Consider the following 53,922-nt stretch of genomic DNA (forward strand, 5'->3'; position numbering starts at 1 on the left):
GGGGCAAGCCCAGCGCCCAGCTAAAGGACGGATCGCTGGTGGTGACCTACGCGCCCGGCGAAGGCCTGGCGGGACGGCCGTCCTCGAAGCGGATCTTCAAGGTCATGAACCGCTGAACAGCGGCTGCCGCAAGCGTAACCATAAAGTCTAAAGAGGCATTAATCGGCTTCGGATAGCGATGTTCGCTCTTCCCGGCCTCGTTGTTGTTGTCGCCTGCGCTCTACCGCGGGTCCTGCGACGCCAACGTGGCTGTTCGTGTGTGCTCAGGGTTGTATTGTAATACCATGGACAGTCCCGACCTCTCCGAGGCGCCGGAACGCGGTCGCCTGAAGATGGCCGACATCGCGCGGATGGCGGGGGTGTCGATCTCGACCGTGTCGCGGGCCCTGGCCGGCAATCCCCTGATCCCCAAGACCCTGCGCGACCAGATCGTCCAGATCGCTCAGACCCACGGCTACGTCGTCAACCAGTCGGCGCGGTCCCTGCGCCTGCGCAAGACCGAGACCATCGGCGTGATCATCCCCCTGGCCGACGAGGCCGGGCAGTTGATCGCCGACCCGTTCCTGCTGGAGATGGTCGGTCGTCTGGCCGACGAGATCACCCTGCGTAACTATTCGGTGCTGCTGAACAAGGTGGTGGTCAAGGAGGCCGGCTGGCTGGAGCGGATCATCCAGTCGCATCGCGCCGACGGCCTGCTGCTGATCGGCCGCAGCGCCCAGCAGGCGGCGCTCAACAGCGTCGCCGACACCTATCGGCCGATGGTGGTCTGGGGCGCCCCGCTGCCCGGCCAGCGCTATTGCGGCGTGGGCGGCGACAATGCCGAGGGCGGCCGTCTGGCCGTCGAGCACCTGACCGCCGGCGGTCGTCGGCGCATCGCCTTCCTGGGCGAGGCAGACACGCCCGAAGCGGCGCGACGGTTCGAGGGTTATCAGAAGGGGCTGGTTGAGGCCGGCCTGACACCGGATCCGGCGCTGGTTGTTCCCACCGCGCAGGGCGCCGAGGCGGCGTACGCGGCGATGACCGCTTTCCTGGCGCGGGGCGTGGCCATCGACGCCATCTTCGCGCGGTCGGACGTGATCGCCCTGGCGGCGATGCGGGCCCTGGCCGAGGCGGGCCGCAGCGTGCCTGGCGACGTGGCGGTGGTCGGCTTCGACGACAGCGTCCCGGGACGGCTGGCGACGCCGCCGCTGACCAGCGTGCGCAAGGACCTGGAGGTCGGGGCGCGGACGATGGTCGACCTGCTGTTCCGGCGCATGGCGGGCGAGGACGCGACCGGCGTCCTGGCGCCGGTGCGTCTGGTCGTCCGCGAAAGCAGCGTCTAGGCCGCTTCCACGCCGATCGTCTTCAGTTCCTTCAGGAAGCGGGTCAGGCTGATGTGCGAGCGGCGCAGGCCGTGCACGACCTCGGGCTTGGACAGGGCCGACTGCGGCACAATGAAGCCTTCGCGGCCGACGCGCTGGGCCATGCCGCGCTCCAGCATCTCGACGAAGCGGCGACGCACGGTCTCGTAGGGCAGGCCCAGGGAGTCGGCGACCTGACGCACGGTCAGGGGGCGGCGCTCGTGGTCGGGCGGAATGTCATCGACGTCGGCATAGAGGCCGCCGCGGATGTGCGAGCAGTTGCCAGCCCAGAGGGTAGTGAAGACCAAGGCATAGAGCAGATCGGATCCGTGAACTTCGTTGGCGATCTCGACCCAGCGCAGGATGTAATCCGTCGCGTAACGGCTCGCTGAGCGAGCATTGGCGTACTCTTCAGACATTCGTACTCGGTTCCCCTGGCCGGCATTTCACCGCGACGTGAAAAGGATTGCACGGTGCAGATACCGACGCCATGCGACCAAGTTGCCCACTATGGGTACCCTTATTGAGCCACTGCGACGAACTGACGCGGGCTGACAGCGCAGTAATCCAGCCAAGGGTTGTGGATTGTAAAATTCTGGCGCCATTTCAGCGACTTGAGGGTCTCCAGTCCGGCGCTGCGAGCTCGAATCCTTCGAATCGGAATCCGGGTGCGACGGTGCAGCCGACCAGGGTCCAGGCGCCCAGGCTGACCGCCGTCTGCCACCACAGAGTCGGCACCACGACCTGCGGCCGACAGCCGGCGCGAAGGTCGGGACCCAGCACGTGAGCGGTGACCCCCTGACCGTCCGGCGGCGACAGGCTGATCGAGATCGGCGCGCCGGCGTACCAGTGCCAGGTCTCGACGGCGTCGACCCGATGCCAGGCCGACATCTGCTCGGCCTCGAGCAGATAGTAGATGCAAGTCGACAGCGCGCGGCCGTCTGGGCCCGGGGCGTCCTCGAACGTGCGACGGTACCAGCCGCCCTCGGGATGCGGCGCCATGTCCAGCATCCGGATGATTTCCTTGGCGCCCAGGTCGCCGGAAATAGCCTTGTCGTGCACGGTCACCCCTTGAAGCTGTCCTTGGCGGCCCGGATCTCGGCGAAGGCCTGCGCGGGCGAAGCGGCGTCCGGGCGCAGCAGCGGCGCGCGCAGGAACGGGTTGGTGGCCTTCTCGGCGGCGATGGTGGTCGGCACCGTGGCCTCGCCGCGCTCGCGGGCGGCGAAGATCTGCTCGGCGCGCGCTTTCAGAGCCGGGTCGTCGTCGACCGACAGGGCGAAGCGGGCGTTGCTGGCGGTGTACTCGTGGGCGCAGTAGATCGTGGTGGCGTCGGGCAGGGCGGTCAGGCGCGCCAGCGAGCCCCACATCTGCTCGGCCGTGCCCTCGAACAGTCGGCCACAGCCTAACGCGAACAGGGTGTCGCCGACGAAGGCGAGGGCGTCGGCGGCGTCGTGATAGGCGACATGGCCCAGGGTGTGGCCGCCGCTGTCGATCACCTCGAACCGGGTCTCGCCCAGCATCACGACGTCGCCATCGCGGACCACGCGGTCCAGCGGCGCGATGCGGGTCACCTCGGACGGTCCGGCGATGGTCGCGCCGGTGGCGGTCTTCAGGGCTTCGTTGCCGCCCGCGTGGTCGGGGTGCCAGTGGGTGTTGAGGATCAGGTCGAGCTTCCAGCCCAGCTTGTCCAGCTCGGCCAGGATCGCCTGGGCGTCCGGCGTATCGATCGTGGCGACCTGGCCGCTGGCCTCGTCGCGGATCAGGAAGCCGTAGTTGTCGGAGAGGCAGGGGAACTGGTGAACAGTAAGGGTCATCGGCGCTTGCTCTATCGCGCCGGCCCTGGCGCGCCTACAAAGATGGCCCTGTGCCTTGGGAGACTCAATGCGCCGCGACGTGCTGGACCTGCGCGCTTTCTACGCCGCCCCCCTAGGGCGCGCGGCGCGGACGATGCTGACGCGCAAGGTGGACGAGGCCTGGGGCGACACGCGCGATCTCGACGTGCTGGGCGTCGGCTACGCCACCCCGTTCCTCGACAAGGCCCGCACCAACGCTCGCCGGGTGGTCGCCGCCATGCCGGCCCAGCAGGGCGTCGAGGTCTGGCCGCACGGTCACCGCAACCAGGCCTGCCTGGTCGAGGAGACCAGCCTGCCTCTGCCCAACGCCATGTTCGACCGCGTGCTGGCCGTCCATGCCCTGGAGGAGGCCGACGACCCGGCCGCCCTGCTGGCCGAGATCGGTCGGGTGATGGCCCCCACGGGGCGACTGATCGTGGCGGTCTCGTCGCGCGACGGCGTCTGGACCGGGGCCGAGGGGACGCCCTTCGGCCACGGTCGTCCCTACAGCCGCAGCCAGCTGGAAAGCCTGATCCGCGAGGCCGAACTGGAGCCGGCCGGCTGGACCCGCGCGCTCTATGTGCCGCCAGTGAACGCCATGGCTGGCTGGGCCGAGGGCTTCGAGCAGGTCGGCGCCCGTCTTTGGCCGCGCTTCGCCGGGGTGATCCTGATGGAGGCCATCAAGCAGACCTTCGCGGTTAAGCCGCGCGGACATCGGGCCCGGGCGCGGGTCTTCGCGCCGGGTGTCCTGCTGCCCAGCCCGGCGGGACCGGCGCCCGTACGCCACACCGAGCGACATTCGGCGCCCGTTCATCAGGCGCCGAGCGGTCGCGAGGACTGATCGGGCTTGGAGCGAAGCGCGCGGACGCCTAGCTTGTATCCGTAACAACCGTTTCGAGGCGGGAGCCGCGCCATGAAGATGATCGTCGCCGTGATTAAGCCCAGCCGCCTGGACGCGGTGCTAGAGGCGGTCACCGAGGCCGGCGCGTCGGGCCTGACCGTCACCGAGGTGCGCGGCTATGGCCGACAGAAGGGCAAGACCGAGGTCTATCGCGGCGCCGAGTACGAGGTGAAGCTGCTGCCGAAGGTCAAGCTGGAGATCGCGGTGCCGACCGACGTGCTTGAGCCCGTCGTCGAGGCCCTGCAGCGCACGGCCAACACCGGCAAGATCGGCGACGGCAAGGTGTTCGTCATGGACCTGGAGCAAGCCCTGCGCATCCGCACCGGCGAGCGCGACGCCGCCGCCATCGCCGGTTGATCCTGCCCCTTAAGGCGCCGCTTTTCACGCGACGGGATATCCAAGCGGAGCCATAAACGGTTCCGCGCGTTCTCGAATGTCACGGGCGTGAGTGTGCGGGCGTTTGGGGCGACATGGATCCACGGTCTTCCGTCTTCCAACCAGGCTACAACTGTTGGCGGGTCGAACCCTCCGACCGTACGGCCCTGTTCATCGACAACGACGAGACGTTCGACGCGCTCAAGCCGCTGATCCTGTCGGCCAAGAAGTCGATCTGGATCCTGGCGTGGGTGTTCGACCCCCTGACGCGCCTGGATCCCGACCGGGTGCGCAAGAGCCGTGATCCGACCCACGCCGACCGCATCGGCCTGATCCTGCGGCGTCAGGCGGCGCTGAATCCGGCCCTGGACGTGCGCGTGTTGACCTGGGACATGCCGTTCCCGATCGCCGCCGCCCAGCTGTTCGGTCCCCATCGCGGCGCGGCTTTCTTCGCCGGCTCGCGGGTCAAGTACCGCCTGGACGCGACCCTGCCAGCCAGCGCCTGCCATCACCAGAAGGCGGTCATCATCGACGGCGTTTCGGCGCTGATCAGCGGCGGCGACATCGGCGTTGATCGCTGGGACGACCAGCGTCACCTGGACAACAACCCGCTGCGCCGATTGCCCACGGGGCGCCACTATCCGCCCCGGCACGAGGTGGCGATGCTGGTCGACGGCCGGGCGGGCGAGGCGATGGCCGACCTGTTCATCGACCGCTGGCGCGCGTCCGGCGGCGAACCGATCGAGCGTCCCGAGCGGCCCGAGGAGACGCCCTGGCCCGAGGACCTGATCCCCGACCTGCGCCGCACGCCGATCGCGGTGGCGCGTACCTCGGCAGCCTGGCAGGGGCGGCCCGAGGTCATCGAGTGCCTGCTGCTGCACCTGGCGGCGATCAAGCGGGCGCGGCGGCTGATCTATCTGGAAAACCAGTACCTGACCTCACCGATCATCGTCGAAGCCCTGGCCGAACGCCTGGTCGAGCCGGATGGGCCCGAGGTCGTGACCATCGGTCCGGCGCGCAGCCCCAGCTATTTCGACCAGATGACCATGGACAGCGCCCGCACGTCGGCGATCAACCGCCTGCGCGCCGTCGACGTCCACAAGCGCTTCTCGGCCTTCAGCGCCCACACGCCAAAGGGCGCGCCGATCATCGTCCACTCCAAGGTCACGATCATCGACGACCAAGTGCTGCGGATCGGCTCGGCCAATCTCAACAACCGCTCGATCGGCCTGGACAGCGAGTGCGACCTGGCGCTGGAGGGCCACTCGGATCGTGAGCGCGAGACGATCCGCGCCTTCCTGGGCCGCCTGGTCGGTCACTTCATCGGCCGCTCGGCCGGCGACGTGCTGACGGCCATGGAGGAGGAAGGTGGCCTGGCCGCGGCGATCAACAGATTGGACGTCCGAGGCGGTCCGCCGCGTCGTCTGCAGCCGGTGCCGACCCGCAAGCTGAGCGGCGTGGAGAAGTTCATCGCCGACTGGAGCCTGGGCGACGCCATCGCCCCCGACGACGCCTGGCGTCCGTGGGGCCGCCGCGCGCGCCTGAAGCGGGATATCGCCCGGCTTACCGAGCCGCCGCCCTTGCCTCCGGAGCGGCTGCAGGAGTGATCTCCAGGTCGACCACCAGCGGCAGGTGGTCAGACGCCACCCGGGCCCGCGCGTCATAGGGCGAGCGCACGCCGCGCGTCTCCAGGCCCTTGGTCAGGAAGACGTGGTCGATGCGCATGAACGGGAAGTTGGACGGGAAGGTCGCCGTGGCCGGGCGTGGCCAGGTCGGCGTCGGCGCCTGGGCGTCGCGCAGGGCGGTCCGCAGCATCCGATAGGTCGCCGAATAGGGCGTGGCGTTGAAGTCGCCCAGCACGATGCCGGGGGCGATCCACTCGTCGGCGCCCATCCAGTCGGGGCCCAGCAGGGCGGCGGCTTGGCGCTTCTGCTCCTGCGGCACCAAGCCCAGGTGCGTGTTGATGATCTGGACCTTCTGGCCCTCGAACTCGACCTCGACCCACAGGGCGCCGCGTGGCTCCAGGCCCGGCACCCGTCGATAGAGGGGCAGGCCCTTGGCCTTGATCCGGCGCTCGGGCAGGGCGGTCAGGATGGCGTCGCCGTAGAGCTCCTCTTCCACCGTCATGGCCGGATGGAAGTGGAAGGTCATCTTCAGCAGTTCGGCCAGGCGGTGGGCCTGGTCGACGCTGCGGGTGCGGAGCCGGCCGACGTCCAGTTCCTGCAGGGCCACCACGTCCGGCTGTTCAGCCGCAATGACTTCGGCCACACGCTCGACGTCGAGCTTGCGGTCGGTGCCCACGCAGCGGTGGACGTTGTAGGTCATAAGACGAAGCGTCTTCATCCGTCGAAGAGATCGCCCGAAGCCGTCGGAAGTTCCCCCTCGGGAAGTTTTTGGATCGGCGTCACGCCGTTGCGGCTGAGCATGAACAGGCAGGTTTCCGTCCGCCAGTTCTCCAGCGCGCCGGTGGGGTTCATCGACCGTGCCGGGCCGTTGCCCGCGAAGGCGGCGCAGGCGTCGACGCGCAGGTTCAGGTCCGCCGTCAGGGCCATGAAGTCGGCCAGGGTGCACAGGTGGATGTTGGGCGTCGCCCACCAGGGCAGCGGCAGGGCCTTGGTCTCGGGCATCCGGCCGCGGCTCAAGAGCGACCAGCGCACCCGCCAGTGCCCGAAATTGGGGAACGAGACGATGGCCCGGTCGGCGATGCGCAGCAGCTCGTCCAGCACGTGGCGCGGATTGCGCGTCGCCTGCAGGGTTTGGGACAGCACCGCGTAGTCAAACGAGCGGTCGGGAAAGTGGTCCAGGTCCTGGTCGGCGTCGCCCTGCACGACCGACAGGCCGCGGGCCATGCAGGCGGCCACGCCGCTGGCGCTGATCTCGAGTCCCCGCGCGTCGACCTGCTTTTCGTGCGCCAGCAGGTCCAGCAGCACGCCCTCGCCGCAGCCGACGTCCAGCACCCGCGCGCCGGGTCGCACCAGGCGCAGGATCTCGCGGAAGTCCTCGCGGATGGTGATGTCGCTCACGTCAGTCCCCGATCGCGTTCGGCCGAGGCCAGGAAGCCTTCCAGCGCCGCGTCCATCACCGGCTCGTCCAGCAGGAAGGCGTCGTGGCCCTTGTCGCTCTCGATCTCGGCGAAGGCGGCGCGGGCTCCGGCCGCCGTCAGGGCGCGCACCAGATGGCGGCTCTCGGCGGTGGGGTAGAGCCAGTCGCTGGAGAAGCTGAGCACGCAGAACCGAACGTCGCGCGCGGCGGTGAAGGCCTTGGCCAGCACCCCGCCATGGGCGGCGGCGATGTCGAAATAGTCGGTGGCCCGGGTGATGTAGAGATAGCTGTTGGCGTCGAAGCGATCGACGAAGCTGGCCCCCTGGTGGCGCAGGTAGCTCTCGACCTGGAAGTCGGCGTCGAAGCCCCAGGACAGGCCGTCGCGCTTCAGCTCGCGGCCGAACTTCCGCTGCAGGGCCGGTTCCGACAGATAGGTGATGTGCGCGGCCATGCGCGCCACGGCCAGGCCCTTGCCCGGGTGGACGCCGTGCTCGGCATAGGCGCCGCCGCGCCAGTCGGGATCGGCCATGATCGCCTGGCGGCCCACCTCGTGGAAGGCGATGTTCTGGGCCGAGTGCCTGGAAGCCGAAGCCAGCACCACGACGCTGAACACCCGCTCGGGATAGTCGACCGCCCACTGCTGGGCCTGCATGCCGCCCATCGAGCCGCCGATCACCGCGAAGAGGGTGTCGATGCCCAGGGCCCTCACCAGCATCGCCTGGGCGCGGACCATGTCGGGCACGGTGATGACCGGGAAGGTCAGGCCGTAGGGCTTGCCGGTGGCCGGATTGATCGAGCCGGGACCGGTCGAGCCCATGCAGCCGCCGATGACGTTCGAGCAGATGATGAAGTGGCGCTCGGGATCCAGCGGCTTGCCCGGGCCGATCAGGCGCAGCCACCAGCCGGGCTTGCCCGTGGTCGGATGTGGTGAGGCTACGTACTGGTCACCGGTCAGGGCGTGGCAGATCAGGATGGCGTTGGACTTGTCCGCATTCAGGGTCCCGTAGGTCTGGTAGCCGACCTCCAGCCCCTCGATCATGCCGCCGGAATCGAGCCGCAAGGGTTCGTTCGCGGGAAACCGCCAGGTTCCCCCGCCGGACAGGACGGGTGTGAACAGATCGAGCGCAGCCATGTCGCCTTGGAGCGCTTGGCGAAGAAGGTGTCAACCCGGCTTCCTGATAGGCCGACGGACGGCTATGGAGGGCGCATGGACCGACTGATCCTGATGCGCCACGGCAAGGCCGAGCGGCACGCCCACAGCGGCGGTGATTTCGAGCGTGCGCTGGCCGACAGCGGCCGCGCCGACGCCGCCGTCATGGGGCGCGTGCTGGCCGGTCTCGGCTACGCCCCCGACCTGATGCTGGTCTCCTCGGCCCGCCGTACGCGGCAGACCGCCGAGATGGTTTCGGAGAGCTTCCCGCAGGCCCGGATCGAGCACCTGCGCGACCTCTATCACGCCGACCCGGAAGAGATCGTCCAGGCGGTCGAGGATCACGACCCCGACGGCACGGTGATGATCGTCGGCCACAATCCCGGCATGCACGAACTGGCGCTGCGCCTGGCGGTGCAGGCGGGCGCGACGCCGATCCAGATCAACAAGCTGCGCGGCCGCTTCCCGACCTCGACCGTCGTGACCTTCGTCTGGCGCGACGAGAGCGCCCCGGTGCTGGAGCACATCCTGTTCGTGAGCGAGAACGGCGGAGCCGGCGGCGAATGACCCTGATCTACAAGATCCTGTCCCGCGCCGAGTGGGATGCCGCCAAGGTCGCAGGCCAGTTCGAGGGCTCGGCCGTCGACCATCAGGACGGCTACATCCACCTGTCGGGCCACGACCAGGCCCAGGAAACCGCCGCCAAATACTTCAAGGACCAGGCCAATCTGGTCCTGCTGGGCGTCGAGGCCGAGAGCCTGGGCGCGGACCTGAAGTGGGAAGCCTCGCGCGGCGGGGCGCTGTTCCCGCACCTCTACCGGCCGCTGCTGGTGAGCGAAGTGCTGACCGAAAACGATCTGACCCTGGACGCCGACGGCGTGCCCCAACTGAGCGACCATCTCGCATGAGCCTTCACGACGTCGCCGCTCGGGCTCTCCACGCCTTCGACCCGGAAGACGCGCACGGCTGGGCCATTCGCGGCCTGAAGTGGGGTCTGGGTCCGCGCGATGGCGGTCCGGATGATCCGATCCTGGCCGTGAAGCTGGCGGGCCTCGATCTTCCCAACTGCGTGGGCCTAGCCGCAGGCTTCGACAAGAACGCCGAGGTGCCGGACGCCATGCTGGCCGCCGGCTTCGGCTTCGTGGAGGCGGGCACCGTCACGCCCCTGGCCCAGGCCGGCAATCCGCGCCCGCGCCTGTTCCGCCTGACCGAGGACCAGGCGGTGATCAACCGCATGGGCTTCAACAACGGTGGCCTTGAGCCGTTCGCCCAGCGCCTGTCGGCCCGCAAGGACAAGGGCGGCTTGGTCGGCGCGAACATCGGCGCCAACAAGGACGCCGGCGACCGCATCCAGGACTACGTCACCGGCCTGTCGCGCCTGTGGGGCCTGTCGGACTATTTCACGGCCAACATCTCCTCGCCCAATACGCCGGGCCTGCGCGCCCTGCAGACCAAGGCAGCGCTGGAGGATCTGCTGGGCCGGATCTCCGAGACCCGCGAGGCGCTGAAGATCGCTTCGGGTCGCGACTATCCGATCTTCCTGAAGGTTGCTCCCGACCTGGAGGACGGCGAGGTCGAGGCCATCGTCGAGACCGTGGTCGGTTCGGGCCTGGACGCCATCATCGTCAGCAACACCACCATCGCCCGTCCCGACAGCCTGAGGTCGGCGCAGAAGGGCGAGGGCGGCGGCCTGTCGGGCGCGCCTTTGCTGGACGCCTCGACGGCGGTGCTGGCCCGTTTCCACGCCGCCGCAGCCGGTCGCGTGGCCCTGATCGGGGCGGGCGGTATCGCCGACGGCGCCGGGGCCTATGCCAAGATCCGCGCCGGCGCTCGCGCCGTGCAGCTCTATTCGGCCCTGGTCTATGGCGGCCCCGGTCTGGTCACCCGCATCAAGCGCGACCTGGCCGCCCGCCTGCGGGCCGACGGCTTCGCGGCGGTCGAGGACGCGGTCGGCCAGAAATGACACGCGACAAGGCCCTGATGCTGCTGCGCCGCTTCGGGCCGCTCGCGGTCATCGTGGTCCTGTTTGCGGTAGTTCTGGCCAGCGGCCTGACCGAGCACCTGTCCTTGCATGAACTGCGGGCCCGTGGCGCCGAGCTGCAGGCCTTCGCCGCCGAGAAGCCGCTGCAGTGCGCGGCGATCTATCTGGCGCTCTATGTGGGCCTGGTCGCGGTGTCGTTGCCCGGCGCCCTGATCATGTCGCTCAGCGCCGGCTTCCTGTTCGGCCCGATCGCCGGCGGCTTCGCGGCCGTGACCGGCGCCACCGGCGGCTCGGCCGTCACCTATCTGGTCTTCCGCACCGCCTTCGGTGACTCTCTGCGCCGTAAGCCCAGCGCGTTCCTGACCCGCGCCGAGGCGGGTTTCAAGCAGGACGCTTTCGCCTATCTGCTGACCTTGCGGCTGATCCCGGCCTTTCCGCTGCTGATCGTCAACATCGCCGCCGGAGTGATGAACCTCCGCATCCGGACCTTCCTGCCCGCCTCTTTCCTGGGCATGGCGCCCAGCTCGTTCGTCTATGCCGGCATCGGCGCGGGCCTGGGCCATATTTTCGCAAAGGGCGGCGACGTCAGCGTCGAGACCCTCTTGTCGCCGCGGATCTATCTTCCGATCATCGGCATGGGCGTTCTGGCCTTTCTGCCGCCGTTGTGGCGCCATTGGCGCAAAGGGCGCAGCACCGCGCCTTTGCCGATGCCTTTGGAAGAGAAGTAGCCGCCCCGGATGGTCGAAACGGTTTCGCCGTCGGAGACTGACACCGCCCCGCCCCGGAAGCGCTTTCCGTGGCCCGGCGGCCTGTCGGCGCGCCTGCTGCTGTTCACCGCCATCGTGGTGGCGTTCGGCGGCCTGCTGATCGTTCCGCCGACCCTGGCGGCCTACGAGGAGCAGTGGCTGCTGGACCGCGTGCGGGCCGGCGAACTGGCCTCGACCATCGCCGAATCCGATCCCGAGCTGCGGGTCAGCGACGCGGTCGCCAACCAGATGTTTGACCAGGCCGGGGCCGTCACCGTCGCCGTCCAGGCCGACGGCGCCCGCCGCCTGGTCCTGCCGCCCAAGGAGCCGTTCAAGGTCCCGTATCTGGTCGACCTGCGCCGCCAGAACCCCGGCTCGTGGCTGGCCGCCCCGTTCTTCACCCTGACCAGCCCCAAGGGCAGCATGGTCCGCGTGATGGCCGAGCCGCGCTACCGCAAGGCCGAGTTCGTCGAGGTCGTGCTGCCCGATGCGCCGCTGAAGGCCCAGCTTGTCAGCTATTTCTGGCGCCTTGCCGGGATCACCTTCTTCGTCGCCGCCCTGGCGGGGCTCTTCGTCTACGCCTTCCTGAACATCTTCCTGGTCCGGCCGATGCAGCGCATCACCCGCGCCATGGAAGCCTTCCGCGGCGACCCCGATGACCCGGCCGCCCGCATCGTGGTCTCCAAGCGTCGCGACGAGATCGGCCGCGCCGAGGCCGAGCTGGACCGGATGCAGGCCGACCTGCTGGCCGCCCTATCGTCCAAGGCCCGCCTGGCGGCCCTGGGTGAGGCGGTGGCCAAGATCAATCACGACCTGCGCAACATGCTGACCAGCGCCCAGATGGCCTCCGACCGCCTGGCCGCCCTGGGCGATCCCAAGGTGGCCCAGGCGCTGCCTCGTCTTGAAAGGGCGTTGGACCGCGCCATCACCCTGGCCTCGGACGTCATGGCCTATGGCAAGTCCAAGGAGCCCGCGCCGGTGGTCCGTATCACCCCGCTGCGCCCGGCGCTGGACATGGCCGCCGAGGACGCCGGCCTGACGCCGCAGGGCGTGGCGCTGGAGACCGCCATCGACCCGCGCGCCCAGGTCCAGGCCGACCCGGACCAGCTGCACCGCATTCTCACGAACCTGTTCCGTAACGCCCGGGAGGCCATCGAAGGTGCGCCGGATCGCGGCGGCAAGGGCAAGGTGTTCGTCGAGCTGCGCCGCGCCGAGGGCCACAGCATCCTGCGCCTGTCGGACGACGGCCCCGGCGTGCCCGAGCGGGCGCGGGCCAATCTCTTCCAGCCGTTCGTCGGCTCGGCCCGGCGCGGTGGCACGGGCCTGGGCCTGGCCATCGCCCGCGAGCTGGCCCAGGGTCACGGCGGCGACCTGACCCTGGTGGAAACCGGACCGGGCGGCTCGGTGTTCGATTTGAACCTGGCCGGCGTTCCCGAGGCGCTGCCGGACGCGGATGATCAGGCGGACGCATCCGTCCCCTGAGGGAGGGCTAGATGACCACGACTTGGACCATCGCCGTGAAGATCGGCGCTTCGCCGGACGGCCTGCCGATCCACGAGATCACCGTCGAGGCCCCCGACGCCTCCACCGCCCTGCGCCGCGTCGCCGCGATGGTCGCGGTCGAGGAGGCCGCCGCAGCGGACCTGCTGCAGGACGGCCAGGAAGAGGTCTTCTCCCGCGCCGAGGTGGAGGCAGGCCTGGGTGAACACCAGGCCCGCACCTAGAAGCCCCCTAGAGGCCCTTTGCGACGCCTTCGCGGCGTGGGTCGGCCCCGCCTTCCAGCACGCCATTGGGACGCACGATCACGCCGTGCAGGCCCGAGGTCTCCAGCTGGCCGACCTTCACTTTCACGCCGCGCGCATTCAGCGCGTCCAGCATGGCCGGACCGAAGCGGTCGGCGTCCCCCGAGAAGTTCTCGCCGCGCGCCACCAGGTTGGGCAGCGACACCGCCTCCTGCATGTTCAGGCCCCAGTAGAACAAGCCGACCATGGCTTTCAGATTGTAGGACAGGATCGCATTGCCGCCCGGCGAGCCGACGGCGGCTAGGAACTTGCCCTTCTTGTCCAAGACGATCAGCGGGGCCATCGACGAGCGCGGCCGCTTGCCCGCCGCGATGGCGTTGGCGGCCGGGGCGCCGTCCTTCTCGGTCGGGGTGAACGAGAAGTCGGTCAGCTGGTTGTTGAGGAAGAAGCCGCCCACCATCCGGCCATTGCCGAAGATGCTCTCGACCGTGGTGGTCATCGACACGACGTTGCCCTGCGGATCGGCCACGACCAGGTGGGTGGTGCCGCCCGGCTCCTGGGTCAGGTCGACCCCGACCTTGGGCGCGCCCTTGGGGTGGCCGAACGGCGGCGGCGCGCCGGCGGTGTCGGTGATCAGCTTGGCGCGCTGGGCGACGTACTTCGGGTCCAGCAGGCCGGCGACCGGCACGGTGACGAAGTCGGGATCGCCGACATAGCGGTCGCGGTCGGCGTACATGACGCGCTCGGCCTGGGCCAGCTGGGTCCAGGCGACCGGATCGGTCGGGCCGCGCTTGCCGATGTCGGTGTGCTCCAGCATCTGCAGCGCCTGGATCACCGCCAGGCCCGACGACTGCGGGTTGGGCACGCAGACCTGGTAGACCTTCCACGGCCGGCACAGGGCGGCCGCCTCGCGCGGCTTGTAGGTCTTCAGGTCGGCCAGGCTGATGCTGCCCGGCAGCTCGCCTTCGTGCACGCGGTCGACGATGGCCTGGGCGATCGGGCCTTCGTACATCGCCGACGGGCCCTCGGCCGCGATCCGGCGCAGGGTCTCGGCATAGGCCGGGTTCTTCAGCGTGTCGCCCGCCTGGTAGCGGGTCCCGTCCGGCTTGGTGAAGTACTTGACCGCATCGGGCGCGCCGGCCTGCGGCGAGCGGCCGTTGATCATGCCGGCCAGGCGCGGACTGACCTTGAAGCCGTTGGCGGCCAGGGTCTCGGCGTCCTTGAAGAGGGTATTCCAGGGCGACTTGCCGTGCGCCTTCTGGGCGTGGGCCAGCATGGCCACCGCACCGGGCACGCCGGTCGAACGGCCCGACAGCAGGGCGGTCACGAACGGCAGCGGCTTGCCGTCCGCGCCCATGAACATGTCCGGCCCCGCGCCGCTGGGGGCCTTCTCGCGGCCGTCATAGGCCGTCACCTTGCCGGTCTTGGCGTCGTAGAAGACCATGAACGCGCCGCCGCCCAGGCCCGAGCTCTGCGGCTCGACCAGACTCAGAACCGCCTGGATAGCCACGGCCGCGTCCACCGCCGACCCGCCGTCGCGCAGCACCCGCAGGCCCGCCTCGACCGCCAGCGGATTGGCCGCCGCCACCATGCCCTTGGCGACCGTCGAGGTCGGAGCCGGCTTGGCCGGGACCGCGGCCAGCGGGATCGACTCCGCGCAGGCGGCGACCGGCGCCAGCAGGGCCAGGGTCAGCAGGGATGGGACGAGCAGATGACGCATCGGGGAAGTGTCCTCATGAACAGGCGAGGGCGAGACGACCTGCCCGCCGTCCCGAAAGAGACGATCCATGGACACCAATCATGCGGTGCTGTCACGCCCAGATCCTCTGAAGACGGCCTAACCTGCCCGTCCTGGCTGGGCTTGAGGCACGCCGCTACGCGCGGCCGAACGTTGTTGCGTGAAGTTTTCCACACTTTCCGAAAAACGGGGCTTGCGTCCCCGAAAGGCCCGGGCTATTTCCCCCGCCTCGCCGCAAGGCAGTGCGCGCCCGTAGCTCAGCTGGATAGAGCATCAGACTACGAATCTGAGGGTCGGACGTTCGAATCGTTCCGGGCGCGCCATTTCTCCAAGCATCGTTGAAAACGTTGCAGTTCCGCCGTCTGGGGAACCGCCTCCGGGCGATTGCTACACAAACCAGCTACACAATCACGCGGTCGATCCAGCCCTAACAGCCGGACAACGTTCAAGAAATCGCGCGCGCGACTGTTACACAAAGCCACCCCACATTTTTCGAGTGCACATCGTCAGAAGGGGTAGTCGCTTCTATTATCGACGACGTGTGCCCAGATCGCTGACCGGCATTTTCGGTAAGAAGGAAATTTGGCGGTCGTTGGAGACGGACAGCCCCACGGTCGCCCTACGACGGTCCCACCAGATTGCCGCCGCCATCGAGCGCGACTTCGAGTTGGCCAGTGAGCAAGCAGGTCGCATGGGGGGTGGGGCTGGACGTTGGCGTGGACGGTCTTAACCGGCCGTGAGCAGGGACGCGGAAAAGCGTCCGCGACGTTCTTATAGAGAGAAGAGGTGGACGCCTTTTCCGGCAAGGGATTGGCGCCGGGCAGATTGGACTTGCGGGTCTGATCGCTTGCCGCGATCTGGCGGCGAGCTGCCAGATCGCGGCAAGCGATCAGATCACGCCGTAGGGCCACCGCGTAGCGGCGGCCCGCCGTCGGCAACGACGGTGACAATGTGACGAGCCGACCAACTGGTCGGCGTCGTAGCGAGACGAGACGGCAGCGCCTGTCGGCTCGCCTTTTCTCGCCCCGCTGCTTCCCTCCCGGCTCTTACATCCCCTTGCCCTCATGGCCGCAGGCCCAGCAAGCACGTCGCGGACGGGTTGTTCAGCGTCGCCCTGTCGGCGCTATTGGCGCCAATGGCGCCTGCCCCGGGCGTGACTCAATCACTCGGTTTTGAAACGGGGCTTTCGAGAGCGCCAGATCGAGGCCAGACAACGAGTTCTGGACGGCTTTTACAGACCCGGTTTTGTTACGCACTCATCTCCTACAGGCAGGGGGCGCGGGGGAGCATGGTCAAGCAGACGAAGATGACGCCAGAACGGGCTGCCCGCATTAAGGCGAACAAGCATCTGGAAGGGCTACCGCCGATCAAAACGTCTCTGGCGATCCTCGCTGAGAAAGGAAGCAGCCCGGTCAATCGACAGGCCGTCAATGTCCTGAAGGCCTCTCGCCCGAGCAAGAAGCCGAAGAAGCGGGGATAGCGAACCGAGGCCTTGCCTGTAGGCCGGGCCATAGACATCTGACCCGTCCCGACAACGACCACGGAGACCTCTCCTGAAGCGCGCCGCCCTGTACGTCCGCGTCTCGACCGATCAGCAGACCGTCGAGAACCAGATCATGGCCCTGACCGAGGTCGCCCAAAGGTCTGGATGGACCGTCGTCAAGACCTTCTCCGACGAGGGCATCAGCGGCAGCAAGGGCCGGGACAAGCGGCCGGGCTTCGATGCGCTCCTTAGGGCCGTAGCACGCCGGGAAGTGGACATCGTGAGCGAGGGCGCGCCAATGGCTAGCGGCGGCTGATTTGCCGCTCGTGGGCGGACACCTCCCCCGGTCGCATGATCCTCGCGCAGCGGAAAATCGCATAAAGATATCTTTATATGACTCTTGACGAATGTCTCGCGATGGTGTCGAACGACAATGTCGAGGTTCCCCATCCCAGGCATGGCGATGGGGCTAAGACGGGAAGCCGGTGGTGTCCTTCGGGACAGAGTCCGGCGCTGCCCCCGCAACTGTAAGCGGCGAGTGGCGGGTCCATTTTGTGTCACTGAGCTTTGCACGAGGCTCGGGAAGGCCGGATCCGTCGCGATGACCCGCAAGCCAGGAGACCTGCCTTCGGCGCGATAACGTTCCTCGGACGGGGGTTCCTCCGGCGGATCGCGCTTGAAGCGTGGCTCGTGGCTTAAAACGCCGTCCGGACCTGCCTGCCCTTGCGCGCTCTTCCTATGGCCCCGCCGCCCGGCAAAAGCAGGTGTGTGGCCATGACGACGACGAGCGGATTTACATTCACCCTGAAGAGCACCGTCTTCGACGCGGACTATTGTCCCGCCGACAACACGCGCATCACGACCAACTTCGCCAATCTGGCCCGGGGGGACAGCCGCGAAGAGAACCTGCGCAACACCCTGCGGATGATCGACAACCGCTTCAACGCCCTGGCCCATTGGGACAACCCCGAAGGGGACCGCTACGCCGTCGAGCTGACTATCGTCTCGGTGGAGATGAATGTCGGCGCCGACGGCAAGATCGATGCGTTTCCGCTGATCGAGATCCTTCAGACGACCATCGTCGACAAGAAGACCGGCGAGCGTATCGACGGGATCGTCGGCAACAACTTCTCGTCCTATGTCCGCGACTACGACTTCAGCGTGGTGCTGCTGGACCACCTCAAGGCCCATCCGGGCGCGGGCGCGCCGGAGGGGTTCGGAGACCTGCACGGCAACCTCTTCAAGTCGTTCCTGGAATCCAGCGCCTACAAGGATCGCTTCAAGAAGCCGCCGGTCATCTGTCTGAGCGTATCCAGCAACAAGATCTACCACCGGACCGGCAACGAACACCCCATCCTGGGCCTCGAGTACGAGAACAACGAGTTCTCTCCGACCGACGAGTACTTCGCCAAGATGGGCATGAAGGTTCGCTACTTCATGCCGCGCGACAGCGTCGCGCCGTTCGCCTTCTACCACATCGGCGACTTGCTGGCCGACTACACCAACATCGAGCTGATCAGCACCATCAGCACGATGGAGACCTTCCAGAAGATCTACCGTCCCGAGATCTACAACGCCAATTCCGTGGCCGCGGAACGCTTCAAGCCCAGCCTGAAGAACCAGGACTATTCGCTGACGCGCATCGTCTACGACCGCGAAGAGCGCAGCCGGCTGGCTGTCGAGCAGGGCAAGTTCGCCGAAGAGCGGTTCATCAAGCCGTACCAGGCGGTGCTGGCGCAGTGGTCCGCCCACTTCGCCGCCTGATCCGTCCAAAGTCACAAGGTTCCCCATCATGAAGACGCTGTTGCCCACCTCGACCGCCGGCAGCCTGCCCAAGCCTTCCTGGCTAGCGACGCCCGAGACGCTCTGGTCGCCCTGGAAGCTGGAGGGCGAGGCGCTGGTCGCCGGCAAGCAGGACGCCCTGCGCCTCGCCGTTGACGATCAGGAAAAGGCGGGCATCGATATCGTCGGCGACGGTGAGCAGACGAGGCAGCACTTCGTCACCACCTTCGTCGAACACTTGGACGGGGTCGATTTCGAGAAGCGCGAGACCGTGCGCATCCGCAATCGCTACGACGCGAGCGTGCCGACGGTGGTCGGCGCGGTCTCTCGCCCGAAGTCGGTCTTCGTCGAGGACGCCAAGTTCCTGCGGGCCCAGACCGATCAGCCGATCAAGTGGACCCTGCCGGGTCCCATGACGATGATCGATACGCTGTACGACGCCCACTACAAGAGCCGCGAGAAGCTGGCCTGGGAGTTCGCCAAGATCCTCAATGAGGAAGCCAAGGAGCTGGAAGCGGCCGGCGTCGACATCGTCCAGTTCGACGAGCCGGCGTTCAACGTCTTCTTCGACGAAGCCAACGACTGGGGCATCGCCACGCTGGAGGGAGCGGCCGAGGGGCTGAAGTGCGAGACGGCCGTCCACATCTGCTACGGCTACGGCATCAAGGCCAATACCGACTGGAAGAAGACCCTCGGCGCCGAGTGGCGGCAGTACGAGCAGACCTTCCCCAACCTTCAGAAGTCCACCATCGATATCATCTCGCTGGAGTGCCAGCACTCGCACGTGCCGATGGAGCTGATCGAGCTCGTTCGTGGGAAGAAGGTCATGGTCGGGGCCATCGACGTGGCCACTGACACCGTCGAGACCCCTGAAGAGGTCGCCGACACCCTGCGCAAGGCGCTGCAGTATGTGGACGCCGACAAGCTCTATCCCTGCACCAACTGCGGGATGACGCCCCTGTCGCGTCAGGTGGCGAGAGGCAAGCTGAGTGCCTTGGGCGCCGGCGCGGCGATCGTCCGCAAGGAACTCGAGGCCTGACGGGCCGGAGCCGGTCACGGCGCTATGCGCGGGATCCTTTGTTCCGGACTTCAGATCAGCTCGATGACGCCTCGCGGGTCGGACACCAACTTCTCGACCGGCGCCCAGAGCTTCGAGCAGTCGGCCCAGAAGACCGACGACGCCTTCGTGGTCAACGGTCGCGCGTCGCTGGCCAACTGGCGGGTCGCCGACGGTCAGGACATCACCCTGTCGCTGTGGTCGCGCAACCTGCTGAACGCCGACTACATCTACCGTCGCTCGACGGAAGGTCGTTCGGGTTCAAACGCGATCGGCGACTACGCCCACTTCAACGAGCCGCGCACCTTCGGCCAGGAAGTCAGTCTGAAGTACTAGTCAAGCGCTGCCGGACAAACGAAAGCCGCCGTCGCTGTCAGCGTCGGCGGCTTTTCCCGTTCTGGAAGCGGATCAGGCGCCGCGGCAGTCGGCGCAGAGGCCGTGGGCCTCGATGGTGACGCCGGTCAGGGCGTAGCCGGCCGCGGCCCCGGCGGCGATGATCTCGGCGCTGGCGGCGGGCTCGATCTCACGGGTCGCGCCGCAGCAGTCGCAGATCAGGAAGGCGGCGGCGTGACCGTCGGCCTCCTTGCGGCAGGCGACATAGGCGTTGAGGCTCTCGATCCGATGGGCGAAGCCCTGCTTCTCCAGGAAGTCGAGCGCGCGATAGACGGTCGGCGGCTTGGCGGGGGGGCCTTCGCCGCCGAAGGTCGAGATCAGGTCATAGGCCTTCACCGGCTGGCCGGCTTCCAGCAGCTGTTCCAGCACGCGGCGGCGCGGGGCGGTCAGGCGCTGGTCGGCGGCGACGCAGCGGGCCTCGGCCGCGGCCAGCTCGGCCGCCAGGGCCGCCCCGGCGACGCCGTGATGGTGATGGTCGTGTCCGCAGGAAGTTTCGCCGTGAGCCATGGCCAAGAGGTAGAGGGCCGGACCGTCTCGCGCAAGCTAGAGGAGAGGGCGGGCCAGCACCGCCGCGTCGTCCTGGCAGCGGGCGGCGTCCGGGGCGGGGCCTTTCGCGCGGGCGGCTTCCAATTCAAGCCGGGCCGCGGCCAGGTCGGCCTGGAAGGCCGGCGAGGCCTTCAGGGTCGTGAACAGGTTGCGGGCGTTCTGGGCCCCAGCCTCGACCGAACTCATGTTGTGGACGCCGCAGACCACCCGGCTTTCGCCAAAGGCCTTGGCGCGGGCCAGGATGGCGTCGGCGCGGTCAGGCGCGATCTCGGCCAACAGAAGGCCGACGCTCCAGCCCCAGGTCGAGTGGCCCGACGGATAGTCGGGGGCGATTGACAAACCCAGGCTGCGGTTGATGCAGATCGGGCCGCCTTCGGCCAGGTAGGGGCGGGGGCGACGATACTTCAGCTTGGGGCCACTAACGGCGGGGCGCACGTCGCGGCTCATCCGCAGCAGCAGCCCGGCTAGTTTCGGATTGGCCTGCAGGGTCGGGGTCACGCCCAGCGCGCAGGCATAGCCCTCCAGGACGTTCTCCTCGACATTGTCGGCCTGGGCCAGCGACCAGCGCGGGGTGTCCTTCAGGGCGCGGGTGGCGTGGAAGATCTGGCGATCGCGCTCCGCCAGCGGCGTACCCTTGGCGGGCGGGGGCGGCAGCATGGCCTTGGCGTCATAGGCGCCCTTGGCCAGGTAGCGGCCGCGTTCGGCCTGGATGCCGTGCGGTGCGGTGGCGCAACTGGACAGCGTCAGGGCGGCCAGACCGATCCAGATCGTACGCATGAAAAAGGTCCCCGAACTCGCGTCCGGGGACCCTGCATTTTCAGCTCAGAAGGATCAAGCCTACTTGCCGAACAGCTTGTTCCAGCGCGGCTTCTCGCGGCCCTTCCAGGCTTCGCGGTGATAGGCGTCTGAGGCGATCAGCGGCACCACGGTGGTGGCTTCGGCGAAGACCATCTGTTCGTAGGTGGTCGAGACCTTGCCCCACGAAGCGGCTTCCTTCAGCGTCGACGACGAGCAGGCGCCGTCGCGCACGTCGGCCACCGTGATCTGGACGGCGTACTTGTGCATGTCGGCCTCGACGCCGAGGATCTCGGCGCAGACGACGGTGTCCTGGGCGAAGTTCTTGGGCACGCCGCCGCCGACCATGAACAGGCCCGTGGTGCCGGCCGCGATCTTGATGTCGGTCAGTTCACGGAAGTCCGCGACCGCGTCGATCATCAGATAGGGCTGCTTGGCGGCGATCTTTTCCTTCTGGTGCTTGACCAGGCCGAAGCCGGCCGAGCTGTCGACGAAGGCCGGGCAGAAGATCGGCACGCCTTCTTCATAGGCGGTCTGGATCAGCGAGCCGGGCTTCTTGGCGTTGCCTTCCGACAGCCACTTGCCCATTTCCCAGATGAACTCGCGCGAGCTGTAGGCGCGCGGTTCCAGGCGGTTGCAGATCTCCAGGATCGTGTGATCGCAGTTCTGGAGCTCTTCCTCGTCGATATAGGTGTCGTAGATGCGGTCGATGTAGTTGTCGCGCAGCACGTTGTCATCAACCGGGCCGGCGGCCTGGTAGTGCTTGAAGCCCAGGGCTTCGAAGAAATCCATGTCGACAATGCTGGCGCCGGTGGCGACCACGGCGTCGATCATGCCGGTCTTCACCATGTCGCGGTACACGTGCATGCAGCCGCCGGCCGAGGTCGAACCGGCCAGGATCAGCCAGGGCGAGCAGCCCTTGTCGGCCAGGGCCATGTTGAAGATGTCGGCGGCGCGGGCGGTGTCGCGCGAGCTGAACGACATCTTGCGCATCGAGTCGATGATCGGGCGGGCGTCGAACGACGTGATGTCGATGTGCTCGACCACGTTCTGCAGCAGTTCGGCCTTTTGGTTGTTCGGAACGGGAGCGTTCATGACAGAGAGTCCTCTGAAGGTGAGCGCCCGTCGTGACCCGAAAGCACGCCGGGACGGAGCGACCGGCGAAGGGATTTGGTTCGTTGCGGCGGCTATATAGCCGGTTTGCGAATTTTTTTAAGCGCTTCCAAGAGGGCCGGGATCACAAGCCAGATCGCCAGAAGAAGCGCCAGAATCGAGATCGTGTCGGCTGCCTTCTCCAACGTCGAGCGGACGATGCGGATCCGATAGGTGTGGACCCCTGGTTCGGCCGTGAACGACAGCAGGCGCTCGGGTCCGTAGGGCTCGGCGGTGACTTTCGGATCGGGGCCGTCCTGCACGCGGCCGACCTCCCAGGTCGGGAAGTAGAACTTGCGCAGCACGATCCGGGTCGACTGGGCGGCGTCGACCTGGACCGCCACGCTGCCGTCCGGGAAGGTGTCGGCGGGACCGATCTTGGCCGGGCCCAACGGGGTCGCCAGCGGCATGGCCAGGAGACCGGTGAAGCCGATGGAGTCGGCCGTGAAGCGTGGCGTGGCCGGGTCGAAGCCGGCCGGCAGGTGCTCGTCGGGCGCGCGGCGGATGGCGATGCGGGTGACGACATTAGCGTCGATCTCGCCCGACTGGGCCTCGTGCATGACGATGCCGGGGACCTGCAGGCGATAGCCGCGCTCGATCGGGATCAGGGCCAGCGGGACCAGCACCAGCAGGCGCAGCCAGCGGCCGCTGGCCAGGGCCAGGAACACGGCGGCGATGGCCGCGAACTCCATGCCGACCAGCAGACGGAACGGGAACTGCACCTTGCCCAGCGGACCGACCCAGACCCATGGCAGGGCGTACAGCAGCACGGCCAGCAGCACCGTGGCGCCCAGGGCCAGGGCGTCCTTCATGCGCGGCGACAGGCCCTTGCCGGCCACGGCCAGCATGGCCGCCAGGGCCAGGGCGCCGGTCCCCCACCCCATGAGGGCCATCGACAGGGCGAAGTCTGGGCTGGGCCACAGCGACCACTGGAACAGGGTCCAGCGGTGGGGCTCGTAGACCCCGACCGACATCCACTCCAGCGAGGCGTATTTCTGCATGAAGGCCGCCGGCCCGAGGTAGCTGGCGGCCAGGGCGATGCCCAGGGCGCCGCCGGCGACGCAGCGCAGGAAGGCGGCCTTGCGCTCGCCGACCGGGGCCTGGAACACCAGGTTCAGGCCATAGATCGGCAACAGGGTGATGGAGACCAGCAGCAGCGTGGTCAGGTGCGACAGGATCAGCAGGGCGTAGGCGACGGCGAGGCCGGCGATCCAGGCGCGGGCGCTGGCGGTCGAGCGGGGCGTGGCCGCCGCGCCCTGCAGGCACATGGCCAGCAGCGGCAGCACGATATAGGCGACGGTCTCGCCCATCGAGCCGCGCACGAAATAGTCGACCTGGTGATAGGGCGCGAGGATGTAGGCGACCGCCGCGGCCAGGGCCAGGATCTCACCCGTCTGCCGGCGCAGCCAGGCGAACATGGTCAGGCCCGAGGCCAGGGTCATGTAGAACCCGCCCCACGCGGCGATGTGCGCGTAGGCCAGCTTCGACTCCGAGAAGAAGGCCACGACGGCGGTGATGTAGAAGGCCAGCGGCGGGTAGTAGTAGAACGACGGCGCGCCCATGCCGCCGAACGCGCCGTGCAGCCAGCGCGGCGGGAAGATCCCGCGCTTGAGGGAGTCGTCGAACTCCAGGATCCAGGCCGAGTTGAAGAAGTAGCTGTGGTTCCAGCCCGTGCCCTGCAGCAGCGGCTTGCGCAGCAGGATGAAGCTGAGCAGCACCAGCACGGCCAGGGCGAACGTCCAGCCCAGTTTCTTCTTGGTCAGGAATTCCACGTGCCCCTCCGGTTGAGAGCGCCTTAGGCGAAACTGTCGGCGGTGGAAAGAAAAAGGACCGAAACGCCGGGGCGCTTCGGTCCTTTTGAACTTGCCGGACAGAGGGTCTGTCTAGCGGCGGCGCTTGCGCTTGCCGGCCGCGCCCTTGGGACGCGAGAAGCGCACGATCTTGCGCTCTTCGTTCTCCTGGCGGACCGCCGGGATCGAGCGCTTGGCCAGACCGTACATCGAGGCCATCGGAGCGTCCTGCACTTCCACGGTGTCGGTCTCGCCGAAGCCGTTGAAGCGGGTCGACATCGCCACGCCATAGGCGCCCAGCATGCCGATCTCGATGTAATCGCCCTCGTCCACGCTTTCCGGCAGGTAGAACGGGCCGGGCATGTGGTCGACGCTGTCGCAGGTCGGGCCGTAGAAGCGGAAGGGCTTGAGGCCTTCTTCCACGACTTCGCCCGTCTTGCGGTAGGCCTTGACCGGGAACGGCCACTTCATGTGCGCGGCGTCGAACAGCGAGCCGTACGAGCCGTCGTTCAGATAGAGCGCGTCGCCCTTCTTCAGCTCGACCTTGACCAGCAGCGACGAGGCCTCGGCCACCAGGGCGCGGCCCGGCTCGCACCAGAGTTCGGTGGTCTCGTGGACCATCATCTCGGCGAAGCCGCGGTCGATGGCCGCCAGGTACTCGGAGAGATCCGGCGGGACCATGCCCGGATAGATCGACGGGAAGCCGCCGCCGACGTCGACGACATCGGCCAGCACGCCGGCGCGCACCAGGGCGCGGCTGGCCTGGGCCATCGCGGCTTGGTACGCCGTCGGGCGCATGCACTGGCTGCCGACGTGGAAGCTGACGCCCATCAGGTCCTGGGTGGCGCGACGGGCGGCCAGCAGCAGGGCGGGGGCGTTGTGCATCTCGACGCCGAACTTGCCCGACAGGCTGTACGCCGCGCCCTCGGCCTGCACGCCCATGCGGACGATCAGGTTCAGGTCCTTGGCGTTGCCCGTGGCGTCCAGGATCTTGGCCAGCTCTTCGTGGGTGTCGAACGAGAAGGTCTTCACGCCATGGTCGAAATACGCGGCCGAGATCGCCTTGCGGCTCTTGACCGGGTGCATGAAGGCCATGCGCGAGCCCGGGGCCTCCTGGGCCACCAACTCGATCTCGTTCAGCGACGCGACGTCGAACGACTGCACGCCGGCCTGGGCCAGCTCACGGATCACCCACGGCGAAGGATTGGCCTTCACCGCGTAGAAGACATCGCCTTTAAATTCGGACTGGAACCAGCGCGCAGCTACGGAAACCGCGTCAGGCCGCACGAGTGCGACGGGACGTTCCGGTGACCGCTCACGGACCAGGTCCAGGGGAAGTTGGTACGTGCGCAATTCACGTAACCCCCTGTTGGAAGTTAAACCCAGGCCGGCGTTAGCAGCGTTTTAGAGGACTTCGGGTCCGCCGGAGCGAGCGAAATAGGGTCATTGGACAGGGATGTAAAGACCCTTTTGCGGCTCCGTTTCGGGGTGAATTGCTTCGCCGAACGTCACAATTCCATTGCGAACCGCCCCCAAACCGGAGATCGCATTTCCCAAGCATCGAAACCACGTTAAGGATTCGCCCCGACCATGACGTCGGACCCAGTTCTCTCGATCCGCGCCGCGTCCAAGACCTTCGGGTCGCGACGGGCGCTGGACCAAGTCTCCCTCGACGTGGCGCGAGGCGAGATGATCGCGCTTATCGGCCCCTCGGGCTCCGGGAAATCCACGCTTCTGCGCTCGATCGACGGTCTGCAGACCATCGATGAAGGCGAGGGCGTCATCACCGCGTTTGGCGGTCCCGTCCAGGCCAAGGGCAAGGTGTCAGACCAGGTGCGCAAGGCGCGCATCCGCATCGGCTTCATCGCCCAGCAGTTCAATCTGGTCGGCCGGCTGTCGCTGTTCAGCAACGTGGCCCTGGGGTCGCTGGGCCGCATTCCGTTCCTGTATGGGCTGTTCGGCCGCTGGCCGAGAGAGACCCGCGAGGCGGCCATGGCGGCCCTGCATCGCGTCGGCGTCTCCGACTACGCCGCCCAGCGCGCCAACACCCTGTCGGGCGGCCAGCAGCAGCGCGGCGCCATCGCCCGCGCCCTAGTCCAGAAGGCCAAGATCATCCTGGCCGACGAGCCCGTCGCCTCGCTGGATCCGGTCTCGGCTCGCAAGGTCATGGAGATCCTGCGTGATCTCAATCAAACCGACGGTCTGACCGTCGTCGTAACCCTGCACCAGGTGGACTACGCCCTGCGCTACTGCGACCGGGTCGTGGCCCTGAAGGCCGGCCAGAAGGTCTATGACGGACCGGCCGCCGACCTGAAGCGCGAGAAACTCATCGACATCTACGGCCCGGAATTCGAGGACGTGTTCTGGGAAGGAGCCCCGCAATGATCAGCCGCCGTTCGGCCCTCGCTATCGCCGCCGGTTTCTCGGCCCTGGCCCTGGCCTCATGCGGCCAGAAGGCCGCGACCACGTCCGCCAAGGACACGGTGACCTTCTCCATCCTGTCGACCGAGTCGGCCCAGAACATGGAGAGCTACTGGAAGCCGATCCTGGCCGACATGGAGAAGCAGACCGGCCTCAAGGTGAAGCCGTTCTTCTCGTCGAACTATTCGTCGCTGATCGTGGCCATGGGCGCCAAGCAGACCGACCTGGGCTGGTTCTCGAACCAGTCGGGCCTGGAAGCCGTGCGCCGCTCGGGCGGCGAGGTGTTCGCCCGCACCTTCGACCCGTCGGGCACCGACGGCTACAAGTCGGTGATCATCGTCCCGGCCGACAGCAGGCTGACCCTGGAAGGCCTGCTCAAGTGCGACAAGACGCTGAACTTCGGCATCGGCGACAAGAAGTCGACCTCGGGCACCCTGGCGCCGATGACCTATGTGTTCATCCCGGCCGGCAAGAAGCCCGAGACCTGCTTCAAGACCGTGCTCAGCGCCAGCCATGACGCCAACCTGGCGGCCGTGGCCAACCACAAGCTGGACGCCTCGACCAACAACTCGACCGCCCTGCGCCTGAACGCCGAGCGCAGCGACAACAAGACCTCGAAGGTCAAGGTGATCTGGGAGTCGCCGACCCTGCCGGAGGATCCGATCGTCTGGCGCAAGGACCTCGATCCGGTCGTGAAGGAGAAGCTGCGCCAGTTCTTCCTGACCTACGGCCAGGGCGACACGCCGCAGGCGGCCCAGCAACGCGAACATCTGGCGCGCCTGTCGATGGGCGGCTTCAAGCCGGCTGACAACAGCCACCTACTGGTGGTGCGCGAGATGGAGGCGCTGGAGCAGCTGGGCCTGGCCAAGGAGACGGGAGACCAGGTCAAGATCGCCGCCGCCCAGAAGACCCTGGATGGCATCAAGGCCGAGCGCGTCGCCGCCGAGGGCAAGGCCGGTCTGCCGGCTCCGGCCGCCGACTGAGACCGTCGATGAGCGAGACCATTCCGGCCGCGCCGAAACGCTCGTCCACGGCGCTGATCTTCGACGCCCTGATCTGGGGCGGCGTGGCGGCCCTGCTGATCGTCAGCTTCAAGCCGGCCGAGATCGACAAGTTCCCGCAGCTGTTCACCGAGGCGGGGCGGATGCGGGAGTTCGCGGAAGGCTTCTTCTCGCCGTTCTCCGATCCCAAGGCGTTCATGGCCGCCGACTGGTCGCTCTACATCGGCAAGATGTGGCAGACGATCCAGATGGCGCTGTGGGGCACGTTCCTGGCGATCATCGTGGCCATTCCGCTGGGCCTGCTGGGCGCGCGCAACATCACGCCCGTTTGGGTGCAGCAGCCGGTCCGCCGGGTGCTGGACCTGATCCGCTCGATCCCCGACCTGGTCGTGGCCCTGATCTTCATCACCGCCGTGGGCCTGGGACCCTTCGCCGGCGTGATGGCGCTGATGTTCAACACCGGCGGCGTGCTGGCCAAGCTCTTCGCCGAAGCCGTCGAGTCGATCGACAAGGGCCCGGTCGAGGGTGTTCGCGCCACCGGCGCTGTGAAGCTGCAGGAGATCGTGTGGGGCGTGATCCCGCAGGTGGCCCCGCTGTGGACCAGCTACGCGCTCTACCGCTTCGAATCATCCAGTCGCGCGGCCACGGTGCTGGGCCTGATCGGGGCCGGCGGCGTCGGCCAGGTGCTGCTCGATTCGGTGAATGCGTTCCAATACGACCAGACCGGTTGCATCGTGTTGGTGATCGTCGTGGCGGTCTCGCTGATCGACCTGCTTTCGCAAGTGATCCGGACGCGTCTGCTCTAGTCGAGTTTCGCCGACATTCGCGTCAAAGAACATCAAACGCCGTGGCTCTATAGGCCGCGGCGTTTTTCTTTGTATAGTACCGGGGCCGGGCCTTCCCATACCCGCGCCGCGGTCGCCGTCCGGCGACGCGTCCCTGACCCTGAAGGGCCATGATACTCGTCGCGCTCGCCGTCGTTCTCCTCCTCGTTCTTCTGAACGGGGTTTTCGCCATGTCCGAACTGGCCGTTGTCTCGGCCCGCAAAGCTCGCCTGCAAGGCCTCGCCGAGAAGGGCGACAAGGGGGCCAAGCTGGCCCTCGACATGGCTGAGCACCCGACCCGGTTCCTCTCGGCCGTCCAGGTCGGCATCACCCTGATCGGCATCTTCGCCGGCGCCTACGGCCAGGCCACCATCGCCGGCGCCCTCGACACCTGGCTCGAGGGCTTTCCGCTCGTCGCCAAATATTCCGAGGTCATCGCCACCGGCATCGTCGTCATCGGCCTGACCTACGTCTCGGTGATCCTGGGTGAGCTGGTGCCCAAGCGCCTGGCCCTGATGTTCCCCGACGCCATCGCCCGCCGCATGGCCCCGTTCCTGTCGGTCGTGGCCACGGTGCTGCGTCCGTTCGTGACCCTGCTGACGGTGTCGACCGCCGCGGTGCTGAAGCTGATGGGCGTGCGCGACGAGCGCAACAACAGCGTCACCACCGAAGAGGTGGAAGCCGTCCTGGCCGAAGGCGCCGAGTCCGGTCTGATCGAGCCCGAAGAGCGCTCGATGATCCAGGAAGTGCTGCGCCTGGGCGACCGCCCGGTCCGCGTGGCCATGACCCCGCGCCGCGACCTCTTCTGGGTGTCGCTGGCCGACAGCCCCGAGACCGTGCTGGCCGAGATCCGCGCCAGCGCCCACTCGCGCATCCTGGTGGCCACCGAGGGCGACCTGGACGGCGACATCGGCGTCGTCTCCAAGAAGGACCTGCTGGACGCCTGCCTGGGCGCCGAGCCGCTGGACCTGAAGGCCCACGTGCAGCAGCCCGTGGCCATTCCCGAAACCATGTCGCTGCTGAAGGCCCTGGCGGTCTTCAAGTCGACCAGCCTGCACATGGCCCTGGTCGTCGACGAGTTCGGCTCGCTGCAGGGCGCGATCACGCCCCTGGACCTCTTGGAAATGATCGCCGGCGACTTCCCCGAGGATCACGCCGACGACGAGAAGCGCATCCTGCGCCGCGACGACGGCAGCTGGCTGATCGACGCGCGCCTGGACATCCAGGAACTGAATGATCACCTGGGCGAGAACTTCGAGGCCGAGGGCGGCTACCACACCGTGGCCGGCCTGGTCCTGGACCGCCTGGGCCGCCTGCCCATCGAGGGCGAGCATGTCGAGATCGGCGCCTTCGACCTGGAGATCGTCGACATGGACGGCTCGCGGATCGACAAGATCATCCTCAAGCACGGCAAGCGGAAGACCGACGACGCCGAGGACTAGTCGGTGATGCTCGGCCCGCTGAAGCTGCTGGCGCCGGCGCTGATCCCGTCGTGGAACTTCTTCGACGTGATCGCGCCCTCGCCGCGGGTCGAGTACGCCCTTCTACCGACGCGCGGTCACGTCGCCGACGACTGGCGGGAATTTCGGCCTAAGGCGGCGCGCGTGACCGTGGCGGCCATGCTGGCGCGCCTGGTCTGGAACCCGCGCTGGAACCAGACCCTGTTCGTCATGAGCCTGGCCGAGCGCCTGGTCGAGGACCGCAATCCTCAGCACAGCGAAGACGAGCTCTTCAAGCGCATCGCCGCCGACCTGCCCGCCGATCCCGAGCATCCCTGGCTGGGTTTCCGCCTGGTCTTTGTTCGTCGTGAGGGCGAGGCGATGGTCGAGGAGGTGATGTTCCAGCCCGCGCCGCGGTTGCTGGCCGACATCGTGATCCGATGACCCTGGAGCTCGCCGCCCGCTACACCGAGGTGCTGCTGGCCCTGGCGCTGATCCAGCAGAGCCTGGAGCACCTGCGCGGCTTCCGCGATGAGAAGGTGCTGTTCGGCGTCCGCATCGTCCTCTGCGGCCTCGTTGTCGCCGGCCTGGCCGCGCCCTGGCCGCTGGTCGCGCTGGCGGGCCTGTCTTTGCTGATCCTCCAACGCTTCCAAGGGCCCTATAACGGCGGCAGCGACCGTATGGGCTTGCTGGCCCTGTGGGGCCTGACTCTGTCGCATCTCCTTCCGACGCCGGCGTTGAAGGAGCTGGCCTTCGGCTATCTGGGCGCGCAGCTGGTGCTGTCCTACTTCATCTCGGGCTGGGTGAAGATCATCAATCCCGACTGGCGAGCCGGACGGGCGCTGCGCGACGTCTTCCAGTTCTCGGCCTATCCGGTCGCCGAATCCTTGCGCGCCTTCGCCGACCGTCCGCGTCTGCTGCGGGCCATGTCGTGGGCGGTGATGGGCTTCGAGCTGGCCTTTCCGCTGACTCTGCTGTGGCCGCCGGCCCTCTATGCAGGTCTCGCCATCGCCGCGACCTTCCACCTGGCCAATGCCTGCCTGTTCGGCCTCAATCGTTTCTTCTGGACGTGGCTGGCGACCTATCCGGCGATCCTGTGGCTGCAGGCGCGGGTGTTCTAGGGGCGGACGTCCTGGGATAGGCCCCACAGCAGCGTCTGGCGCGCGTGGGCGATCCGGGGCTGGCGCAGGGCGCTGGGGGCCCAGACCAGGAAGTAAGGCCGACGGATCGCGCCGTTGGGCGAGGGGATCTCCGCCAGTTCCCCGCGCGCGACGAACGGGCTCGAGAGATAGCGCGGCAGCACCGACCAGCCCACGCCGGCCCGCAACAGGCTGCACAGCCCGCGTAGATCCTGGCCGATGACGGCGGGCGACCGCGTGCTGGACGTCAGCGCATTGTGCTCCAGCCAGTCGTTCAGCAGCGGGCGTTCCAGGCTGTAGGTCAGCATCGGCTCGGCGGCCAGGCCGCTGCTCAGGTCGGCCGCCGCGGCGATCCGCGCCGCCACGGCCGGAGCGGCGACGGCCGACATGGTCTCGTCGCGGATCTTCTCGCTGCGCAGTCGCTGGTCCTCGACCGGATAGGCGAAGATCCCCAGGTCGCAGGCGCCGTTGACCAGCATCTCCTCGACCTGGACGCGGTCGCCGGCCTGCAGTCGAACCCGCATGCCGATCTCCAGCAACGGGATCAGGCGCGGGGCGACCACCTCCGACAGGAAGTCACCATTGCCGGCGATTTGGATCACACCCGACATGTCCGCCGATCGCGCGCGGGCGGACGCCAGGGCGGCTTCGGCCACATCCAGGGTGTCGCCCAGATCGGCCGCCAGCTCCCGCGCGGCGGCGGTCGGGAGGACGCCGCGGCTCTCGCGCTCGAACAGGGGATGGCCGACCGCCGTTTCCAGGGCGGCGATGTGCTGGGACACGGCCGGCTGGGTCAGGCCCAGTGATCGGGCCGCGCTGCTGATCGACCGCTGGCGATAGACCTCGACGAAGGTGCGCAGACGTTGGACGGACATAAGTCATCCATAAGATATTTTATGGGTGGTCGTCATTCCTCTTCGGGGCGTGCGGCGGCAGGCGGCGATACACCCACGGCATTCCTTCCGACACGAAGAACCGTCATGAACGATATCGCCACCCTCACCTCGATCGTCCGGTCCATGCAGCAGAGCCACCGCGACGCCGGCCCGGCCGACGCCGCGTTGCGCCGCGACCGGCTGGAGCGCGGCGCGCGCCTGATCCTGGACAATCATCAGGCCCTGGCCGCTGCGATGAGCGACGACTTCGGCCATCGCAGCGCCTATCAATCCCTGGCCGCCGACGTCGCCACGACCGTCAAATCCCTGCGCTACGCCAGCGAGCACCTGGACGCCTGGATGGCGCCGGAGATGGTCGAACCGCCGCTGAGCGGCATGACGACCGAAATTCATCGCCAGGCGCTGGGCGTCGTCGGCATCATCTCGCCGTGGAATTTCCCGATCAACCTGGCCTTCGGTCCGCTGGCCGGCGTGTTCGCCGCCGGCAATGTCGCCCTGCTCAAGCCGTCCGAACTGACGCCGCGCACCTCGCAGCTGCTGGCCGAGCTGGTGGGCCGCTACTTCTCGCCGATGGAGTTCGGCGTGGTGCTGGGCGACGCCGAGGTCGGCGCGGCGTTCTCCGCCCTGCCGTTCGACCATCTGGTCTTCACCGGCAGCTCCGCGGTCGGTCGCCATGTCATGCGGGCGGCATCGGACAATCTGGTGCCCGTCACTCTGGAGCTGGGCGGCAAGAGCCCGGTGGTCGTCGCGCCCGACGCTGACATCGTCATCGCCGCTGAGCGGACCCTGACGGTCAAGACCTTCAACGCCGGCCAGATCTGCGTGTCGCCCGACTATGTGATGATGTCGGCCGCGCGGGTCGAGGCGTTCGCCGCCGCGGCTCGATCGTTCGTCGCGCGCACCCTGCCGACGATCCAGGCCAATCCCGACTACACGGCGATCGTCAGCCCGCGCCACTATGACCGGCTGGTCGCCCTGATCGACGACGCCCGCGAGAAGGGGGCTCAGATCGTGCATATGTCGCCCGCCGGCGAGCCGGCGCTGGACCCGAGGACGCGCAAGATCGCGCCGACGCTGATCCTGGGCGCGACCGACGCGATGCGGGTCATGCAGGAGGAGATCTTCGGTCCGCTGCTGCCGATCCGCGCCTATGCGGACCCCGGCGAAGCGATCGACTACATCAACGCCCACCCCCAGCCCCTGGCGGCTTACTACTTCGGCGAGGACGCCGATCTGCGGGCTGACTTCGCCGCGAGGACCACGTCGGGCGCCCTGGTGTTCGACGACGTCATGACCCATGTCTCGATCGAGACGTTACCCTTCGGCGGGGTCGGCGCGTCGGGCATGGGCGCCTATCATGGCAAGCACGGTTTCGAGCGTTTCAGCCATGCTCGCCCGGTCGTGACCCAAGCCCCCGACGGCGGGGCCAGTCTGCGGCTTCGCGCGCCCTATGCCGACAAGATCGACGCGCTTCGCGCCGCCCTGACCTGACCCATTTCTGCGGAGACACGCCATGAAAATCCTGATCGTCCTGACCTCGCACGACACCCTTGGCGACACCGGCAAGAAGACCGGCTTCTGGCTGGAGGAGCTGGCTGCGCCCTACTACGCCTTCCTGGACGCCGGCGCGCAGCTGGTCCTGGCCTCGCCCAAGGGCGGTCAGCCGCCGCTGGATCCGAAGAGTGATCTGCCCGACTTCCAGACCGACACGACCCGCCGCTTCCAGGCCGACGCCGATGCGCTGAAGGCGCTGGCCCAGACCGTCGCCCTGGACACCGTCGATGCGGCCGACTTTGACGCGGTATTCTACCCGCGCGGCCACGGTCCGCTGTGGGACCTGGCGGAATCGCCAGTCTCGATCGCTATGATCGAAGCGTTCGACCGCGCCGGCAAGCCGCTGGGCCCGGTCTGCCACGCGCCGGGCGCTCTGCGTCACGTGAAGGCGGCCAGCGGCCTTCCCCTGGTGAATGGCCGCAAGGTCACCGGCTTCACCAATGGCGAGGAGGACGCCGTCGAGCTGACGAACATCGTGCCGTTCCTGGTCGAGGACATGCTCAAAGCCAACGGCGGGCTCTATGAGAAGGGACCGGATTGGGCGCCTTATGTCGTCGAGGATGGCGACCTGGTCACCGGCCAGAACCCGGCCAGCAGCGACGCGGTCGCCCATGCGCTGCTGAAGCGCCTGGCGGCGCGGGCTTAAGGATCAGATCGGACCGTCGCCCCCTGGGCGGCGGTCCGTTTCGGCTCAGGCCGCCGTCTTCTTCCGCAGACGCGCCAGGCGGCGCAGGCGACGCCAGAAGCGGGTCTTCTCCGGCTCCGGATAGGGCTGGAGGTTGCGGTAGAATTCCTCGGCGCACGAGCGCCACGAGAACTTCTCGGCGAACTTGCGGGTCACGACGCGGTCGATGTCCAGGCAGGCCAGGCAGGCCTCCTTCAGCCCGTCGGTCTGGCCCGGCGCCAGGACGCCGGCGTTGGAGCCGGGGATGATGTCCACCGGGCCCGGGGCCGAGAACGCCGCCACCGGCACGCCGGCGGCCATGGCCTCCAGGATCACCAGGCCGAAGGTGTCGGTCAGGGACGGGAAGCAAAAGACATCCGCGCCGGCGAAGTAGCGGGCCAGTTCGTCGCCGAACTTGGCGCCCAGGAACTTCACCTCGGGATATTTCTCGGCCAGCTCCTCGCGCTGGGGGCCGTCGCCGATGACGACCTTGGTGCCGGGCAGGTCCAGGCTGGCGAAAGCCTCGATGTTCTTCTCGACGGCCACCCGGCCGACATTGAGGAAGATCGGACGCGCCAAGCCCTCGAAGATGTCGGGATCGCCGGCTTCGCGGGGCTTAAAGATGTCGGTGTCGACGCCGCGCGACCAGGGCGACAGGTTGCGGAAGCCGTGCTTGGCCAGCTCGTCGCGCATGGTCGGCGTGGCCACCATCAGGCGGCCCGACGGCTTGTGGAACCAGCGCATGTAGGTGTAGCCGGCCGCCAGCGGCAGCGGCAGGCGGGCGGAGACGTACTCCGGGAACTTGGTGTGATAGCTGGTCGTGAACGGCAGCTTCCACTCCAGGCAGATCCGGCGCGCGGCCAGGCCGATCGGACCCTCGGTGGCGATGTGGATCGCCTCCGGCTCGAACGACTTGAAGCGCTCCTGCACCGGCTCATAGGCGCCGATGGCCAGCTTGATCTCAGGGTAAGTCGGCAGCGGGAAGGTCGGAAACTGGTCCGGGCTGACCACATCGACGATGTGGCCCATGGCGCGCAGTTCCTGGGTCACGCGGCTGAGGGTGCGGACCACCCCATTGACCTGCGGTTCCCAGGCGTCGGTAGCAAGCAGAATTCGCATCAGGCGGCGGCCGGCTCCGGCAACGGCTCTTCGGCCCCTTCGGTGAGCGGCGACAGCTGGGCGGTGGTGCGGTCGATCACCGACCACGAGCGCAGCTTGGCCCACTCCAGGATCTCGAGGTGACCGTCGGCATGCTCGGCCAAGGCCGTGCAGCTTTCGACCCAGTCGCCGTCATTGATGTACTTGATGCCGTCGATGTCACGCATCTCGGCCTTGTGGATGTGGCCACAGATGACGCCATCGACGCCGCGACGTCGGGCCTCGTCGGCCACGGCGGCTTCGAAGTTCTCGATGAAATGCAAAGCGTTCTTCACCTTGACCTTCAAATACGCCGAGAGACTCCAGTAGCCGAACCCCAGGCGACGCCGCAGGCGATTCACCAGAGTGTTCAGCATGAGGATGGTTCTATAGGACCAATCCCCGAGGAAGGCGAGCCACTTGGCGTGCTGGACGACGCCGTCGAACTCGTCGCCGTGGACGACCAGGTAGCGCTTGCCGTCGGCGGCTTCGTGGATCACGTCGCGGGCCACGATCACGCCGCCGAAGTGCACGCCGCAGAAATCGCGGATGCGGTCGTCGTGGTTGCCGGGGACGTAGATGACCTCGGTGCCCTTGCGGGCCATGCGCAGGATCTTCTGGACCACGTCGTTGTGGACCTGGGGCCAGTACCAGCCGCTGCGCAGCTTCCAGCCGTCGATGATGTCACCGACCAGATAGAGCTTGTCGCACTCGATGTGGCGGATGAAGTCCAGCAGCAGCTCGGCCTGGCACCCTCGCGTGCCCAGGTGCAGATCGCTGATGAAGACGGAACGGTAGCGGCGGACGGCGACGTCGGCGCTCATGGTCGAACCCCCGTTTGGCGCCGCTTTGTTCGCTCCGTCCCCGGATCGGTGCGATGGCGGCCAACGGCTGGCGATTAAGCTGATTGCGTGTCGCTTTAATGAAGCCGAACAGCCCCGCTTAACTGGAGATCAACGGTTTCCTTCCTCGGCGGAAGCCTACGAAATGCACAGTTTCGGCGGTTTCGTCAAAAAACTGGACGCAATAGCAATCCCTTTTACCGCTTGGGGTTGGCTAGCTGTTGCGGTGCAATATCGCTCGCACTAGATCACCGTCCATGGACGTCGCCCGCATCGCCAAGGACACCCCCAAGTCGCAGAAGACGCGTGCGCGCATTCTGGACCAGGCCATGCGCCTGATCGCCGAGGTCGGCTATCACGCCGCCTCAAACCCGGCGATCGCCGACGCCGCCGGCCTGACGCGCGGGGCGATGCTGTACCATTTCCCGACGCGTGAAGCCCTGGTCGAGGCCGCGGTGGCCCATATCCAGGCCGAGCGCTCGACCCTGTTCCGCGCCGCCGCCGACAGCATTCCGGCCGGCGCCGACGTTACCGAACATGCGATCGACAGCTATTGGGACCTGCTGCACAGCGTGCCGTTCCAGGCCTTCGCCGAGCTGGAGGCCGCGGGCCGCGCCGACCCGGCCATCCAGGCGCTGCTGGCCCCGGCCCAGGCCGAGTTCGACCGCGCCCAGGCCGGCGACCACACCACGTTCAAGATCCTGCAGGCCGGCGCGGGCCCGCGCTTCCAGGCTAGTCGTGACCTGGCGCGCTTCATGCTGGAAGGCCTGGCCCGCTCGACCCTGACCTACGACAAGGACGGCCGGAAAGAGCGGCTGCTGGCCGTCATCAAGCGCGCTACCCACATGCTGAACCGCAAGGGCGACATCCAGGATCTCTGGCCGGAATAGGCGCTGTCAGCCCGGCGTGATCGGCAGCGCCGTCGTGAACTTGATCTGCTCCATCGCGAAGCTGGACGACACGTCGGTGAGCGGGGCGGTGGCGATCAGGCGCTTGTAGAAGCGGTCATAGGCGGCGATGTCGCGGACCACGACCTTCAGCAGATAGTCGACGTCGCCGCTCATCCGGTAGAACTCGACGACCTCGGGCAGGGTCCTGGCGCCGGACGCGAAGGTCGTCAGCCAGTCCTCGTCATGCCGGCCGGTCTTGACCGCCACGAACACCGTCAGCCCCAGGTCCAGGGCCTCGCGATCCAGCAGGGCGACGCGGGCGGTGATCACGCCGCTGTCCTGCAGGCGCTTGACCCGCTTCCAGCACGGGGTCTGGGTCAGGCCCACCCGCTCGGCCAGGTCGGCGATGGGGACGGTGGAGTCCTCCTGGAGAATCGCCAGCAGGCGCCGATCGATATGATCAAGATCAATCATCTCCGCCATGTCCCTGTGCGAGAATAGAATTCTCTCTACGCCCGGATTGGCGGTCAATCCAGTAATGCCTTTCTCTGAAACCCCGCCATCCTAGGCAGCCTGGCAATTCAGCGAGGCGGCCATGCTTGGGTCCTTTACGCGTCATCCGAAGTCGGTCGGCGAAAGCTACGGCGAGCACATGGGCGTGGCCTGGAGCTTCGGCTTCACCCTGCTGGGCGCTGGCCTGGCCTGCATCGTCCACGGCATCCTGCCCTTCGCCTTCGAGCGCACCGGCAGCCAGACCGTCCGCCGCCTGAACGAGCGGCTGTCGAACCGCACGGCGCGCGCCGATGCTCATTTCTCGGCTGGCGAAACCGTCCGCGGATGACCGCCGCAGCGCTTCGTCTCGAAGCCGGCAAGCTGGGGCCGGGCCTGATGGCCGGCCTGGTGCTGGCGGTCCTGGCCAAGCTCCTGTCGCAGAGCCTGCATGCGCCGGCCCCGCTGATCGCGGTGGTGCTGGGCATGATGCTGGGTGCGCTGAACCTGCAAGCCCAACTGTCCGCCGGCCTCGACATCTTCGCCAAGCCCGGCCTGCGCCTCGGCGTGGCCATGATGGGCGCGCAGATCAGCTGGGCCGAGTTCGCCGCTCTGGGTGGTCCGGCCATCCTGGCCAGCGGCGTCGTCGTGCTGGGCGGCCTGGCCATTGGCGCGGCTGCCGGTCTGGCCCTGGGTCTGCCCTTCGCCGAAGCCCTGATCGCCGCTGCCGCCTGCTCGATCTGCGGCGCGTCGGCCGCTCTGGCCGCCTCGCAGGCCGCGCCGGCCAGTCCCGCCAACCAGCGCACCACGGCCCTGGTCATCGTCGGGGTGAACCTGCTGTCGACCGTGGCCATGCTGACCTATCCGCCGCTGGCTCAGGCCCTGGGTCTGTCGGCCCACCAGGCCGGCGTGTTCTTCGGCCTGTCGATCCATGACGTCGCCCAGGTGGCCGGCGCCGGGGCCTCGGTCTCGCCGGAGGCCGCCAGCACGGCCGCCCTGGCCAAGCTGGCCCGCATCGTCTGGCTGGGCCCGGCGGTGGTGCTGATCGGCCTGCTCCTGACGCGCTCCAAGGAGGGCGGGGTGGTCTCGGGCCTGAAGGCCCCGCCGCTGTTCGTACTGGGCTTCGCGGCCCTGGCCGCCGCCCGCGGCCTGAACCTGATCCCGCCGGGTCTGGTCGAGGTCTTGGCCGTTTGCTCCAGCTTCCTGCTTCTGGCCGGCGTCGGCGCCATCTCGGCCAAGCTGGGTCCGCAGGCCCTGATGCAGGTCAAGCCGCGCCTGGCGGTGATGCTGGCGACGGTCACTGTAGCCGTCGCCATCCTGGCTTATGCCCTGACGACAATATTCTTCTAACCAGAAGGGATTGGCGGGGACGAAAAGCGCCTTCATGGTCCGGCTCAAGAGTCGGAGGGACTAAGACTTGAGCTTCTGGACGCGCCGAAAGGCGATCGACACCATCACCGCCGGGCACGACGGCGCCCATCAACTGAAGAAGACCCTGAGCTGGTACCATCTGGTCGCGCTCGGGGTCGGGGCCATCGTCGGTACCGGCATCTACACCCTGACCGGGGTCGGGGCGGGTCTGGCCGGGCCGGGCGTCATCCTGTCGTTCCTGATCGCCGGCGCGGTCTGCGCCTGTGCCGCGCTGTGCTACGCCGAGCTCTCCACGATGATGCCAGCGGCGGGCAGCGCCTACACCTACAGCTACGCGGCGATGGGCGAGCCGGTCGCCTGGGCGGTCGGCTGGAGCCTGATCCTGGAATACACCCTGGTCTGCGCGGCCGTGGCCGTCGGCTGGTCAGCGCACGCCACGGGCCTGTTCAAGGCGGCCGGCTTCCCCGATTTCCTGCTGGCCGGTCCCCACCAGGGCGGCATCGTCAACCTGCCGGCCGTATTCATCTCGATGGCGGTCGCGGGCCTCTTGGCCCTGGGCACCCGCGAGAGCGCCACGGTCAACATGATCCTGGTGTTTGTGAAGATCATCGCCCTGGCGGTGTTCGTGGCCCTGTGCCTGCCGGCCTTCAACGCCAGCCACTTCACGCCGTTCATGCCCAACGGCTTCCAGGCCCACGTCCCGGCCGGCGCCGCGGCGGACGCCGCCAAGGTCGGGGTCATGGCCGCCGCCAGCCTGATCTTCTTCGCCTTCTACGGCTTCGACGCGGTGTCGACGGCCGCCGAGGAGACCAAGAACCCCAAGCGCGACCTGACCATCGGCATCGTCGGCTCGATGGCTGCGTGCACGGCGATCTACATGATCGTCGCCGCCGTCGCGATCGGCGCCTCGCGCGCAGAGGTGTTCTCGCAGAGCGAAGCGCCGCTGGTCTTCATCCTGGAAACCCTGAACCAGGCCAAGGTCGCCGGCTTCGTGGCCCTGGCCGCGGTCATCGCCCTGCCGACCGTGATCCTGGCCTTCATGTATGGCCAGAGTCGGATCTTCTTCGTCATGGCCCGCGACGGCCTGCTGCCGCGCGCCCTGTCGGCGGTGAACGCCAAGACCGGCACGCCGGTGCTGATGACCCTGCTGACCGGCGTGCTGTCGGCGGTGATCTCGGGCTTCCTGTCGCTGAAGGACATCGCCGAGCTGGCCAATGCTGGCACCCTGGCGGCGTTCATCGCCGTCGGCGTCTCGGTGATCGTGCTGCGTCGCCGTGAGCCGAACCGTCCTCGGGTGTTTTCGACGCCGCTGTGGCAGGTCGTGGCCCCGGCCGGCGTCCTGGGCTGCCTCTATCTGTTCTACAGCTTGCCGGCCAAGACCCAGCTCTATTTCCTGTACGCCCACATCATCGGGGTGGTGATCTACTTCGCCTACGGCAAGCGCAAGAGCGTGCTGGCCCAACAGGAAAAGGCCGCAGGGTAAGGCTTCCATTCTCGGGGGCCATCGCTACAGTCCGCGTCAAAACAAGCGTTTGACGGGAAGGAAGCGCATGGCCCTCGATCTGGAAACCCGCGAGCAACTGCTCGAGACGGTGGCGCGCTTCGTGGCCGAGCGCCTGCGCCCCATCGAGGCCAAGGTCGCCGAGGATGACGCCGTCCCGGCCGACGTGATCGAGGAGATGAAGGGCCTGGGGCTCTTTGGTCTCTCCATCCCTGAAGAGTTCGGCGGCCTGGGCCTCAACATGGAAGAAGAGGCGCTGGTGGCCATGGAGCTGGGCCGCGCCTCGCCGGCCTTCCGCTCGGTGTTCGGCACCAATGTCGGCATCGGCAGCCAAGGTCTCGTCATGTTCGGCGACGACGCCCAGAAGGCCAAGTGGCTGCCCGGCATCGCGTCCGGCGACGTGATCACCTCCTTCGCCCTGACCGAGCCGGAAGCCGGCTCCGACAGCGCCGCGGTCCAGACCCGCGCGACCCTGGACGGCGACCACTACGTCCTGAACGGCGGCAAGCGCTTCATCACCAATGCCGGCAAGGCCTCGCTGTTCACGGTGATGGCCCGCACCAATCCGGACGTGAAGGGCGGCGGCGGGGTCTCGGCCTTTCTGGTGCCGCGTGACCTGCCGGGGCTGTCGGTCAGCAAGCCCGAGAAGAAGATGGGCCAGCAGGGCGCCCACATCCACGACGTCACCTTCGACAATGTCCGCGTACCGGTCGAGAACCGCCTGGGCGCGGAGGGCGAGGGCTTCAAGGTCGCGATGCAGGTGCTGGATCGCGGTCGTCTGCACATCGCCGCCGTCTGCGTGGGCGTGGCCGAGCGCCTGATCGCCGACTGCGTGGCCTATGCCACCGAGCGCAAGCAGTTCGGCCAGCCGATCGCCAGCTTCCAGCTGATCCAGGCGATGATCGCCGACAGCAAGACCGAGGCCCTGGCCGCCAAGGCCCTGGTCATGGACACCGCCCGCAAGCGCGACGGTGGGGCGACCATCGTCCTGGAGGCGGCGGCGGCCAAGCTGTTCGCCTCGGAGATGGTCGGCCGGGTCGCCGACCGGGCGGTGCAGGTGTTCGGCGGGGCCGGCTATGTCGCCGACTATGGAATCGAGCGCTTGTATCGCGACGTCCGAATCTTCCGGATTTACGAGGGCACCAGCCAGATCCAGCAGCTGGTCATCGCCCGCGAGACCCTGAAACGCGGCGGCTAGGGGTGCGACGCTTCGTCACGGCCAAGCTCTGGTCGTGACGGCCTCCCGACTTAGAGGCGGGGGCTTTGACCTCTGTTGTGCAAAGGTTTTCAGCGCGGGCGCCTTTCCGGGGCGGGCCCATGCACGTCGAAGGTGTTGCGTCGAACCGCCGCGTCGTCCGGATGAAGATTTAAGCTCGCGTTAAGCACGACCGCCGAGCCTTGCGCCCATATCAACGGGGGCGGCTATGAGCCAGGATCACGCGATCAGCGAACGGGTGGCGTTCATGGGGTTGGACGACAAGGCGCGGGGCGCCTTGCGCGACCTGCAGCCCGTCATCCGCAAAAACATCGGCCCCGCGCTGGACGCCTTCTACGCCAAGGTCCGCGCCACGCCCGAGACCCGCAAGTTCTTCGGCAGCGACAGCCACATGCAGTCGGCCTCGGGCCGCCAGCAATCGCACTGGGACCTGATCTCCAGCGCCGAGTTCGACCAGAGCTACGTCCAGGCCGTGCGCACCATCGGCCAGACCCACGCCCGCATCGGCCTGGAGCCCCGCTGGTACATCGGCGGCTACGCCATCGTCAGCGAGCACCTGATCCGAGCCGCCATCGACGAGGTCTGGCCCAAGGGCTTCATGGCCAAGGGCGACCCGGCCAAGGCCGGCGACAGCCTGAGCGCCCTGATGAAGGCGGTCATGCTGGACATGGACTTCGCCATCTCGATCTATCTCGAAACCATCGAGGCTGAGCGTCGGCGCCTGGAAGCCACCCGCCAGGCCAACGAGCAGGCCCAGATGGCCGTGGTTCAGGCGCTGGGCGATGCGCTGGACCGCCTGGCCCAGGGCGATCTGGTCGGCCGGATGAACAGCGATGTGACCCCGGAATTCCAGAAGCTGAAGGACGACTTCAACAACGCCGTCGGCATCCTGGAGCAGGCGATGAGCCGCGTGGCCGAGGCCACCGACGGCATCCGCTCGGGCACGGACGAGATCGGCGTCGCCGCCGACGACCTGTCGCGCCGCACCGAGCAGCAGGCCGCCAGCCTGGAAGAAACCGCCGCCGCCCTGGACGAGATCACTTCGACCGTCCGCCGCTCGGCCACCGGGGCCAAGCAGGCCCAGGACGTCGTGGCCGGCGCCAAGGCCGAGGCCGAAAAGTCGGGCGTCGTCGTCGACCAGGCCGTTGCGGCCATGGGCGAGATCGAAACCAGCTCGCGCTCGATCGGCAACATCATCGGGGTGATCGACGAGATCGCCTTCCAGACCAACTTGCTGGCCCTCAACGCCGGCGTCGAAGCTGCGCGTGCGGGCGAGGCCGGTCGCGGCTTCGCGGTGGTCGCCCAGGAAGTCCGGGCCCTGGCCCAGCGTTCGGCCGATGCGGCCAAGGAGATCAAGACCCTGATCGCCAACTCGACCGCTCAGGTCGATCGTGGCGTGGGTCTGGTGGGCCAGACCGGCGAGGCCCTGCGCGGCATCGTCGGCAAGGTCGCCGAGATCGACGAACTGATCGCCCAGATTTCGTCTTCGGCCCAGGAGCAGGCCACGGGCCTGAACCAGGTCAATACGGCCGTGAACCAGATGGATCAGGTCACCCAGCAGAACGCCGCCATGGTCGAGGAGACGACCGCTGCGACCCACTCCCTCAAGGGGCAGGCCTCGGAACTGATCAAGCAGGTGTCGAGCTTCCGCGTCACCGCCAGCCGCGCCGCGCCGGTTCGTGCGCCGGCGGCCGTGGCCGCTCGTCCCGAGCCCGTCCGCGCCCCGGCTCCGCAGGCTGCGCGTCCCGCCAGCCGCCCCGGCGTCTCGGCCCCGGTCTCGCGCGGCAACCTGGCCGTGGCCAAGGACGAGTGGGAAGAATTCTAGGACACGGCAAGTCTAGCGAAAGACCATGACCTTGCGCGCCGTCCTCCAGACAGCAGAACGCCCCCGCCGACCGTGTCGGCGAGGGCGTCATGTTCCCCTTGAGGGGAGAAGAAGCTTACGCGCCGCCCGGGAAGCGGAACGGGACCTTCACGGTGCCGGTCTTGGCGCCCATCGGCAGCTTTTCAGCGATGCACATGGCGGCCTTGTCGAAGCCCTTGCCCGCGGCGCTGTTGTCGACGACCTTGCAGCCCGACAGCTTGCCGGCGTCGGCATTGCACTCGAGCATCACTTGCGCGGCGTCGCGGGTGTTCGCGAACTGCTGCAGGCAACGGCCCATTTGGTCTTCAAAACCGCCGGCGGCCGAAGCGGCCTGAGCGACGAACAAGCTGCCAGCGATTCCCGCGGCAATAGCGATCGGATATTTCATCCCGCTGCTCCCAGTAAAGTTGTCCCGTCCGGTGGACGACGCGCCAATCGGACGCAGGGGCAAATTCGCCGAAGCCAGTTAAGATATCCTGAGTCATCGAAGAATATTCGATTTTTACTTTCAAATAACCATACTAATTCATTAATTTCCGTCCTCCCGGAGTCGTCCCTCTTTATAGACTCCGGAATGGGGGTGGCGTGGCCAAACGAACGGCCCGAGAGCACCTGCGCGACTTATCTCGAATTCCTTTTAACCAAGTCAGAGGTTGTTAGGAATCTATCGGGATTATCCCGCTTCATGTTGGCGAGCCGTGTGCACGGAGCGCTGGTTGGAGGGGACCTCGCGATGAAACGGATTCGTCTCGTCGATTTGCCGTTGATCATAAAGATCGGCTTCGCGCCGGCGTTCGCACTGCTGATGCTGGCCCTGATGGCCGCCGGCTCAATCGTCGTGCAGAACAATCAGTCGGCCGCGCTCAAGCAGGTCGTGGAAGCCGACATGCGCCAGAACATGGAGATCCAGGCGGTCTCCAAGCGCATCTCGAACATCAACGGTGAGCTCTACACCGTGATGACCCACAAGGCCGGCAACATCGATCTGGACAAGAACGACGCCCGTATGGCGGCGATCCTGACCGAGACCGATGCGGTGAAGAAGGATCTGGCCGCGCTCAAGGCCAAGCTCCCCGCCGCCGAACAACCCAAGATCAACGAACTGATCAAGTCGCTTGAAGAGTGCCGCAGCGCCATCGACACCGTGTCGGGCATGATCGGCGTCGACTTCAACATGGCCGTCGGCTTCATCGCGCCGTTCGAGGAACAGTACGCGAAGATGACCGGTCTGCTGGATCAGGTCGTCGCCACCGCCAACAAGCGCATCGAGACCGAGGCCGCCAAGCGCCAGGCCGAGGCCGCCGCCGCGATGGGCGTCACCATCGTCCTGTCGCTGATCACCCTGGCCGCCGTCGGCGGTCTGGCCTGGTTCACCGTCATGACGACCCGCAAGTCGATCAACGACATCGCCGGCGCCACCGACAAGCTGTCGAAGGGCGACAACAGCATCGACCTGGAGCGCCTGACGCGCGGCGACGAACTGGGCGCCATCGTCTCGGCCCTGAAGGTCTTCCGCGACAACCAACTGCACCTGGACCAGCTGCGCGCCGAGCAGGAAAAGACCGCCGCCCTGACCGCCGACGAGCGCCGCGCCAAGGAAGCCGCCTCGGCCGCCTCGGCCAAGGAAAGCGCCCTGGTGGTCAGCAGCCTCGCCGAAGGCCTGGAGCGTCTGGCTCAGGGCGACCTGACCTTCCGCGTCACCGCCGAATTCCCCGGCGACTACGCCAAGCTGAAGAACGACTTCAACGGCGCCATGGGCTCGCTGCAGGAGACGATGAAGGTCATCGCCGCCTCGACCGACGGCCTGCGCACCGGCGCCGACGAGATCGCTCACGCCTCGGACGATCTGTCGCGCCGCACCGAACAACAGGCCGCCAGCCTGGAAGAAACCGCCGCCGCCCTGGACGAGCTGACCGCCACCGTGCGCCGCACGGCCTCGGGCGCCCGTCAGGCCTCGGACGTGGTCTCGACGACGCGTGGCGAAGCGACGCATTCCGGTCAGGTCGTCCATCAGGCAGTGTCCGCGATGGGCGAAATCGAGAAGAGCTCGGGCCAGATCAGCCAGATTATCGGCGTGATCGACGAGATCGCTTTCCAGACCAACCTTCTGGCCCTGAACGCCGGCGTCGAAGCCGCGCGGGCGGGCGAGGCGGGCCGCGGCTTCGCGGTGGTCGCCCAGGAAGTCCGGGCCCTGGCCCAGCGTTCGGCCGAAGCGGCCAAGGAGATCAAGACCCTGATCTCCAGCTCGACCCAGCAGGTCAGCCAAGGCGTCAGCCTGGTCGGCCAGACGGGCGAGGCGCTGCAACGGATCGTGGCGAAGGTCGGCGAGATCGACGCCCTGGTCACCGAGATCGCGGCTTCGGCTGCGGAGCAGGCGACCGGTCTGAACGAAGTCAACACGGCCGTGAACCAGATGGATCAGGTCACCCAGCAGAACGCCGCCATGGTCGAGCAATCGACCGCTGCGACGCACTCGCTGAAGGGCGAAACCGCCGAGCTGGTCCGTCTGATGGCCCGCTTCCAGGTCGGTGGATCCTCGAGCGCCTACGCCCGTCCGGCGGTGGCCGACACGACGCAACATGCCCCGGCGCGCAATCCGGTGGCCGAGCAGCAGGCTCGCCTGAACGCCTTCGCCCGCCCGGGCCGGAGCAGTGGTTCGGCGGCTGTCGCCCAGGCCCCCGCGTCGGATAGCTGGGAGGAGTTCTGATGGCTGCCATTGCGCTGCCTGAAAACCTGGACCTCAAGGCCGCCGCGCCTCTGAAGGCCGCTCTGATCGAACGCCGCGGCGGTCCGATCGAAATCCAGGCCGACGAAGTCCGTCGCCTGGGCGGCCTGTGCCTTCAGGTGCTGCTCGCGGCCCGCAAGGCCTGGAGCCGCGATGGCCAAGCCTTCTCCATCAAGGGGCCTTCCGAGGCCTTTGTCGAAACCACCCGTCTTTTCGGCGCCGAAGGGGCGCTCCTCTCGGCGGAATTCCAAGGAGCTGAATCGTGACGCGTACGATTCTCACGGTCGATGACTCCCGCACGATGAGGGACATGCTGCGCATGGCGCTCGCCGGCGCCGGGTTCAACGTGGTCGAGGCCGTCGACGGCGAGCATGGTCTGGAGGTTCTCTCCGCCCATCGCCCCGACGTGATCATCACGGACATCAACATGCCCAAGCTGGACGGCTTCGGCTTCATCGAGGCGGTGCGGGTCGATGACGACTATCGCGCCATCCCGATCCTGGTCCTGACCACGGAAAGTGACCCGGCCAAGAAGCAGCGGGCTCGCGAAGCCGGCGCGACAGGCTGGATCGTCAAGCCGTTCAATCCGGAAAAGCTGGTCGACGCCATCCGCCGCGTCGCCGCCTGACGGATACCGGGCCTGGATCTGATCCAGGTCAAAGAACTCAGTGCCGCTTTGTTTGAGCACCCGTTGCTAGACGCGAATTAGGACGTACGGGAAATGGACGAGCTAGAGGCCATCAAGGTCACCTTCTTCCAGGAATGCGAGGAACTCCTCGCCGACCTCGAGGGCGGTCTCCTGGCCATGCAGGAAGGGGCCGGCGACCTCGAGACGGTCAATGCCGTGTTCCGCGCCGTCCACTCGATCAAGGGCGGCGCCGGCGCCTTCGGCCTAGAGCCGCTGGTGCGCTTCGCCCACGTGTTCGAGACTCTGCTGGACGCCGTTCGCGGCGGTTCGGTGCCGAACACGACCGACCTGGCCGCCGTCCTGCTGCGGGCTTCCGACATCCTGGCCGACCACGTCAGCGCCGCTCGCGGCCTGGGCGATGTCGACATGGCTGCTTCGGCCGCCATGGCCGAGGAACTGGCCCACTGCACCGATCCCTCGTCCGCCCCGGCCCCCGCCGCCGCGGCGCCGGTCGTCGAGGAAGCCGCCCCGGCTCCCGTCGTGGCCGTCGACGATGCAATGGACGACGACGATCTGGGCTTCATCTTCGTGCCCCAGACCATCACGGTCGAGGCGCAGGCCGCCGACGCCGAGCTGGAGAGCTCCAACACCTGGACGGTGTCGATCCGTCCGAAGTCGGACCTCTATCGCAAGGCCAACGAGACGGCCCTGCTGCTGCGCGAGCTGAACCGCCTGGGCCCGATCAAGGCGACGCTGGACGACAGCGCCCTGCCGGCGCTCGAGGATCTGGATCCGGAAGCCGCCTATGTCACCTGGAGCGTCACGGTCGAGACCGACGAGGACGAGGCCGCGATCCGCGAGGTCTTCGAATTCGTCGACGGCGACTGCGACCTGGAAATCACCCGTGGGACCGGCGCCGCCGTCGACACCATAGCTTCGCTGCTGACGATCGCCGATGCGCCGGTGATCCACGATACTGCCGCCGTTGAGCCTGTCGCTCCGGCCCCCGTCGTGGTCGAGGCCATTGCGCCGCCGTCCGTCGTCGAAGCCGCGCCCGTCGCGCCGACGCCCGCTCCCGCGCCCGTCGCGGCTGCTCCGACGCCCGCGCCGGCCGCCGCCGCGCCGGCCCAGAAGGCCACGCCGGTCGAAGTGCCCGGTCCGGGCCAGTCGGTCATCCGCGTCGACCCCGAGCGCATCGACCGCCTGATCGACCTCGTCGGCGAGCTGGTCATCAATCAGGCCATGCTGGCGCAGCGCGTCGGCGAATATGGCATCGCCCCGTCCTCCAACCTGGCCATGGGTCTCGACGAGCTGGAACAGCTGACGCGCGAGATTCAGGACAGCGTCATGGCCATCCGCGCCCAGCCGGTGAAGTCGGTGTTCCAGCGCATGCCGCGTCTGGTCCGCGAAGTCGCCAACATGACGCACAAGCAGGCTCGCCTGGTCATGGACGGCGAGAACACCGAGGTCGACAAGACGGTCATCGAGCGTCTGTCCGACCCGATTACCCACATGCTGCGCAACGCCATCGACCACGGGCTGGAAAGCCCCGAGGAGCGCAAGGCGGCCGGCAAGAATCCCGAAGGCGTCGTGCGCCTGGCCGCCCTGCACCGCAGCGGCCGGATCGTCATCGAGGTCTCCGACGACGGCAAGGGCATCAACCGCGAGCGGGTCTTCTCGATCGCGGTCAAGAAGGGCCTGATCGCCGCCGACACCCAGCTGACCGACGAAGAGATCGACAACCTGATCTTCCTCCCGGGCTTCTCGACCGCCGACAAGATCTCGGACGTGTCGGGCCGCGGCGTCGGCATGGACGTGGTCAAGCGCTCGGTGCAGGCCCTGGGCGGCCGCATCTCGATCGCCTCGCGTCCGGGCCTGGGCTCGACCTTCACCCTCAGTCTGCCGCTGACCCTGGCCGTGCTGGACGGCATGGTGGTCGACGTCGCCGGCGAGACCCTGGTCGTGCCGCTGGCCGCCATCGTCGAAAGCCTGCGTCCGAAGCCGGAAGAAGTTCGTCCGCTGGGCCCGGTCGGCTCGGTGCTGGCCGTCCGCGACAGCTTCGTGCCGCTGATTGATGTTGGCCTGACGCTCGGCTACCGCGACCAGAGCCCGCATCCGACCGACGGCGTCGTGCTGCTGGTCGAGGGCGAGGACGGCTCGCGCGCCGCCCTGGTGGCCGACGCCATCCACGGCCAGCGCCAGGTCGTCATCAAGTCGCTGGAGCAGAACTACCAGCAGGTCGAGGGCGTCGCCGCCGCGACGATCCTGGGCGACGGCCGCGTCGCGCTGATCCTCGACGTCGACGCCACCATCGCGATGCGCCGCCGTGAAGGCGGGGCCCCGCGTCCCACCGAACCCACTCTCATCGCCGCGGAGTAAGTCATGACCGACCTTGCCACCGCCACCGGCGCTGACCGCCGCGAACTGATCTCCTTCCGCGTGGGCGAGCAGGAGTACTGCGTCGACATCATGGCCGTCCGCGAGATCCGCGGCTGGAGCCCGGCGACCGTGCTTCCGCAGACCCCGGGCTTCATGCGCGGCGTCATCAACCTGCGCGGCGCGGTGCTGCCGATCATGGACCTGGCCTGCCGTCTGGGCATGCCGGTGATCGAGCCGACCGTGCGCAGCGTCTTCATCGTCGTCGCGGCCGGCGACCGCACCGTCGGCCTGCTGGTCGACGCGGTCTCGGACATCCTGTCGATCAACGACGACATGGTGCAGCCGACCCCCGACATGGCCTGCGACACGGTCCGCAACTTCGTGCGCGGCATCGTTTCGATCGAAGGCCGCATGATCAGCGAGATCTCGCTGGACCGTATTCTGCCCGAACGGGAGGCTGTGGCCGCCTGATGCCGACTTCCTCCGCTTCCGTTTCCGAACGCCGCGAAGCCATTGTCGATGGCGAGTTCGCGTTCACGACCCAGGACTTCAAGCGCATCGCCGCGCTGCTGTACGACCTGGCCGGCATCAGCCTGCCCGACAGCAAGGCGACGCTGGTCTATTCGCGCCTGGCCAAGCGCCTGCGCAATCTGGGCCTGCGCTCGTTCACCGAGTACTGCGCCTTCGTGGCCAGCGACCAGGGCGCGGCCGAGAGCCAGGAAATGCTCCGGGCGCTGACCACCAACGTCACGCGCTTCTTCCGCGAGCCGCACCATTTCGACGACCTGCGCGCCAACGTGCTGGAGCCGATCGCCGACCAGGTGCGCGCCGGCCGCCGCCTGCGCCTGTGGTCCGCCGCCAGCTCGTCGGGCCAGGAGCCTTATTCGATGGCCTTCACGGTGCTGTCGGTTTGGCCCAATGCGGCCGAGCTGGACATCCGCATCCTGGGCACGGACATCGACACCAACGTGCTGGCGACCGGCCGGGCGGCCTCGTACGACGAGAGTCTGCTGGAAGGCATCCCCGCCAATGTGCGGGGCCAGTACTTCGAGCGTGATCCTGCCGATCGCCGCAACTGGCGCGTCTGCGAGGCCGCGCGCAGCCTGGTGGCGTTCCGTGAACTCAATCTCAACGGCCCGTCCTGGCCCATGAAGGGGCCGTTCGACGCCATCTTCTGCCGGAATGTCGTGATCTATTTCGATGAACCCACCCAGGAACGCGTCTGGAGCCGCTTCGCGCCGCTCCTGGCTCCTGGCGGCCGCCTGTACGTCGGCCATTCCGAGCGCGTCGGCGCCTCGGTGACTGCATTCGAGAGCTGCGGTTTGACCGCCTATAGAAAGGTCGGCCGCTGATGCCAAAGATTCGCGTCCTCGTCGTAGACGACTCCGCCACGATGCGGAGTCTGATCACGGCGGCTCTCAACCGTGATCCCGAGATCGAGGTGGTCGGCGGCGCCGGCGACCCGTTCGAGGCGCGGGGCATGATCAAGGCCCTGAACCCCGACGTCGTCACGCTCGACATCGAGATGCCGAACATGAACGGCATCGAGTTCCTCGAGAAGATCATGCGCCTGCGGCCGATGCCGGTGGTCATGGTCTCGACCCTGACCCAGGCCGGCGCCGAGATGACGCTGCGAGCCCTGGAACTGGGCGCGGTGGACTGCGTGGGCAAGCCCGCCGACGCCACCGGCACCCAGGAAGCCCTGGCCGACATCGTCACCAAGGTGAAGATCGCCGCTCGCGCCTCGGTGCGCACCAGCGCCGACACCGCCGCGGTCGCCGCCCCGCCGCGCCGCAAGGACTTCATGCCCTCGGGCGACATCGTGGCCATCGGCTCGTCGACCGGCGGGGTAGAAGCCCTGCTGTCGATCCTGACGCTGTTCCCCGAGACCTGCCCGCCGACCGTCATCACCCAGCACATGCCGGCCACCTTCACCGCCAGCTTCGCCGCGCGCCTGGATCGCGCCAGCGGGGCCAAGGTGCAGGAAGCCACGGACGGCGCCCTGCTGGAGCCCGGCAAGGTCTATGTCGCCCCCGGCGGCGCCACGCACCTGGAGGTCGTTCGCTCGGCCGGCCTGCGTTGCCGCCTGGTCCAGGGCGACCCCGTCAGCGGCCACCGCCCGTCGGTGGACGTGCTGTTCAACTCGGTGGCCCAGGCCGTCGGCGACAAGGCGGTCGGGGCGATCCTGACCGGCATGGGTCGCGACGGCGCCCAGGGCCTCCTGGCCATGCGCAAGGCCGGCGCCAAGACGCTGGGCCAGGACGAAGCCTCGTGCGTCGTCTACGGCATGCCGCGCGCAGCTTTCGAACTCGGCGCTGTGGAAAAGCAGGTTTCCCTGTCCCACATGGGCCAATCCATCCTCGATCTGGCCTCGGCGAGGCGCTGAACCCATGCCCCAAGCAAGCACCATCTCCGTTCTGGTCGTCGACGACCAGCTGACCATGCGGGCGCTGATCCGAAACGCGCTGCAGCAGATCGGCTTCAAGGACATCCGCGAGGCGCCCGACGGCGAGGAGGCTCTCAAGAACCTCCTGGCCAAGCCGGCCAACCTCGTCATCTCGGACTTCAACATGCCGAAGATGGATGGCCTGGCGCTGCTGCGCGCGGTGCGCTCGCACCCGCCCATCCGTCAGACCGCCTTCGTCATGCTGACGGGCCGCGCCGACCGTGAATTGGTCCAGCGCGCCGTGCAGTTCGGCGTCAACAACTACTGCGTCAAGCCGTTCACCGTTCAAGGCTTGAAAGAGAAGATCGAACAGGTGTTCGGGCCCCTGACATGACGCATTTCGCTCATCACGATGATCCTGAACGCGCGGTAAAGGTGCACGTCACGCAGGGCGAAAGCCATGTGTCGACCGACCCGCAGGTGGTGATGACCACCGTGCTGGGCTCCTGCATCGCCGCGTGCATCCGCGACCCGCAAGCGGGCGTGGGCGGGATGAACCACTTCCTGCTGCCGGACGCCGGCGACGGGCGCGGCACCGGCGGCGACGCCGTGCGCTATGGCGCCTATGCGATGGAACTGCTGATCAACGACCTGCTGAAGCGCGGCGCCCGCCGCGAGCGGCTGGAAGCCAAGATCTTCGGCGGGGCCAAGCTGTTCGACGGTCTGTCGGACGTCGGCGCCAGCAACGCCGCCTTCGCCGAGCGTTTTCTGCGCGACGAAGGCATTCCGATCGTGTCGTCCAGCACCGGCGGGGTCTCGGCCCGTCGCGTCGAGTTCTGGCCGACCTCGGGCCGGGTGCGCCAACGTCTCGTGGCCGTCGACAACGCGCCGCAGGACGTCCGTCGTCCCACGCCTCCCCCGATGCCCGCCGCGTCCAGCGGCGACGTGGACCTGTTCTGACGCCCATGACCGCTTTGCCGCTGCCGTCGTCGCCGATCGTCTCCCTGGAAGAGCATCTTCCGGTCGGAGAGCTGTCGCGTCGGCTGGCGGCGGAGCTGGCCTCGGCCGCGGCCATCTGTCGAGACTGCGAACATCTGGCCGGCGATCTGGCCACTGGCGGCGCCACGCTGGAGAACCTCTCGCGCCTGCAGGCCCTGGACGAGCTGAGCCAGCGCCTGCACGGCCTGTCGGAAGTGCTCGAGCGCATCGGCCAGCACGCCTCGGGCGAATGGAGCATGTCGATCGCCCCGGTCCTCAGCGGGCTGGGCCTGGCCGACATGGCCCAACGCCTGCGCGCTGACGAGACGATGCGAGAGCAGAAGGGCCAGAAGGCCGAAGCCGGCGAGTTGGACTTCTTCTAGGTCACGATGGCCGACGCGCTCCTCCCCTCGACGCGGATCAATCTCGAGCGGGCCACGGTGCTGGTCCTGGACGACAACGGCCCGTCGTTGGACATTTTGTCGCAGGTCGTTTCCGGTTTCGGCGTCAAGCAGCTGTTCCGGGCCGAGAGCGTGCCCGACGCCCAGTCGCTGATCCGCACCAAGACCTTCGACCTGATCGTCAGCGACGTGCAGATGCCGGTCACCGACGGCATCGAGTTCATCGAGTGGCTGCGCAAGGATGGCGGCGAGACGAACCGCTACATCCCGGTCATCCTGCTGACCGGTCACACCCGCACCTCGCAGATCTTCAAGCTGCGCGACGCGGGCTCTAACTATGTCGTGGCCAAGCCGCTGACGCCGAAGGTGCTGCTGGAGCGCATCTTCTGGGTCGCGCGCGAGGAGCGCGCCTTTATCGAGTGCGACAACTACATCGGACCCGATCGGCGCTTCAAGCACGAGGGACCCCCGCCCGGTACGGACGGCCGGCGGCGGGACGACCTCCCGGCGGAGGTGGGCGAAGCGCAGACGCCCAACATGTCGGATGACGAAATCGCCAATATGATGCGCCCAGCCAAGGTGCAGATATGACCGTTCGCAAGTTCCGCCCGCCTAACCGCCTCGCCGCCCTGATCAAGGACAAGGGCGGGATCCTGGCCAAGGACGCCCTGATCGCCGCCGAGGCCGGCGTCGAGACCCTGCGCGAGTCGTCGATGGCCGCGCTGGACGAGAGCCTGGGCGAGATCGAGCGCCGCTTCGGCAAGGCCGCCGAAGGCCGCGCCGACGAGAGCTTCGAGGCGCTGTACCACCTGGCCTCCAAGGTCATCGACGTCAGCCTGTTCGTCTCGGACGCCGGCATCGACAAGGCGGCGATGTCGCTGTGCGGCCTGGCCGACAGCTGCGCGGAAGCCGGCGCCTGGCGCTGGGACGCCGTGGATGTCCACCTGAACGCGCTCAAGCTGCTGCGATCCGTCGGCGCCCAGCTGCCGGTCGACCAGCGCGACGCCATGCTGCAGGGCCTGTACCAGGTCAGCCACTACCGCCCCGACGACGCCTAAAGCCGTTACGGCGCAGCTTTTGGCGGCCTTATCTGTGTCGCAAACGCCACGCCGGACGAACTCTCCCGATTGCAACGAGATTGCGGTCTTGTGACCGAACGTGGCCTTTGTTAGCTGTCTGATACCGGTGTCAAATATCGATGTTCCGATCTGACACCGGTGACAAAAACGAAGATCAGGGCTGAGGCCGGATTTCGCGGGAGGACGCGGAGCCGGACACAAGGCCCGAGGCGGCGGTGACGTCGTCCACTGTCATACGGGAGGAGGCTACATG

60 protein-coding genes, 1 tRNA gene and 1 riboswitch (2 of these 62 running past the window's edge) are annotated in these 53,922 nt (G+C 67.6%); of the genes, 44 read left to right on the top strand and 17 right to left on the bottom strand.

The annotated features are described in order from the left end of the window. Together ABDW31_RS18350 and ABDW31_RS18355 are read left to right on the top strand one after the other, a co-directional pair. On the top strand, positions 1 to 116 hold the 3' end of the coding sequence (locus ABDW31_RS18350; RefSeq protein ID WP_184723244.1) for a DUF4908 domain-containing protein. 679 nt of this gene lie to the left of the window's left edge; only the last 116 of its 795 coding nucleotides appear in the window; its start codon lies off the left edge, out of view; the stop codon is at positions 114 to 116. 216 nt (positions 117 to 332) lie between these two features. Further along, positions 333 to 1,322: a substrate-binding domain-containing protein gene (locus ABDW31_RS18355; protein WP_343699421.1), complete on the top strand. Its 990-nt coding sequence runs from the start codon at positions 333 to 335 to the stop codon at positions 1,320 to 1,322. Here the strand turns inward: ABDW31_RS18355 and ABDW31_RS18360 are convergent. From ABDW31_RS18360 to gloB, 3 genes are all read right to left on the bottom strand, one after another. Then, positions 1,319 to 1,759 carry a hypothetical protein gene (locus ABDW31_RS18360; protein ID WP_343699354.1) on the bottom strand — a complete coding sequence of 147 codons (441 nt, stop codon included), beginning with the start codon at positions 1,757 to 1,759 and terminating at the stop codon, positions 1,319 to 1,321. The genes ABDW31_RS18355 and ABDW31_RS18360 overlap by 4 nt on opposite strands. 187 nt (positions 1,760 to 1,946) lie before the next feature. Further along, positions 1,947 to 2,402, bottom strand: a complete 456-nt coding sequence (locus ABDW31_RS18365; protein ID WP_343699355.1) for a cupin domain-containing protein — start codon at positions 2,400 to 2,402, stop codon at positions 1,947 to 1,949. A gap of 2 nt (positions 2,403 to 2,404) precedes the next feature. After that, on the bottom strand, positions 2,405 to 3,154 hold the full coding sequence (gene gloB, locus ABDW31_RS18370; protein WP_343699356.1) for a hydroxyacylglutathione hydrolase: 750 nt from the start codon (positions 3,152 to 3,154) through the stop codon (positions 2,405 to 2,407). A gap of 67 nt (positions 3,155 to 3,221) precedes the next feature. Here gloB and ABDW31_RS18375 point away from each other — a divergent pair, with 67 nt between their 5' ends. The 3 genes from ABDW31_RS18375 to ABDW31_RS18385 all read left to right on the top strand — a co-directional run bounded on the left by ABDW31_RS18375 (position 3,222) and on the right by ABDW31_RS18385 (position 6,055). Next, positions 3,222 to 4,013, top strand: coding sequence for a class I SAM-dependent methyltransferase (locus tag ABDW31_RS18375; RefSeq protein ID WP_343699357.1), 792 nt, complete (start codon positions 3,222 to 3,224; stop codon positions 4,011 to 4,013). Positions 4,014 to 4,085: 72 nt separating this feature from the next. Beyond that, positions 4,086 to 4,430: a P-II family nitrogen regulator gene (locus tag ABDW31_RS18380; RefSeq protein ID WP_172273841.1), complete on the top strand. Its 345-nt coding sequence runs from the start codon at positions 4,086 to 4,088 to the stop codon at positions 4,428 to 4,430. Positions 4,431 to 4,543: 113 nt separating this feature from the next. After that, a complete protein-coding gene (locus ABDW31_RS18385) occupies positions 4,544 to 6,055 on the top strand; it encodes a phospholipase D-like domain-containing protein (RefSeq protein ID WP_184723232.1) in 1,512 nt (503 codons plus the stop codon). On the opposite strand, the gene ABDW31_RS18390 is transcribed toward ABDW31_RS18385, so the two are convergent. The 3 genes from ABDW31_RS18390 to ABDW31_RS18400 are packed head-to-tail and all read right to left on the bottom strand — an operon-like array spanning position 6,012 to position 8,622. Then, the gene (locus tag ABDW31_RS18390; protein ID WP_184723229.1) at positions 6,012 to 6,791 is read right to left on the bottom strand and encodes an endonuclease/exonuclease/phosphatase family protein; all 780 of its coding nucleotides are present in this window, start codon (positions 6,789 to 6,791) and stop codon (positions 6,012 to 6,014) included. The genes ABDW31_RS18385 and ABDW31_RS18390 overlap by 44 nt on opposite strands. Then, positions 6,788 to 7,462, bottom strand: coding sequence for a methionine biosynthesis protein MetW (gene metW / locus ABDW31_RS18395; protein WP_343699422.1), 675 nt, complete (start codon positions 7,460 to 7,462; stop codon positions 6,788 to 6,790). Before metW ends, ABDW31_RS18390 begins: the two co-directional genes overlap by 4 nt. Before the next feature lie 5 nt (positions 7,463 to 7,467). Further along, a complete protein-coding gene (locus ABDW31_RS18400; RefSeq protein ID WP_343699358.1) occupies positions 7,468 to 8,622 on the bottom strand; it encodes a homoserine O-acetyltransferase in 1,155 nt (384 codons plus the stop codon). Positions 8,623 to 8,697: 75 nt separating this feature from the next. On the opposite strand from ABDW31_RS18400, the gene ABDW31_RS18405 reads away from it, so the two are divergent. The 6 genes from ABDW31_RS18405 to ABDW31_RS18430 are packed head-to-tail and all read left to right on the top strand — an operon-like array spanning position 8,698 to position 13,091. Next, positions 8,698 to 9,207, top strand: coding sequence for a histidine phosphatase family protein (locus ABDW31_RS18405; RefSeq protein ID WP_343699359.1), 510 nt, complete (start codon positions 8,698 to 8,700; stop codon positions 9,205 to 9,207). Further along, positions 9,204 to 9,548 (top strand): DUF952 domain-containing protein, encoded by a 345-nt coding sequence (locus ABDW31_RS18410; RefSeq protein WP_343699360.1) that lies wholly within the window; start codon positions 9,204 to 9,206, stop codon positions 9,546 to 9,548. Before ABDW31_RS18405 ends, ABDW31_RS18410 begins: the two co-directional genes overlap by 4 nt. Beyond that, positions 9,545 to 10,603: a quinone-dependent dihydroorotate dehydrogenase gene (locus tag ABDW31_RS18415; RefSeq protein ID WP_343699361.1), complete on the top strand. Its 1,059-nt coding sequence runs from the start codon at positions 9,545 to 9,547 to the stop codon at positions 10,601 to 10,603. Before ABDW31_RS18410 ends, ABDW31_RS18415 begins: the two co-directional genes overlap by 4 nt. Continuing rightward, positions 10,600 to 11,349 carry a TVP38/TMEM64 family protein gene (locus ABDW31_RS18420; protein ID WP_343699362.1) on the top strand — a complete coding sequence of 250 codons (750 nt, stop codon included), beginning with the start codon at positions 10,600 to 10,602 and terminating at the stop codon, positions 11,347 to 11,349. The genes ABDW31_RS18415 and ABDW31_RS18420 overlap by 4 nt, the downstream gene beginning before the upstream one ends. A gap of 9 nt (positions 11,350 to 11,358) precedes the next feature. After that, complete coding sequence (locus ABDW31_RS18425) at positions 11,359 to 12,849, top strand: HAMP domain-containing sensor histidine kinase (protein WP_343699363.1); 1,491 nt, start codon at positions 11,359 to 11,361, stop codon at positions 12,847 to 12,849. 11 nt (positions 12,850 to 12,860) lie between these two features. Next, complete coding sequence (locus ABDW31_RS18430; protein WP_343699364.1) at positions 12,861 to 13,091, top strand: hypothetical protein; 231 nt, start codon at positions 12,861 to 12,863, stop codon at positions 13,089 to 13,091. A 7-nt stretch (positions 13,092 to 13,098) separates the two neighbouring features. Here the strand turns inward: ABDW31_RS18430 and ggt are convergent, their stop codons facing one another. Then, complete coding sequence (gene ggt / locus ABDW31_RS18435) at positions 13,099 to 14,829, bottom strand: gamma-glutamyltransferase (protein WP_343699365.1); 1,731 nt, start codon at positions 14,827 to 14,829, stop codon at positions 13,099 to 13,101. 264 nt (positions 14,830 to 15,093) lie between these two features. Here ggt and ABDW31_RS18440 point away from each other — a divergent pair. From ABDW31_RS18440 to ABDW31_RS18465, 6 genes are all read left to right on the top strand, one after another. Beyond that, positions 15,094 to 15,170, top strand: a tRNA-Arg gene (locus tag ABDW31_RS18440). 965 nt (positions 15,171 to 16,135) lie between these two features. Continuing rightward, on the top strand, positions 16,136 to 16,327 hold the full coding sequence (locus ABDW31_RS18445; protein ID WP_343699366.1) for a hypothetical protein: 192 nt from the start codon (positions 16,136 to 16,138) through the stop codon (positions 16,325 to 16,327). 88 nt (positions 16,328 to 16,415) lie between these two features. After that, positions 16,416 to 16,646, top strand: coding sequence for a recombinase family protein (locus ABDW31_RS18450; RefSeq protein WP_343699423.1), 231 nt, complete (start codon positions 16,416 to 16,418; stop codon positions 16,644 to 16,646). Between the two features lie 106 nt (positions 16,647 to 16,752). After that, a riboswitch (cobalamin riboswitch) is annotated at positions 16,753 to 16,975 on the top strand. Positions 16,976 to 17,104: 129 nt separating this feature from the next. Next, positions 17,105 to 18,094: a DUF1852 domain-containing protein gene (locus ABDW31_RS18455; RefSeq protein WP_184723122.1), complete on the top strand. Its 990-nt coding sequence runs from the start codon at positions 17,105 to 17,107 to the stop codon at positions 18,092 to 18,094. Between the two features lie 28 nt (positions 18,095 to 18,122). Then, positions 18,123 to 19,151, top strand: coding sequence for a methionine synthase (locus ABDW31_RS18460; RefSeq protein WP_343699367.1), 1,029 nt, complete (start codon positions 18,123 to 18,125; stop codon positions 19,149 to 19,151). Between the two features lie 63 nt (positions 19,152 to 19,214). After that, entirely contained in the window at positions 19,215 to 19,505 is a 291-nt protein-coding gene (locus ABDW31_RS18465; protein WP_343699368.1) for a hypothetical protein, read from the top strand. 72 nt (positions 19,506 to 19,577) lie between these two features. On the opposite strand, the gene ABDW31_RS18470 is transcribed toward ABDW31_RS18465, so the two are convergent. From ABDW31_RS18470 to ABDW31_RS18490, 5 genes are all read right to left on the bottom strand, one after another. Beyond that, positions 19,578 to 20,069 (bottom strand): Fur family transcriptional regulator, encoded by a 492-nt coding sequence (locus ABDW31_RS18470; protein ID WP_184723113.1) that lies wholly within the window; start codon positions 20,067 to 20,069, stop codon positions 19,578 to 19,580. 36 nt (positions 20,070 to 20,105) lie between these two features. After that, the gene (locus tag ABDW31_RS18475) at positions 20,106 to 20,885 is read right to left on the bottom strand and encodes a phosphatase PAP2 family protein (RefSeq protein WP_343699369.1); all 780 of its coding nucleotides are present in this window, start codon (positions 20,883 to 20,885) and stop codon (positions 20,106 to 20,108) included. 60 nt (positions 20,886 to 20,945) lie between these two features. Continuing rightward, the gene (locus ABDW31_RS18480) at positions 20,946 to 21,998 is read right to left on the bottom strand and encodes a deoxyhypusine synthase (protein WP_184723107.1); all 1,053 of its coding nucleotides are present in this window, start codon (positions 21,996 to 21,998) and stop codon (positions 20,946 to 20,948) included. A gap of 92 nt (positions 21,999 to 22,090) precedes the next feature. Further along, positions 22,091 to 23,827: a 6-pyruvoyl-tetrahydropterin synthase-related protein gene (locus ABDW31_RS18485; protein ID WP_343699370.1), complete on the bottom strand. Its 1,737-nt coding sequence runs from the start codon at positions 23,825 to 23,827 to the stop codon at positions 22,091 to 22,093. A gap of 111 nt (positions 23,828 to 23,938) precedes the next feature. Further along, positions 23,939 to 25,198 carry a type III PLP-dependent enzyme gene (locus ABDW31_RS18490; protein ID WP_343699371.1) on the bottom strand — a complete coding sequence of 420 codons (1,260 nt, stop codon included), beginning with the start codon at positions 25,196 to 25,198 and terminating at the stop codon, positions 23,939 to 23,941. 237 nt (positions 25,199 to 25,435) lie between these two features. On the opposite strand from ABDW31_RS18490, the gene phnC reads away from it, so the two are divergent. From phnC to ABDW31_RS18520, 6 genes are all read left to right on the top strand, one after another. Beyond that, positions 25,436 to 26,230, top strand: coding sequence for a phosphonate ABC transporter ATP-binding protein (gene phnC / locus ABDW31_RS18495; RefSeq protein ID WP_184723098.1), 795 nt, complete (start codon positions 25,436 to 25,438; stop codon positions 26,228 to 26,230). Beyond that, positions 26,227 to 27,249, top strand: a complete 1,023-nt coding sequence (gene phnD / locus ABDW31_RS18500; RefSeq protein WP_343699372.1) for a phosphate/phosphite/phosphonate ABC transporter substrate-binding protein — start codon at positions 26,227 to 26,229, stop codon at positions 27,247 to 27,249. The genes phnC and phnD overlap by 4 nt, the downstream gene beginning before the upstream one ends. Positions 27,250 to 27,257: 8 nt before the next feature. Then, positions 27,258 to 28,073 carry a phosphonate ABC transporter, permease protein PhnE gene (gene phnE, locus ABDW31_RS18505; protein ID WP_184723092.1) on the top strand — a complete coding sequence of 272 codons (816 nt, stop codon included), beginning with the start codon at positions 27,258 to 27,260 and terminating at the stop codon, positions 28,071 to 28,073. Positions 28,074 to 28,222: 149 nt separating this feature from the next. Continuing rightward, positions 28,223 to 29,533: a hemolysin family protein gene (locus ABDW31_RS18510; RefSeq protein ID WP_343699373.1), complete on the top strand. Its 1,311-nt coding sequence runs from the start codon at positions 28,223 to 28,225 to the stop codon at positions 29,531 to 29,533. Between the two features lie 6 nt (positions 29,534 to 29,539). Next, positions 29,540 to 29,974, top strand: coding sequence for a hypothetical protein (locus ABDW31_RS18515; RefSeq protein ID WP_343699374.1), 435 nt, complete (start codon positions 29,540 to 29,542; stop codon positions 29,972 to 29,974). Next, on the top strand, positions 29,971 to 30,651 hold the full coding sequence (locus ABDW31_RS18520) for an HTTM domain-containing protein (protein WP_343699375.1): 681 nt from the start codon (positions 29,971 to 29,973) through the stop codon (positions 30,649 to 30,651). Before ABDW31_RS18515 ends, ABDW31_RS18520 begins: the two co-directional genes overlap by 4 nt. Here the strand turns inward: ABDW31_RS18520 and ABDW31_RS18525 are convergent. Continuing rightward, a complete protein-coding gene (locus tag ABDW31_RS18525; protein ID WP_343699376.1) occupies positions 30,648 to 31,544 on the bottom strand; it encodes a LysR family transcriptional regulator in 897 nt (298 codons plus the stop codon). The two genes, ABDW31_RS18520 and ABDW31_RS18525, sit on opposite strands and share 4 nt — an antisense overlap. 105 nt (positions 31,545 to 31,649) lie before the next feature. Here ABDW31_RS18525 and ABDW31_RS18530 point away from each other — a divergent pair, with 105 nt between their 5' ends. After that, positions 31,650 to 33,056, top strand: coding sequence for a coniferyl aldehyde dehydrogenase (locus tag ABDW31_RS18530; protein ID WP_343699377.1), 1,407 nt, complete (start codon positions 31,650 to 31,652; stop codon positions 33,054 to 33,056). Positions 33,057 to 33,078: 22 nt separating this feature from the next. After that, a complete protein-coding gene (locus tag ABDW31_RS18535) occupies positions 33,079 to 33,765 on the top strand; it encodes a type 1 glutamine amidotransferase domain-containing protein (protein WP_343699378.1) in 687 nt (228 codons plus the stop codon). Between the two features lie 45 nt (positions 33,766 to 33,810). On the opposite strand, the gene ABDW31_RS18540 is transcribed toward ABDW31_RS18535, so the two are convergent. Both ABDW31_RS18540 and ABDW31_RS18545 read right to left on the bottom strand, forming a co-directional pair. Further along, the gene (locus ABDW31_RS18540; RefSeq protein WP_343699379.1) at positions 33,811 to 34,902 is read right to left on the bottom strand and encodes a glycosyltransferase family 1 protein; all 1,092 of its coding nucleotides are present in this window, start codon (positions 34,900 to 34,902) and stop codon (positions 33,811 to 33,813) included. Beyond that, entirely contained in the window at positions 34,902 to 35,744 is an 843-nt protein-coding gene (locus ABDW31_RS18545; protein ID WP_343699380.1) for a UDP-2,3-diacylglucosamine diphosphatase, read from the bottom strand. Before ABDW31_RS18545 ends, ABDW31_RS18540 begins: the two co-directional genes overlap by 1 nt. A gap of 275 nt (positions 35,745 to 36,019) precedes the next feature. Here ABDW31_RS18545 and ABDW31_RS18550 point away from each other — a divergent pair, with 275 nt between their 5' ends. After that, positions 36,020 to 36,652: a TetR/AcrR family transcriptional regulator gene (locus tag ABDW31_RS18550; RefSeq protein ID WP_184723065.1), complete on the top strand. Its 633-nt coding sequence runs from the start codon at positions 36,020 to 36,022 to the stop codon at positions 36,650 to 36,652. A 6-nt stretch (positions 36,653 to 36,658) separates the two neighbouring features. Here ABDW31_RS18550 and ABDW31_RS18555 read toward each other — a convergent pair whose 3' ends face one another. Continuing rightward, entirely contained in the window at positions 36,659 to 37,135 is a 477-nt protein-coding gene (locus ABDW31_RS18555) for an Lrp/AsnC family transcriptional regulator (RefSeq protein ID WP_343699381.1), read from the bottom strand. Between the two features lie 112 nt (positions 37,136 to 37,247). On the opposite strand from ABDW31_RS18555, the gene ABDW31_RS18560 reads away from it, so the two are divergent. From ABDW31_RS18560 to ABDW31_RS18580, 5 genes are all read left to right on the top strand, one after another. Continuing rightward, positions 37,248 to 37,493, top strand: a complete 246-nt coding sequence (locus ABDW31_RS18560) for a DUF6356 family protein (RefSeq protein WP_343699382.1) — start codon at positions 37,248 to 37,250, stop codon at positions 37,491 to 37,493. Then, positions 37,490 to 38,491: a putative sulfate exporter family transporter gene (locus ABDW31_RS18565; protein WP_184723056.1), complete on the top strand. Its 1,002-nt coding sequence runs from the start codon at positions 37,490 to 37,492 to the stop codon at positions 38,489 to 38,491. Before ABDW31_RS18560 ends, ABDW31_RS18565 begins: the two co-directional genes overlap by 4 nt. Before the next feature lie 67 nt (positions 38,492 to 38,558). Then, positions 38,559 to 39,995, top strand: coding sequence for an amino acid permease (locus ABDW31_RS18570; RefSeq protein ID WP_343699383.1), 1,437 nt, complete (start codon positions 38,559 to 38,561; stop codon positions 39,993 to 39,995). A 67-nt stretch (positions 39,996 to 40,062) separates the two neighbouring features. Continuing rightward, complete coding sequence (locus ABDW31_RS18575; protein WP_184723051.1) at positions 40,063 to 41,211, top strand: acyl-CoA dehydrogenase family protein; 1,149 nt, start codon at positions 40,063 to 40,065, stop codon at positions 41,209 to 41,211. Positions 41,212 to 41,437: 226 nt separating this feature from the next. After that, positions 41,438 to 43,054 (top strand): methyl-accepting chemotaxis protein, encoded by a 1,617-nt coding sequence (locus tag ABDW31_RS18580; protein ID WP_343699384.1) that lies wholly within the window; start codon positions 41,438 to 41,440, stop codon positions 43,052 to 43,054. Positions 43,055 to 43,169: 115 nt separating this feature from the next. On the opposite strand, the gene ABDW31_RS18585 is transcribed toward ABDW31_RS18580, so the two are convergent. Then, the gene (locus ABDW31_RS18585) at positions 43,170 to 43,481 is read right to left on the bottom strand and encodes a hypothetical protein (RefSeq protein ID WP_172270253.1); all 312 of its coding nucleotides are present in this window, start codon (positions 43,479 to 43,481) and stop codon (positions 43,170 to 43,172) included. A 297-nt stretch (positions 43,482 to 43,778) separates the two neighbouring features. On the opposite strand from ABDW31_RS18585, the gene ABDW31_RS18590 reads away from it, so the two are divergent. The 13 genes from ABDW31_RS18590 to ABDW31_RS18650 all read left to right on the top strand — a co-directional run. Further along, positions 43,779 to 45,800, top strand: a complete 2,022-nt coding sequence (locus ABDW31_RS18590; RefSeq protein ID WP_184723045.1) for a methyl-accepting chemotaxis protein — start codon at positions 43,779 to 43,781, stop codon at positions 45,798 to 45,800. Further along, complete coding sequence (locus ABDW31_RS18595; protein ID WP_184724233.1) at positions 45,797 to 46,084, top strand: STAS domain-containing protein; 288 nt, start codon at positions 45,797 to 45,799, stop codon at positions 46,082 to 46,084. The genes ABDW31_RS18590 and ABDW31_RS18595 overlap by 4 nt, the downstream gene beginning before the upstream one ends. After that, positions 46,081 to 46,446, top strand: coding sequence for a response regulator (locus tag ABDW31_RS18600; RefSeq protein ID WP_062095129.1), 366 nt, complete (start codon positions 46,081 to 46,083; stop codon positions 46,444 to 46,446). Before ABDW31_RS18595 ends, ABDW31_RS18600 begins: the two co-directional genes overlap by 4 nt. 93 nt (positions 46,447 to 46,539) lie before the next feature. Then, the gene (locus ABDW31_RS18605) at positions 46,540 to 48,825 is read left to right on the top strand and encodes a chemotaxis protein CheA (RefSeq protein WP_343699385.1); all 2,286 of its coding nucleotides are present in this window, start codon (positions 46,540 to 46,542) and stop codon (positions 48,823 to 48,825) included. 3 nt (positions 48,826 to 48,828) lie between these two features. Next, on the top strand, positions 48,829 to 49,296 hold the full coding sequence (locus ABDW31_RS18610; protein ID WP_172270245.1) for a chemotaxis protein CheW: 468 nt from the start codon (positions 48,829 to 48,831) through the stop codon (positions 49,294 to 49,296). Next, positions 49,296 to 50,177: a protein-glutamate O-methyltransferase CheR gene (locus tag ABDW31_RS18615; RefSeq protein ID WP_343699386.1), complete on the top strand. Its 882-nt coding sequence runs from the start codon at positions 49,296 to 49,298 to the stop codon at positions 50,175 to 50,177. The genes ABDW31_RS18610 and ABDW31_RS18615 overlap by 1 nt, the downstream gene beginning before the upstream one ends. Continuing rightward, positions 50,177 to 51,211, top strand: a complete 1,035-nt coding sequence (locus ABDW31_RS18620; protein WP_343699387.1) for a chemotaxis response regulator protein-glutamate methylesterase — start codon at positions 50,177 to 50,179, stop codon at positions 51,209 to 51,211. Before ABDW31_RS18615 ends, ABDW31_RS18620 begins: the two co-directional genes overlap by 1 nt. A 4-nt stretch (positions 51,212 to 51,215) precedes the next feature. Further along, the gene (locus ABDW31_RS18625; protein WP_172270239.1) at positions 51,216 to 51,605 is read left to right on the top strand and encodes a response regulator; all 390 of its coding nucleotides are present in this window, start codon (positions 51,216 to 51,218) and stop codon (positions 51,603 to 51,605) included. After that, positions 51,602 to 52,171 carry a chemotaxis protein CheD gene (locus ABDW31_RS18630; protein ID WP_184723033.1) on the top strand — a complete coding sequence of 190 codons (570 nt, stop codon included), beginning with the start codon at positions 51,602 to 51,604 and terminating at the stop codon, positions 52,169 to 52,171. The genes ABDW31_RS18625 and ABDW31_RS18630 overlap by 4 nt, the downstream gene beginning before the upstream one ends. A gap of 5 nt (positions 52,172 to 52,176) precedes the next feature. Next, positions 52,177 to 52,572: a chemotaxis protein CheU gene (locus ABDW31_RS18635; RefSeq protein ID WP_184723030.1), complete on the top strand. Its 396-nt coding sequence runs from the start codon at positions 52,177 to 52,179 to the stop codon at positions 52,570 to 52,572. A 6-nt stretch (positions 52,573 to 52,578) separates the two neighbouring features. Then, on the top strand, positions 52,579 to 53,181 hold the full coding sequence (locus ABDW31_RS18640) for a response regulator (RefSeq protein ID WP_184723027.1): 603 nt from the start codon (positions 52,579 to 52,581) through the stop codon (positions 53,179 to 53,181). Further along, positions 53,178 to 53,648: a chemotaxis protein CheE gene (locus ABDW31_RS18645; RefSeq protein WP_343699388.1), complete on the top strand. Its 471-nt coding sequence runs from the start codon at positions 53,178 to 53,180 to the stop codon at positions 53,646 to 53,648. The genes ABDW31_RS18640 and ABDW31_RS18645 overlap by 4 nt, the downstream gene beginning before the upstream one ends. A 271-nt stretch (positions 53,649 to 53,919) precedes the next feature. Further along, a protein-coding gene (locus tag ABDW31_RS18650) for a TonB-dependent receptor (RefSeq protein ID WP_184723021.1) crosses the window boundary here: on the top strand, positions 53,920 to 53,922 show its start. Its footprint extends 2,796 nt past the window's final position; the window shows 3 of its 2,799 coding nt (coding positions 1-3); it begins with the start codon at positions 53,920 to 53,922; its stop codon lies off the right edge, out of view.

It is taken from the genome of Caulobacter sp. (assembly GCF_039596335.1).
In the GTDB taxonomy this organism is placed as follows: Bacteria; Pseudomonadota; Alphaproteobacteria; order Caulobacterales; family Caulobacteraceae; genus Caulobacter.

Coding starts and splice junctions, on each gene's coding strand:
- ABDW31_RS18355 (WP_343699421.1), top strand. CDS start 333: ATGGCCGACATCGCGCGGATGGCGGGGGTGTCGATCTCGACCGTGTCG.
- ABDW31_RS18360 (WP_343699354.1), bottom strand. CDS start 1,759: ATGTCTGAAGAGTACGCCAATGCTCGCTCAGCGAGCCGTTACGCGACG.
- gloB (WP_343699356.1), bottom strand. CDS start 3,154: ATGACCCTTACTGTTCACCAGTTCCCCTGCCTCTCCGACAACTACGGC.
- ABDW31_RS18375 (WP_343699357.1), top strand. CDS start 3,222: ATGCGCCGCGACGTGCTGGACCTGCGCGCTTTCTACGCCGCCCCCCTA.
- ABDW31_RS18380 (WP_172273841.1), top strand. CDS start 4,086: ATGAAGATGATCGTCGCCGTGATTAAGCCCAGCCGCCTGGACGCGGTG.
- ABDW31_RS18385 (WP_184723232.1), top strand. CDS start 4,544: ATGGATCCACGGTCTTCCGTCTTCCAACCAGGCTACAACTGTTGGCGG.
- ABDW31_RS18390 (WP_184723229.1), bottom strand. CDS start 6,791: ATGAAGACGCTTCGTCTTATGACCTACAACGTCCACCGCTGCGTGGGC.
- ABDW31_RS18400 (WP_343699358.1), bottom strand. CDS start 8,622: ATGGCTGCGCTCGATCTGTTCACACCCGTCCTGTCCGGCGGGGGAACC.
- ABDW31_RS18405 (WP_343699359.1), top strand. CDS start 8,698: ATGGACCGACTGATCCTGATGCGCCACGGCAAGGCCGAGCGGCACGCC.
- ABDW31_RS18410 (WP_343699360.1), top strand. CDS start 9,204: ATGACCCTGATCTACAAGATCCTGTCCCGCGCCGAGTGGGATGCCGCC.
- ABDW31_RS18415 (WP_343699361.1), top strand. CDS start 9,545: ATGAGCCTTCACGACGTCGCCGCTCGGGCTCTCCACGCCTTCGACCCG.
- ABDW31_RS18420 (WP_343699362.1), top strand. CDS start 10,600: ATGACACGCGACAAGGCCCTGATGCTGCTGCGCCGCTTCGGGCCGCTC.
- ABDW31_RS18425 (WP_343699363.1), top strand. CDS start 11,359: ATGGTCGAAACGGTTTCGCCGTCGGAGACTGACACCGCCCCGCCCCGG.
- ABDW31_RS18430 (WP_343699364.1), top strand. CDS start 12,861: ATGACCACGACTTGGACCATCGCCGTGAAGATCGGCGCTTCGCCGGAC.
- ggt (WP_343699365.1), bottom strand. CDS start 14,829: ATGCGTCATCTGCTCGTCCCATCCCTGCTGACCCTGGCCCTGCTGGCG.
- ABDW31_RS18445 (WP_343699366.1), top strand. CDS start 16,136: ATGGTCAAGCAGACGAAGATGACGCCAGAACGGGCTGCCCGCATTAAG.
- ABDW31_RS18455 (WP_184723122.1), top strand. CDS start 17,105: ATGACGACGACGAGCGGATTTACATTCACCCTGAAGAGCACCGTCTTC.
- ABDW31_RS18460 (WP_343699367.1), top strand. CDS start 18,123: ATGAAGACGCTGTTGCCCACCTCGACCGCCGGCAGCCTGCCCAAGCCT.
- ABDW31_RS18465 (WP_343699368.1), top strand. CDS start 19,215: ATGACGCCTCGCGGGTCGGACACCAACTTCTCGACCGGCGCCCAGAGC.
- ABDW31_RS18470 (WP_184723113.1), bottom strand. CDS start 20,069: ATGGCTCACGGCGAAACTTCCTGCGGACACGACCATCACCATCACGGC.
- ABDW31_RS18475 (WP_343699369.1), bottom strand. CDS start 20,885: ATGCGTACGATCTGGATCGGTCTGGCCGCCCTGACGCTGTCCAGTTGC.
- ABDW31_RS18480 (WP_184723107.1), bottom strand. CDS start 21,998: ATGAACGCTCCCGTTCCGAACAACCAAAAGGCCGAACTGCTGCAGAAC.
- phnC (WP_184723098.1), top strand. CDS start 25,436: ATGACGTCGGACCCAGTTCTCTCGATCCGCGCCGCGTCCAAGACCTTC.
- phnD (WP_343699372.1), top strand. CDS start 26,227: ATGATCAGCCGCCGTTCGGCCCTCGCTATCGCCGCCGGTTTCTCGGCC.
- phnE (WP_184723092.1), top strand. CDS start 27,258: ATGAGCGAGACCATTCCGGCCGCGCCGAAACGCTCGTCCACGGCGCTG.
- ABDW31_RS18510 (WP_343699373.1), top strand. CDS start 28,223: ATGATACTCGTCGCGCTCGCCGTCGTTCTCCTCCTCGTTCTTCTGAAC.
- ABDW31_RS18515 (WP_343699374.1), top strand. CDS start 29,540: ATGCTCGGCCCGCTGAAGCTGCTGGCGCCGGCGCTGATCCCGTCGTGG.
- ABDW31_RS18520 (WP_343699375.1), top strand. CDS start 29,971: ATGACCCTGGAGCTCGCCGCCCGCTACACCGAGGTGCTGCTGGCCCTG.
- ABDW31_RS18525 (WP_343699376.1), bottom strand. CDS start 31,544: ATGTCCGTCCAACGTCTGCGCACCTTCGTCGAGGTCTATCGCCAGCGG.
- ABDW31_RS18530 (WP_343699377.1), top strand. CDS start 31,650: ATGAACGATATCGCCACCCTCACCTCGATCGTCCGGTCCATGCAGCAG.
- ABDW31_RS18535 (WP_343699378.1), top strand. CDS start 33,079: ATGAAAATCCTGATCGTCCTGACCTCGCACGACACCCTTGGCGACACC.
- ABDW31_RS18540 (WP_343699379.1), bottom strand. CDS start 34,902: ATGCGAATTCTGCTTGCTACCGACGCCTGGGAACCGCAGGTCAATGGG.
- ABDW31_RS18545 (WP_343699380.1), bottom strand. CDS start 35,744: ATGAGCGCCGACGTCGCCGTCCGCCGCTACCGTTCCGTCTTCATCAGC.
- ABDW31_RS18550 (WP_184723065.1), top strand. CDS start 36,020: ATGGACGTCGCCCGCATCGCCAAGGACACCCCCAAGTCGCAGAAGACG.
- ABDW31_RS18555 (WP_343699381.1), bottom strand. CDS start 37,135: ATGGCGGAGATGATTGATCTTGATCATATCGATCGGCGCCTGCTGGCG.
- ABDW31_RS18560 (WP_343699382.1), top strand. CDS start 37,248: ATGCTTGGGTCCTTTACGCGTCATCCGAAGTCGGTCGGCGAAAGCTAC.
- ABDW31_RS18565 (WP_184723056.1), top strand. CDS start 37,490: ATGACCGCCGCAGCGCTTCGTCTCGAAGCCGGCAAGCTGGGGCCGGGC.
- ABDW31_RS18575 (WP_184723051.1), top strand. CDS start 40,063: ATGGCCCTCGATCTGGAAACCCGCGAGCAACTGCTCGAGACGGTGGCG.
- ABDW31_RS18580 (WP_343699384.1), top strand. CDS start 41,438: ATGAGCCAGGATCACGCGATCAGCGAACGGGTGGCGTTCATGGGGTTG.
- ABDW31_RS18585 (WP_172270253.1), bottom strand. CDS start 43,481: ATGAAATATCCGATCGCTATTGCCGCGGGAATCGCTGGCAGCTTGTTC.
- ABDW31_RS18590 (WP_184723045.1), top strand. CDS start 43,779: ATGTTGGCGAGCCGTGTGCACGGAGCGCTGGTTGGAGGGGACCTCGCG.
- ABDW31_RS18605 (WP_343699385.1), top strand. CDS start 46,540: ATGGACGAGCTAGAGGCCATCAAGGTCACCTTCTTCCAGGAATGCGAG.
- ABDW31_RS18610 (WP_172270245.1), top strand. CDS start 48,829: ATGACCGACCTTGCCACCGCCACCGGCGCTGACCGCCGCGAACTGATC.
- ABDW31_RS18615 (WP_343699386.1), top strand. CDS start 49,296: ATGCCGACTTCCTCCGCTTCCGTTTCCGAACGCCGCGAAGCCATTGTC.
- ABDW31_RS18620 (WP_343699387.1), top strand. CDS start 50,177: ATGCCAAAGATTCGCGTCCTCGTCGTAGACGACTCCGCCACGATGCGG.
- ABDW31_RS18625 (WP_172270239.1), top strand. CDS start 51,216: ATGCCCCAAGCAAGCACCATCTCCGTTCTGGTCGTCGACGACCAGCTG.
- ABDW31_RS18630 (WP_184723033.1), top strand. CDS start 51,602: ATGACGCATTTCGCTCATCACGATGATCCTGAACGCGCGGTAAAGGTG.
- ABDW31_RS18635 (WP_184723030.1), top strand. CDS start 52,177: ATGACCGCTTTGCCGCTGCCGTCGTCGCCGATCGTCTCCCTGGAAGAG.
- ABDW31_RS18640 (WP_184723027.1), top strand. CDS start 52,579: ATGGCCGACGCGCTCCTCCCCTCGACGCGGATCAATCTCGAGCGGGCC.
- ABDW31_RS18645 (WP_343699388.1), top strand. CDS start 53,178: ATGACCGTTCGCAAGTTCCGCCCGCCTAACCGCCTCGCCGCCCTGATC.